53 protein-coding genes (2 of these 53 cut by a window edge) are annotated in these 54,794 nt (G+C 68.7%); 29 read left to right on the top strand and 24 right to left on the bottom strand.

What is annotated here, in order from left to right:
* The 6 genes from DQG15_RS12575 to DQG15_RS12600 form a co-directional block, all read left to right on the top strand.
* Nucleotides 1-523, top strand: the 3' portion of a protein-coding gene (locus DQG15_RS12575) for a transglutaminase family protein (protein ID WP_116085762.1). The gene continues 257 nt to the left of window position 1, outside the view; 523 of the gene's 780 nt are visible here — the last part of the coding sequence; its start codon lies off the left edge, out of view; its stop codon occupies nucleotides 521-523.
* A gap of 65 nt (nucleotides 524-588) precedes the next feature.
* Complete coding sequence (gene mtgA, locus DQG15_RS12580; protein WP_116085763.1) at nucleotides 589-1,359, top strand: monofunctional biosynthetic peptidoglycan transglycosylase; 771 nt, start codon at nucleotides 589-591, stop codon at nucleotides 1,357-1,359.
* 123 nt (nucleotides 1,360-1,482) lie between these two features.
* The gene (locus DQG15_RS12585) at nucleotides 1,483-2,148 is read left to right on the top strand and encodes a glutathione S-transferase family protein (protein WP_116085765.1); all 666 of its coding nucleotides are present in this window, start codon (nucleotides 1,483-1,485) and stop codon (nucleotides 2,146-2,148) included.
* 110 nt (nucleotides 2,149-2,258) lie between these two features.
* Nucleotides 2,259-3,773: a 2,3-bisphosphoglycerate-independent phosphoglycerate mutase gene (gene gpmI / locus DQG15_RS12590; protein WP_116085766.1), complete on the top strand. Its 1,515-nt coding sequence runs from the start codon at nucleotides 2,259-2,261 to the stop codon at nucleotides 3,771-3,773.
* Between the two features lie 41 nt (nucleotides 3,774-3,814).
* Entirely contained in the window at nucleotides 3,815-4,903 is a 1,089-nt protein-coding gene (locus DQG15_RS12595) for a murein hydrolase activator EnvC (protein WP_116086320.1), read from the top strand.
* An 8-nt stretch (nucleotides 4,904-4,911) separates the two neighbouring features.
* On the top strand, nucleotides 4,912-6,336 hold the full coding sequence (locus DQG15_RS12600; RefSeq protein ID WP_116085768.1) for a S41 family peptidase: 1,425 nt from the start codon (nucleotides 4,912-4,914) through the stop codon (nucleotides 6,334-6,336).
* Between the two features lie 102 nt (nucleotides 6,337-6,438).
* On the opposite strand, the gene DQG15_RS12605 is transcribed toward DQG15_RS12600, so the two are convergent.
* The gene (locus tag DQG15_RS12605; protein WP_116085770.1) at nucleotides 6,439-6,903 is read right to left on the bottom strand and encodes a globin domain-containing protein; all 465 of its coding nucleotides are present in this window, start codon (nucleotides 6,901-6,903) and stop codon (nucleotides 6,439-6,441) included.
* 278 nt (nucleotides 6,904-7,181) lie between these two features.
* On the opposite strand from DQG15_RS12605, the gene DQG15_RS12610 reads away from it, so the two are divergent.
* The 8 genes from DQG15_RS12610 to dxs all read left to right on the top strand — a co-directional run bounded on the left by DQG15_RS12610 (nucleotide 7,182) and on the right by dxs (nucleotide 16,675).
* On the top strand, nucleotides 7,182-7,658 hold the full coding sequence (locus tag DQG15_RS12610; protein ID WP_116086322.1) for an RNA pyrophosphohydrolase: 477 nt from the start codon (nucleotides 7,182-7,184) through the stop codon (nucleotides 7,656-7,658).
* Nucleotides 7,658-8,149, top strand: a complete 492-nt coding sequence (locus DQG15_RS12615; RefSeq protein ID WP_116085772.1) for a hypothetical protein — start codon at nucleotides 7,658-7,660, stop codon at nucleotides 8,147-8,149. Before DQG15_RS12610 ends, DQG15_RS12615 begins: the two co-directional genes overlap by 1 nt.
* A gap of 229 nt (nucleotides 8,150-8,378) precedes the next feature.
* A complete protein-coding gene (locus DQG15_RS12620) occupies nucleotides 8,379-11,972 on the top strand; it encodes an error-prone DNA polymerase (RefSeq protein ID WP_116085773.1) in 3,594 nt (1,197 codons plus the stop codon).
* 419 nt (nucleotides 11,973-12,391) lie between these two features.
* Nucleotides 12,392-12,541: a hypothetical protein gene (locus DQG15_RS18200; RefSeq protein WP_157968986.1), complete on the top strand. Its 150-nt coding sequence runs from the start codon at nucleotides 12,392-12,394 to the stop codon at nucleotides 12,539-12,541.
* 148 nt (nucleotides 12,542-12,689) lie between these two features.
* Nucleotides 12,690-13,628, top strand: coding sequence for a histone deacetylase family protein (locus tag DQG15_RS12630; protein WP_116085776.1), 939 nt, complete (start codon nucleotides 12,690-12,692; stop codon nucleotides 13,626-13,628).
* Nucleotides 13,625-13,867 (top strand): exodeoxyribonuclease VII small subunit, encoded by a 243-nt coding sequence (locus DQG15_RS12635; RefSeq protein WP_116085778.1) that lies wholly within the window; start codon nucleotides 13,625-13,627, stop codon nucleotides 13,865-13,867. Before DQG15_RS12630 ends, DQG15_RS12635 begins: the two co-directional genes overlap by 4 nt.
* Nucleotides 13,864-14,736: a polyprenyl synthetase family protein gene (locus tag DQG15_RS12640; RefSeq protein WP_116085780.1), complete on the top strand. Its 873-nt coding sequence runs from the start codon at nucleotides 13,864-13,866 to the stop codon at nucleotides 14,734-14,736. The genes DQG15_RS12635 and DQG15_RS12640 overlap by 4 nt, the downstream gene beginning before the upstream one ends.
* A 13-nt stretch (nucleotides 14,737-14,749) precedes the next feature.
* Nucleotides 14,750-16,675: a 1-deoxy-D-xylulose-5-phosphate synthase gene (gene dxs / locus DQG15_RS12645; RefSeq protein ID WP_116085781.1), complete on the top strand. Its 1,926-nt coding sequence runs from the start codon at nucleotides 14,750-14,752 to the stop codon at nucleotides 16,673-16,675.
* 73 nt (nucleotides 16,676-16,748) lie between these two features.
* Here dxs and DQG15_RS12650 read toward each other — a convergent pair whose 3' ends face one another.
* Together DQG15_RS12650 and mutY are read right to left on the bottom strand one after the other, a co-directional pair.
* Complete coding sequence (locus DQG15_RS12650) at nucleotides 16,749-17,894, bottom strand: alkane 1-monooxygenase (RefSeq protein ID WP_116085783.1); 1,146 nt, start codon at nucleotides 17,892-17,894, stop codon at nucleotides 16,749-16,751.
* Between the two features lie 50 nt (nucleotides 17,895-17,944).
* Nucleotides 17,945-19,009, bottom strand: a complete 1,065-nt coding sequence (mutY, locus tag DQG15_RS12655) for an A/G-specific adenine glycosylase (protein ID WP_232830837.1) — start codon at nucleotides 19,007-19,009, stop codon at nucleotides 17,945-17,947.
* A gap of 108 nt (nucleotides 19,010-19,117) precedes the next feature.
* Here mutY and DQG15_RS12660 point away from each other — a divergent pair, with 108 nt between their 5' ends.
* Both DQG15_RS12660 and DQG15_RS12665 read left to right on the top strand, forming a co-directional pair.
* Nucleotides 19,118-19,657 carry a DUF721 domain-containing protein gene (locus DQG15_RS12660; RefSeq protein ID WP_232830838.1) on the top strand — a complete coding sequence of 180 codons (540 nt, stop codon included), beginning with the start codon at nucleotides 19,118-19,120 and terminating at the stop codon, nucleotides 19,655-19,657.
* Nucleotides 19,654-20,295 (top strand): DsbA family protein, encoded by a 642-nt coding sequence (locus DQG15_RS12665; protein ID WP_116085784.1) that lies wholly within the window; start codon nucleotides 19,654-19,656, stop codon nucleotides 20,293-20,295. Before DQG15_RS12660 ends, DQG15_RS12665 begins: the two co-directional genes overlap by 4 nt.
* Nucleotides 20,296-20,299: 4 nt before the next feature.
* On the opposite strand, the gene lpxK is transcribed toward DQG15_RS12665, so the two are convergent.
* The 3 genes from lpxK to DQG15_RS12680 are packed head-to-tail and all read right to left on the bottom strand — an operon-like array spanning nucleotide 20,300 to nucleotide 22,714.
* On the bottom strand, nucleotides 20,300-21,289 hold the full coding sequence (gene lpxK / locus DQG15_RS12670) for a tetraacyldisaccharide 4'-kinase (protein WP_116085786.1): 990 nt from the start codon (nucleotides 21,287-21,289) through the stop codon (nucleotides 20,300-20,302).
* Complete coding sequence (locus tag DQG15_RS12675; RefSeq protein ID WP_116085787.1) at nucleotides 21,289-22,458, bottom strand: glycosyltransferase N-terminal domain-containing protein; 1,170 nt, start codon at nucleotides 22,456-22,458, stop codon at nucleotides 21,289-21,291. Before DQG15_RS12675 ends, lpxK begins: the two co-directional genes overlap by 1 nt.
* A gap of 1 nt (nucleotide 22,459) precedes the next feature.
* Entirely contained in the window at nucleotides 22,460-22,714 is a 255-nt protein-coding gene (locus DQG15_RS12680; protein WP_116085789.1) for a DUF4170 domain-containing protein, read from the bottom strand.
* Nucleotides 22,715-22,912: 198 nt separating this feature from the next.
* Here DQG15_RS12680 and leuS point away from each other — a divergent pair, with 198 nt between their 5' ends.
* The 3 genes from leuS to holA are packed head-to-tail and all read left to right on the top strand — an operon-like array spanning nucleotide 22,913 to nucleotide 27,052.
* Entirely contained in the window at nucleotides 22,913-25,552 is a 2,640-nt protein-coding gene (gene leuS / locus DQG15_RS12685; protein WP_116085790.1) for a leucine--tRNA ligase, read from the top strand.
* Complete coding sequence (gene lptE, locus DQG15_RS12690) at nucleotides 25,539-26,024, top strand: LPS assembly lipoprotein LptE (RefSeq protein ID WP_116085792.1); 486 nt, start codon at nucleotides 25,539-25,541, stop codon at nucleotides 26,022-26,024. Before leuS ends, lptE begins: the two co-directional genes overlap by 14 nt.
* Nucleotides 26,021-27,052, top strand: a complete 1,032-nt coding sequence (gene holA / locus DQG15_RS12695; RefSeq protein ID WP_232830839.1) for a DNA polymerase III subunit delta — start codon at nucleotides 26,021-26,023, stop codon at nucleotides 27,050-27,052. Before lptE ends, holA begins: the two co-directional genes overlap by 4 nt.
* Here the strand turns inward: holA and DQG15_RS12700 are convergent.
* Complete coding sequence (locus tag DQG15_RS12700) at nucleotides 27,018-28,217, bottom strand: TIGR03862 family flavoprotein (protein ID WP_116085793.1); 1,200 nt, start codon at nucleotides 28,215-28,217, stop codon at nucleotides 27,018-27,020. The two genes, holA and DQG15_RS12700, sit on opposite strands and share 35 nt — an antisense overlap.
* A 47-nt stretch (nucleotides 28,218-28,264) precedes the next feature.
* Between DQG15_RS12700 and DQG15_RS12705 the strand changes: the two genes are divergently transcribed.
* The gene (locus DQG15_RS12705; RefSeq protein WP_116085795.1) at nucleotides 28,265-28,573 is read left to right on the top strand and encodes an HNH endonuclease; all 309 of its coding nucleotides are present in this window, start codon (nucleotides 28,265-28,267) and stop codon (nucleotides 28,571-28,573) included.
* A gap of 5 nt (nucleotides 28,574-28,578) precedes the next feature.
* Here DQG15_RS12705 and DQG15_RS12710 read toward each other — a convergent pair whose 3' ends face one another.
* The 6 genes from DQG15_RS12710 to DQG15_RS12735 all read right to left on the bottom strand — a co-directional run bounded on the left by DQG15_RS12710 (nucleotide 28,579) and on the right by DQG15_RS12735 (nucleotide 36,844).
* Nucleotides 28,579-29,244: an enoyl-CoA hydratase/isomerase family protein gene (locus DQG15_RS12710; RefSeq protein WP_116085796.1), complete on the bottom strand. Its 666-nt coding sequence runs from the start codon at nucleotides 29,242-29,244 to the stop codon at nucleotides 28,579-28,581.
* Nucleotides 29,244-29,999, bottom strand: a complete 756-nt coding sequence (locus DQG15_RS12715; RefSeq protein WP_116085798.1) for an SDR family oxidoreductase — start codon at nucleotides 29,997-29,999, stop codon at nucleotides 29,244-29,246. Before DQG15_RS12715 ends, DQG15_RS12710 begins: the two co-directional genes overlap by 1 nt.
* A gap of 85 nt (nucleotides 30,000-30,084) precedes the next feature.
* Nucleotides 30,085-32,184 carry a hypothetical protein gene (locus tag DQG15_RS12720; RefSeq protein ID WP_116085799.1) on the bottom strand — a complete coding sequence of 700 codons (2,100 nt, stop codon included), beginning with the start codon at nucleotides 32,182-32,184 and terminating at the stop codon, nucleotides 30,085-30,087.
* A complete protein-coding gene (locus tag DQG15_RS12725) occupies nucleotides 32,181-34,937 on the bottom strand; it encodes a DUF4159 domain-containing protein (protein WP_116085800.1) in 2,757 nt (918 codons plus the stop codon). Before DQG15_RS12725 ends, DQG15_RS12720 begins: the two co-directional genes overlap by 4 nt.
* A 3-nt stretch (nucleotides 34,938-34,940) precedes the next feature.
* Nucleotides 34,941-35,840, bottom strand: coding sequence for a DUF58 domain-containing protein (locus tag DQG15_RS12730; RefSeq protein WP_232830840.1), 900 nt, complete (start codon nucleotides 35,838-35,840; stop codon nucleotides 34,941-34,943).
* Nucleotides 35,837-36,844 carry a MoxR family ATPase gene (locus tag DQG15_RS12735; protein ID WP_116085802.1) on the bottom strand — a complete coding sequence of 336 codons (1,008 nt, stop codon included), beginning with the start codon at nucleotides 36,842-36,844 and terminating at the stop codon, nucleotides 35,837-35,839. The genes DQG15_RS12730 and DQG15_RS12735 overlap by 4 nt, the downstream gene beginning before the upstream one ends.
* Before the next feature lie 64 nt (nucleotides 36,845-36,908).
* Here DQG15_RS12735 and DQG15_RS12740 point away from each other — a divergent pair, with 64 nt between their 5' ends.
* Nucleotides 36,909-37,532, top strand: a complete 624-nt coding sequence (locus tag DQG15_RS12740) for a DUF1285 domain-containing protein (RefSeq protein ID WP_116085803.1) — start codon at nucleotides 36,909-36,911, stop codon at nucleotides 37,530-37,532.
* Nucleotides 37,533-37,580: 48 nt separating this feature from the next.
* Here the strand turns inward: DQG15_RS12740 and polA are convergent, their stop codons facing one another.
* The 3 genes from polA to DQG15_RS12755 form a co-directional block, all read right to left on the bottom strand.
* Nucleotides 37,581-40,373: a DNA polymerase I gene (gene polA, locus DQG15_RS12745; protein ID WP_116085805.1), complete on the bottom strand. Its 2,793-nt coding sequence runs from the start codon at nucleotides 40,371-40,373 to the stop codon at nucleotides 37,581-37,583.
* A gap of 88 nt (nucleotides 40,374-40,461) precedes the next feature.
* Entirely contained in the window at nucleotides 40,462-41,496 is a 1,035-nt protein-coding gene (locus DQG15_RS12750; protein WP_116085807.1) for a hypothetical protein, read from the bottom strand.
* The gene (locus DQG15_RS12755) at nucleotides 41,497-42,471 is read right to left on the bottom strand and encodes an ABC transporter ATP-binding protein (RefSeq protein WP_116085808.1); all 975 of its coding nucleotides are present in this window, start codon (nucleotides 42,469-42,471) and stop codon (nucleotides 41,497-41,499) included.
* A gap of 88 nt (nucleotides 42,472-42,559) precedes the next feature.
* Here DQG15_RS12755 and DQG15_RS12760 point away from each other — a divergent pair, with 88 nt between their 5' ends.
* From DQG15_RS12760 to DQG15_RS12775, 4 genes are all read left to right on the top strand, one after another.
* The gene (locus tag DQG15_RS12760; protein ID WP_116085810.1) at nucleotides 42,560-42,757 is read left to right on the top strand and encodes a zinc-finger domain-containing protein; all 198 of its coding nucleotides are present in this window, start codon (nucleotides 42,560-42,562) and stop codon (nucleotides 42,755-42,757) included.
* 63 nt (nucleotides 42,758-42,820) lie between these two features.
* Nucleotides 42,821-43,246: a globin domain-containing protein gene (locus DQG15_RS12765; RefSeq protein ID WP_116085812.1), complete on the top strand. Its 426-nt coding sequence runs from the start codon at nucleotides 42,821-42,823 to the stop codon at nucleotides 43,244-43,246.
* A 139-nt stretch (nucleotides 43,247-43,385) separates the two neighbouring features.
* On the top strand, nucleotides 43,386-44,030 hold the full coding sequence (nth, locus tag DQG15_RS12770; protein ID WP_116085813.1) for an endonuclease III: 645 nt from the start codon (nucleotides 43,386-43,388) through the stop codon (nucleotides 44,028-44,030).
* Nucleotides 44,027-45,013, top strand: coding sequence for an adenosine kinase (locus DQG15_RS12775; protein WP_116085815.1), 987 nt, complete (start codon nucleotides 44,027-44,029; stop codon nucleotides 45,011-45,013). Before nth ends, DQG15_RS12775 begins: the two co-directional genes overlap by 4 nt.
* Before the next feature lie 22 nt (nucleotides 45,014-45,035).
* On the opposite strand, the gene DQG15_RS12780 is transcribed toward DQG15_RS12775, so the two are convergent.
* From DQG15_RS12780 to DQG15_RS12795, 4 genes are all read right to left on the bottom strand, one after another.
* Nucleotides 45,036-45,812 carry a phosphatase PAP2 family protein gene (locus DQG15_RS12780; protein WP_232830841.1) on the bottom strand — a complete coding sequence of 259 codons (777 nt, stop codon included), beginning with the start codon at nucleotides 45,810-45,812 and terminating at the stop codon, nucleotides 45,036-45,038.
* Between the two features lie 30 nt (nucleotides 45,813-45,842).
* Complete coding sequence (locus tag DQG15_RS12785) at nucleotides 45,843-46,790, bottom strand: nitronate monooxygenase family protein (RefSeq protein ID WP_116085817.1); 948 nt, start codon at nucleotides 46,788-46,790, stop codon at nucleotides 45,843-45,845.
* Between the two features lie 86 nt (nucleotides 46,791-46,876).
* On the bottom strand, nucleotides 46,877-47,950 hold the full coding sequence (locus tag DQG15_RS12790) for an enoyl-CoA hydratase/isomerase family protein (protein ID WP_116085819.1): 1,074 nt from the start codon (nucleotides 47,948-47,950) through the stop codon (nucleotides 46,877-46,879).
* 109 nt (nucleotides 47,951-48,059) lie between these two features.
* Nucleotides 48,060-48,878: a sulfotransferase family protein gene (locus DQG15_RS12795; protein ID WP_116085821.1), complete on the bottom strand. Its 819-nt coding sequence runs from the start codon at nucleotides 48,876-48,878 to the stop codon at nucleotides 48,060-48,062.
* A gap of 142 nt (nucleotides 48,879-49,020) precedes the next feature.
* Between DQG15_RS12795 and DQG15_RS12800 the strand changes: the two genes are divergently transcribed.
* The 4 genes from DQG15_RS12800 (at nucleotide 49,021) to DQG15_RS12815 (ending at nucleotide 52,723) form a co-directional block, all read left to right on the top strand.
* On the top strand, nucleotides 49,021-50,595 hold the full coding sequence (locus DQG15_RS12800; RefSeq protein WP_116085822.1) for a DUF5928 domain-containing protein: 1,575 nt from the start codon (nucleotides 49,021-49,023) through the stop codon (nucleotides 50,593-50,595).
* Nucleotides 50,596-50,638: 43 nt separating this feature from the next.
* Complete coding sequence (locus DQG15_RS12805; protein ID WP_116085824.1) at nucleotides 50,639-51,004, top strand: HIT domain-containing protein; 366 nt, start codon at nucleotides 50,639-50,641, stop codon at nucleotides 51,002-51,004.
* A 74-nt stretch (nucleotides 51,005-51,078) separates the two neighbouring features.
* The gene (locus tag DQG15_RS12810) at nucleotides 51,079-51,924 is read left to right on the top strand and encodes a bifunctional helix-turn-helix domain-containing protein/methylated-DNA--[protein]-cysteine S-methyltransferase (protein ID WP_116085825.1); all 846 of its coding nucleotides are present in this window, start codon (nucleotides 51,079-51,081) and stop codon (nucleotides 51,922-51,924) included.
* 136 nt (nucleotides 51,925-52,060) lie between these two features.
* Nucleotides 52,061-52,723 (top strand): OmpA family protein, encoded by a 663-nt coding sequence (locus DQG15_RS12815; protein ID WP_116085827.1) that lies wholly within the window; start codon nucleotides 52,061-52,063, stop codon nucleotides 52,721-52,723.
* 162 nt (nucleotides 52,724-52,885) lie between these two features.
* On the opposite strand, the gene DQG15_RS12820 is transcribed toward DQG15_RS12815, so the two are convergent.
* From DQG15_RS12820 to DQG15_RS12835, 4 genes are all read right to left on the bottom strand, one after another.
* The gene (locus tag DQG15_RS12820) at nucleotides 52,886-53,449 is read right to left on the bottom strand and encodes a F0F1 ATP synthase subunit B (protein WP_116085828.1); all 564 of its coding nucleotides are present in this window, start codon (nucleotides 53,447-53,449) and stop codon (nucleotides 52,886-52,888) included.
* The gene (locus DQG15_RS12825; RefSeq protein ID WP_255415136.1) at nucleotides 53,446-54,078 is read right to left on the bottom strand and encodes a F0F1 ATP synthase subunit B'; all 633 of its coding nucleotides are present in this window, start codon (nucleotides 54,076-54,078) and stop codon (nucleotides 53,446-53,448) included. The genes DQG15_RS12820 and DQG15_RS12825 overlap by 4 nt, the downstream gene beginning before the upstream one ends.
* Before the next feature lie 98 nt (nucleotides 54,079-54,176).
* On the bottom strand, nucleotides 54,177-54,413 hold the full coding sequence (locus DQG15_RS12830; RefSeq protein ID WP_116085830.1) for a F0F1 ATP synthase subunit C: 237 nt from the start codon (nucleotides 54,411-54,413) through the stop codon (nucleotides 54,177-54,179).
* Nucleotides 54,414-54,471: 58 nt separating this feature from the next.
* Nucleotides 54,472-54,794 carry the end of a F0F1 ATP synthase subunit A gene (locus tag DQG15_RS12835; RefSeq protein ID WP_255415137.1) on the bottom strand. 451 nt of this gene lie beyond the right edge of the window, so 323 of the gene's 774 nt are visible here — the last part of the coding sequence; its start codon lies beyond the right edge, outside the window; its stop codon occupies nucleotides 54,472-54,474.

The following is a 54,794-nucleotide window of genomic DNA, read 5'->3' on the forward strand; positions in this document are numbered from 1 at the left end:
CGGCCTTGCCGAGACGCCGCTCCATGCGCTCCCCGGCGAGGCGGTCCCCTATCTGCTGCCCTCCCGTTTCTGCCCGTCCGCACGGTTCGAGGCCCTCGTCGAGGATCGCTTCGGCGCACTTTCGGGCGGCGCGAAGATCGCCGCGATGCGCGACTGGGTCGAAGCGTCTTTCTCCTACGTTCCGGGCGCGAGCAATGCCGATACAGACGCGGTGGACACCTTCCTCTCCCGCCGCGGGATCTGCCGCGACTACGCGCATGTCCTCGTGTCGCTGGCGCGGGCGGCGACGATCCCGGCGCGGATGGTTGCCGTTTATTCCGCAGCGGTGACACCGCCTGACTTCCACGCCGTAGCCGAGGTCTACCTGGGCGGCGCATGGCGCATGGTGGACCCGACGGGCATGTCCGATCCCGCGGAGCTGGCCGTCATCGGCGTCGGTCGGGACGCGACGGATATCGCCTTCCTGACGTCCTTCGCGCCCATCTCGCTGAAATACCAGTCAGTGTCCGTTTCCCGCGGGTGACACTCCCGCGCCCTCTCCGCGCGATCCGGCTTCCCGCACCGCTGCGCCCGCGATAGTCAGGCCGTATGGCACGTTCAACACGATCAGGTGGTGCGGGGCGAAAGTCGTCGCCGCGCAGCGGAAGCGGTCGCGGCAAGGGCAGGCCGGCGACCCCGCCGGGCAAGCGCGCGCGCCGCTGGGCGATCCGGCAGGCGCTCCGGCTTTTCGGCGCCTTCGTGATCCTCCTTTTCCTCGCAATTCTCGTCTTCCGCTTCGTCGCCCCGCCGACGACATGGACGATGGTGTCAGAAGGCCGCAGACTCGACGGGATCACGCGCGAATGGGTGCCGGTGGACGAGATCGCACCGGTGATGCTGCGCTCCGCCGTCGCGGCGGAGGATGCCAACTTCTGTCTCCACTGGGGCTTCGACATGAGCGCGATTCGTCGCGCGCTGAACGAGGGCGCGGTCCGCGGCGCCTCCACGCTGTCCCAGCAGACGGTGAAGAACGTCTTCCTCTGGCAGCACCGCTCCTGGGCGCGCAAGGCGCTCGAAGCGGGGATCACGCCGGTCGCGGAGATCGTCTGGCCCAAGCGCCGGATCCTGGAGCTCTATCTCAACGTGGCCGAGTTCGGCGAAGGCATATTCGGCATCGAGGCGGCGGCGAACTTCTATTTCGGCACGACGGCGGCGAAGCTCACCGCCCGGCAAGCGGGGCTTCTCGCCGCGGCCCTGCCGGCGCCCAAGGCGCGCAACCCCTCCGCGCCGCCGGACTGGATGCGCCGAAGGGGAGCTGCGATCGAGGACGGCGCGGCCACCATCGCGCGCGACGGCCGTGCGGCCTGCTTCGAGCGCTGAGCCGGCGGCGGGGCGAACGAAAACGAAGACCCCGGCCCCCGCGACTGTTGACGCGTCTCGGGATTGCACTCTGTCGCCTCAGACGGCATCACCATTGAACCGCACTCGTTTCAGGTCCGCTCCATGAACCGTCTTTACCACGTCCCCCTCTCTCCCTTCTGCCGCAAGGTCCGCCTGGTCCTTGCCGAGAAGCGGATCGAGGTCGAACTGGTGGAGGAGCGCTACTGGGAGCAGGACCCCGATTTCCTGCGCCGCAACCCGGCCGCCAAGGTACCGATCCTGCGGATTGGCGGGCGCTTCATGCCCGAGAGCCAGGCGATCTGCGAATATCTCGAAGAGATCGAGCCGACGCCGGTCCTGATGCCCCGCACGCCCGAGGACCGCTACGAGGTCCGCCGCCTCTGCGCGTGGTTCGACGACAAGTTCCACAACGAGGTCACGGCGAACCTCGTCTACGAACGGGTGAACAAGAAGATCACCGGGCAGGGCTATCCTGACAGCTCCCGGATCAAGGCCGGCTCGAAGGCGATCAAGTACCACCTCGACTACATGCACTGGCTTCTCGACCAGCGCCGCTGGCTCGGCGGGGACCAGATGTCGCTGGCGGACTTCACCGCGGCCGCGCACTTCTCCTCGCTCGACTACATCTCGGACGTGGACTGGAACCGCTCGGAGAACGTCAAGGACTGGTACGCGAAGATCAAGTCGCGCCCCGCGTTCCGCGGCATCCTTGCCGATCAGGTCTCGTCCTTCCGCCCGCCCCCGCATTACGCCGACCTCGATTTCTAAGAGGCGCCGCGCTCCGCCCCGAGCGGGAGCATGGACGTCGGCTTTTCTCTCGGGCGCGCGGGGCCTAGAACAGAGGCACCGGCAGACCAGCGCGCGAAAGGGCCGAACCCATGAGCCATCCCAAACCCGTCGTCCTGTGCATTCTCGACGGCTGGGGCATCGGCGGCCGACGTGAAGGCAACGCCCCCGCCCTCGCCGAGACACCCAATTTCGACCGGCTGATGGCGACCTGCCCCAATGCCACCCTGACGACCTACGGCCCCGATGTGGGTCTTCCGACCGGACAGATGGGCAATTCGGAAGTCGGCCACACCAATATCGGTGCAGGCCGCGTCGTCGCCATGGATCTCGGACAGATCGATCTTGCCATCGAGGACGGCAGCTTCTTCGAGAATGACGCGCTTCTGGGCTTCATCGACACGCTGAAGGACACGGGCGGCACCGCGCACCTGATGGGCGTCGCCTCTGACGGCGGCGTTCACGGTCATATCGACCACATGGTCGCGGCCGCGCGGACGATCGCGGAGGCCGGCGTGCCGGTCGCGGTCCATGCGATCACGGACGGGCGGGACGTGGCGCCCAAATCCGCTGACGGCTTCATCGCCGAGCTCGAGAACCGCCTGCCGGAGCGTGCGTACATCGCAACGGTGACGGGCCGGTACTATGCGATGGACCGGGATACCCGCTGGGATCGCGTACAGAAGGCCTATGACGCCATCGTCTCGGCGGACGGCGTCGGCGCGCCGACGGCCGAGGCCGCGGTGCAGGCGTCCTGGGAGGCGGGCAAGACGGACGAGTTCATCCTGCCCGTGGTCATCGGGGACTATGCCGGCGCGGCGGACGGGGACGGCATCTTCTGCCTCAACTTCAGAGCCGACCGGGCGCGGGAGATCCTCGCGGCAATCGGCGATCCGGACTTCGCCGAGTTCAGCGTGGAGGGCCGTCCGGACTTCGCCGCCCTGCTCGGCATGGTCGAGTATTCGGACCGGCACATGGCATGGTTCGAGACCGTCTTTCCAAAGCGGAAGATCGTGAACACCCTCGGCGCATGGGTCGCCGCAAAGGGGCTTCGCCAGTTCCGACTCGCCGAAACGGAAAAGTATCCTCACGTCACCTTCTTCCTCAATGGCGGCAAGGAGGAGCCGGAGACGGGCGAGGACCGCTACATGCCGAAGTCGCCGGACGTCGCGACGTATGACCTGCAGCCGGAGATGTCCGCCCCCGAAGTTACTGCGAAGCTCGTCGAGGCGATTGGATCGGGCTACGACCTGATCGTTGTGAACTACGCCAACCCCGACATGGTGGGTCATACCGGCGATATCGACGCCGCGATCGTCGCCTGCCAGGAGGTGGACCGGGGTCTCAGCCTCGCTCTCGAGGCGCTGGACAAGGCCGGCGGCGCGATGATCGTCACCGCCGACCATGGCAATTGCGATACGATGCTGGCCGAGGATGGCAGCCCCCATACCGCCCACACGCTGAACCCCGTTCCGGTCATCGTCGTGGGCGCGCCGGAGGGGGCCGATCTTAAGAGCGGGCGTCTCGCCGATCTCGCCCCGACACTGCTGGAGCTGATGGGCGTCGAGACCCCGCCGGAGATGACCGGCGTCTCCCTCCTCTCCTGACCTCCTTGCGCGGCCTCGCCCATATCGCCCTCGCCCTCCTCATGGCCGTCCCCGCCACGGCACAGGAGGGGCCTGCCGCCGCTGCGCGTGCGGCCTCCGCCCTTCTCGAGGAGGCTTCGGCTGGGCTGGAAGCGGCCACCGGGCGGCGGGAGAGGGTGGCTGCCCTTACCGGCACCGTGCGCGCCTACGAGGAAGGTCTCGCCGCGCTTCGCGACGGGATCCGGGATGCGGCGGCGCGGGAGCGCGTCATCGAGGCAAATCTTGCTGGCCGCGAGGAAGAGCTGTCCCGTCTGCTCGGCGCGCTGTCCTCCATCGGCAACTCTCCCCCACCCGTCCTGATGATGCACCCGGACGGCCCCCTGGGCGCGGCGCGCTCGGGCATGATGCTCGCCGATGTCGCCCCCGGCCTCCGCGCGCAGGCTGATGCACTGAGGGCGGACCTCGCCGAGCTGAGGCTGCTGCGCGCCCTGCAGGACGGCGCCACCGAAGACCTGGCCCGCGGCATGTCCGAAGCGCAGGCCGCGCGGCTCGCCCTGTCCCAGGCCGTGGCCGAGCGCACGGACCTTCCGCTGCGCACCGCAAGCAATGCCGACCAGATGGCGCGCCTCGCCGCCGATGCCGGCTCACTGGCCGAGTTCGCCGCCCTGATCGAACCCCTGCCGGACCTGCCCGAGGGCGAGACCGGCCCGCGGCCCGGCGCCCTGCCCCTCCCCGTCAACGGACAGATCATCCGCCGCTACGACGAGATCGGAGCGGACGGCATCGCGCGGCCCGGATGGTCCATCGCCACGCGCCCCGCGGCCCTTGTGACGACGCCCCTCGGCGCGACGGTGCGCTATGCCGGGCCTCTTGCCGGGTACGGGAATGTGATTGTCCTTGAGCCTGCGCGCGAAAATCTGATGGTGCTCGCCGGGCTGGACGTGGTCTATGGTGCGCCGGGCCAGGTCCTGCCCGCCGGAGCGCCAGTCGGCGTGATGGGTGGGGGCAGCGGCCCGGACGACGAGGCGATCCTGACCGGCCCCGGCACAAGCGCTGGTGCGACGCGCAGCGAAACGCTTTACTTGGAAGTCAGAGAGGGCGACGCCCCGGCGGATCCCGCCACCTGGTTCGCCGCCACCGAAAAAGGATGAGGAACAGGATGAGGAAATTCGCGATGGCCGCCGTGGGCGGCACCCTTGCGGGCGCGCTCCTTACCACGCAGGTGGCCGGGCCACTCCTGGCACAGGAAGCCGAACGGAACGTCAATATCTACGAGCAGCTCGACCTGTTCGGCGACATCTTCGAACGGATCCGCGCGCAATACGTGGAAGAGGTCGATGAGGAGGAGCTGATCGAGGCGGCCATCAACGGCATGCTGACCTCGCTCGACCCCCATTCCAGCTACCTCTCCCCCGAGGATGCGCAGGACATGAGGGTGCAGACCCGCGGCGAATTCGGCGGCCTCGGCATCGAGGTGACGCAGGAGGACGGCTTCGTGAAGGTCGTCTCCCCGATCGACGACACCCCGGCCGATGAAGCGGGCATCGAGGCGGGCGACTTCATCACCCACGTCGATGGTGAGAGCGTTCTCGGCCTCACCCTGGACGAGGCCGTGGACCTGATGCGCGGGCCTGTCGGCTCCGAGATCGTCATCACAGTGGTGCGCGAGGGCCGCGACGAGCCGTTCGACGTGACCATCGTGCGCGACACGATCACGCTGACGGCCGTGCGCACCCGCGTCGAGGGCGATACTGTCGTGCTGCGCGTGACGACCTTCAACGATCAGACCTATCCCAACCTCGAGAGCACGCTGGCCGAAGCGATCGAGACGCATGGCGGGCCGGATTCCGTCAACGGCATCGTGCTTGACCTGCGGAACAACCCCGGTGGCCTCCTGACGCAGGCGATCGCCGTGTCGGACGCCTTCCTCGACAAGGGCGAGATCGTCTCGACGCGCGGACGCATGGCAAGCGAAGGCGATCGCTACAATGCCGAGCCGGGCGATCTTGCGAACGGCAAGCCTATCGTCGTGCTGATCAACGGCGGCTCGGCCTCCGCCTCCGAGATCGTCGCAGGCGCGCTCCAGGATCATCGCAGGGCCATCGTCGTGGGGACCAAGAGCTTCGGCAAGGGCTCCGTGCAAACCGTGATGCCGCTGTCGCAGGACGGTGCGATGCGACTGACCACCGCGCGGTACTACACGCCGTCGGGCCGCTCCATTCAGGCGCTGGGGATTTCCCCGGACATCGTCGTGCAGCAGCCGGCCGCAGTCCCTGCCGATGAGGACGAGGCCGACGAGGGCGCAAGCGCCGTCATCAACAACCGGTCCGAAAGCTCCCTCCGTGGCGCGCTCGACAACGACAGCCTGACCGAGGACGAGATCCGCCAGATCGAGGAAGATCAGGCCGCCGCCGAGAAATCCGCGGAACTTCGGGAAGAGGACTATCAGCTCGCCTACGCGATCGACATCCTCAAGGGCCTCTCCGCCCTCGGTCCCGAGGCGCGCCGCGTTGCCGCCGAGGAGCTGGCCGGCGACGATGAGTCAGCCGAGAGCGACGAGGACGCCGGCGCAGAGGCGCAGTAAAGCCTCCCGCCCAAAAAGAATGGAGGACCGGTCCGAAATGGGCCGGTCCTTTTTTTCATCTGAAGATGACAAAGGGAGGGGACGGGCGGCGGAGCACCTTCGTCACTCGGGCTGCTCGTTCTCCCGGACCGGCTCGGCCTCGCTGGGGACACCGTCGTCGATCATCAGGAGCGCCACATCATCGTAGAGATGAACCCAGGCGACCCGTTCGCGCTTTGTCAGGGGCGGGACGAGATGCTTGTCGAAGGTGCGCATCAGGGCAAGGCCCCCGGAGGCGTAGTCGATGGGAACGACCCCATAATCCTTGTGACGGTTGCCGAGTGCGCGCGCCTCGATCTCGAACAGAGCCGGGTCGTGAAGATGGTCGACCAGGAAGCCCATGGTGGACATGAACTTGACGTATTGCCCCTCCATGTCCTCTTCGAACAATTGCCGGTACTGCGGGCGCAGATCGAAGAGGGTTCGGTAGAAGGTCCTGGCGGCAACCGGTCCCAGCGCTGCCATGCGGCGCCACGTTCGCGTCACTCGATCGACATCGGAGGGCGTGAGGTGAGGGTGCTGTCCCATGGATGCAGCGTTTCATGGTAGCGCTCGCGGGCGCCACTTCTAGGCGAATTCCACGACCGCCCCTACAATCTTGCAGGCAAGTGGCGATTAATGAGGAAATGAGCGATCGGCGTCTCGAAACCGCGCAGACCGAGCGCGACGTCCGATCGGCTTCTCTTTCCACGCCGGACCGTTCGCTGCCCGGCACGTCGAGCGGAAGCACGCCTTGGCACGTGTTCCGGCGATAGCGATGGCCCGCTATTGAATAGCGATCCCGCGACTAGTCTAACGGTTCCATGATGACACTTTCCTCGACCGACCTGCCGTACCGGCCTTGCGCCGGCATCCTGCTTTTGAACGCAAAGGGGCTCGCCTTCGCCGGGGAGCGGATCGACACGCCCGGCGCCTGGCAGATGCCGCAGGGCGGGATAGATCCGGGAGAAACCCCGCGCGACGCCGCCTTGCGGGAGCTGGAAGAGGAGGCCGGCGTAAAGCCCCACCTCGCCGACGTGGTCGCCGAGACGCCGGACTGGCTACGCTACGACCTGCCCGACATTCTCGTGGGAAAGGTCTGGGGCGGGCGCTGGCGCGGGCAGGAACAGAAATGGATCCTCGCGCGGTTCCTCGGCTCGGATGCCGATATCCGCATCGATACCGATCACCCGGAATTCTCCCGGTGGGACTGGATCCCGCCCTCCGAGCTTCCGGACCGGATCGTCCCCTTCAAACGCGCTGTCTATCGCCAAGTGATCGACAGCTTTTCGGAGTACCTCTGATGCGCCCCATCGCCGCCCTCCTCGTCGCCGCTGCGACCCTCTCCGCCGGTCAGGCGGCTGCCCTGTCCTGCCTGCGCCCCGATCCGGTCCGGATCTACACCCAGGCGCGGGACGCCGAGGAGGCCTTCCGCATCGCCTATGGGCAGCTGGACCTCTCCGCCGTGAGCTTTCCGCAGATGGAAAGTTACGACGTGGGCGCCCCCGAAACCCGGGATTTTTCCGGCATCCCCTTCGAGGGGCATGCGATCACGAAGGACGGCTTCACCGTTCCCGTGAGCACGCCCGTCACCGTCCGCCTTACCTGCCTCGGCCCCTGGTGCCCCACCGCGCCCGGCCCCGAGCCCATGATGATGGCGCTGGAGCAGATCGGCGACGGCTGGCGTGTCGACATCAATGCCTGCGGTGGAGACGCCTACGGCCAGCCGAGCAAGGAGCAGCTGGAGCGGGTGGTGGCCTGCCACCGCGACGAGGGCGACTGCGCTACGGAATAGAGAAGGCCCACCGCACGCCGGCGAGCGGCGCTCGGGGAAGGACGGTGCCGGCGCCCCGGATCGCCCCCCTTCGCCGGCCCCCGCCGTCTCCGGGCGGGCGCATCGTTCTTTCCTTCACGATCAAGCCATTGCGTCTCCTCACTCAAGGACACCCCATTCGCGGACTCCCAAAAAGAACAAATCGTGAATATCCTGACGATCCGACTCGCCCTCAGCCTTCGAGATTGCCATGCCGGACCGTCAGATCATCCACCCGGGCAGCGCCCCGTTCGCCGAGCTTTCGGCGCTGTCGAACTTCACCTTCCTGACCGGCGCCTCCCACCCGGAGGAGATGGTGGACCGCGCCGCGATGAAAGGCCTGCCGGCCATTGCCGTCGCGGACATCAACTCCGTCTCCGGGGTCGTCCGCGCCTATGCCGCCGCGAGGGAGATCCGCCGTCTCGTGCAGGAGCGGGAGGAGATGGAGGCACGGGACGGACCGATCGGCCCCCCTGCACCGCCGGGCGCCCACCGCGCGCCCTCGCTGGCGATCCGTAATGTCCCGCGTCTCATCCCCGCCGCCCGGCTCGTTTTCGAGGATGGCTTCAGCGTCACCGCGCTGCCGCGGGACCGTCCGGCCTGGGCGCGCCTCTCCCGCCTGATCTCCCTCGGCCGCCGCCGCGCCACCAAGGGCGACTGCCTGCTGAGCCTCGACGATCTGCTCGAATGGGGGGAGGGGATGGAGCTTTTGATCTTCGCCGAGTTCTCCCCTCCGGGCGGCCTGCCCCGCAGCGCGCAGAACCCGGCCAGCCCCACCCGTGCGCTCTGGGACAGCCATGCCGGCCGCCTCGTCGCCCGCTTCGGCACCGCCTGTCACATCGTTCTTGCGCCACGCTATGACGGGCAGGACCGCGACCGCTTCGACACCCTCGCCGGGCGTGCCGCCGCCCTCGGGATCGACACCGTCGCCTCCGCCGAACCTCTCATGCATCACGGCCGCCGAAGGCCTCTGGCGGACATCCTCTGTGCCATCCGCCTCGGCCGCGTCATCGACCGGCTCGGCCGCGCCGGCCTGCCCAATGCAGAGCGCCGGGTGCGCTCCGAGGCGGAGATGCGGCGCCTCTTCGACGGCCCCCATGCCGCCGCCCTCGCCAATGCCGGCGAGGTTGCCCGGCGCTGCACCTTCTGCCTCTCCGAACTGAGCTATCAGTACCCGACCGAGATCGCGGACGGCGAAAGCGCCAGGGACCGCCTCGCCCGCCTCGCCCATGAGGGCCTGGCCTGGCGGTATCCGGAGGGCGCGCCGGAGCGCGTGCTCCGCCTGATGACGCACGAGCTGACCCTGATCGCCAGGCTCGGCTACGAGCCCTATTTTCTCACCGTTGCCGACATCGTCACCTTCGCGCGCTCCCGCGGCATCCTGTGTCAGGGCCGCGGCTCGGCGGCGAACTCGGTGGTCTGCTATTGCCTCGGCGTCACGTCCGTCTCCCCCGAGGTCGGCACCATGGTGTTCGAACGGTTCGTTTCGGAGGCGCGGGACGAGCCGCCCGATATCGACGTCGACTTCGAACACGACCGCCGCGAGGAGGTCATCCAGTACATCTACCGCCGGTACGGACGGGAACGCGCCGGCCTCTGCGCCACGGTGATCCATTACCGCGGCAAGCGGGCGGTGCGGGAGGTCGGCCGCGCCATGGGTCTGTCGCAGGACATGGTGGCGGCCCTGTCCAGCCAGATCTGGGGGTTCGGTTCGGGCGCCGGGATGGAAGAGGCGCGCCTGCGCGAGCTCGGGCTCGACCCCAGGGAGCGGCGCCTCGCCCAGACCATGGCGCTTGTCCGCGAAATCCAGGGGTTCCCGCGCCACCTGTCCCAGCATGTGGGCGGCTTCGTCATCACGGAGGGGCGGCTGGACGAACTCTGCCCGGTGGAGAACGCCTCGATGGAGGACCGCACGATCATCCCCTGGGACAAGGACGATATCGACACGCTCGGCATCCTCAAGGTGGACGTCCTCGCCCTCGGCATGCTCAGCGTGATCCGTCGCGCCTTCGATCTGCTGCGCCAGCACAAGGGGATCGACCATAGCCTGGCCACCATGCCGAAGGAGGATCCGGCGACCTACGAGATGCTCTGCCGGGCCGATTCCCTCGGCGTCTTCCAAGTGGAAAGCCGCGCGCAGATGAACTTCCTGCCACGGATGCGCCCTCGCTGTTTCTACGACCTTGTGATCGAGGTCGCGATCATCCGCCCGGGGCCGATCCAGGGCGACATGGTCCACCCCTACCTGCGCCGCCGCAACAAGGAGGAGGAGGTGACCTTCCCTTCGGACGAGCTGGGCAAGGTGCTGGGCAAGACGCTCGGCGTACCGCTCTTCCAGGAGCAGGCGATGCAGATCGCGATCATCGGCGCGGGCTTCACTCCCGACGAGGCCGACCGGCTGCGCCGCGCCCTCGCCACCTTCAAGAAGCTCGGCAATATCAGCGAGTTCCGCGGTCGTTTCCTGCGGGGGATGCGGGCCAACGGGTATGATCCGGACTTTGCCGAGCGCTGTTTCTCCCAGATCGAGGGCTTCGGCTCCTACGGCTTCCCCGAAAGTCACGCCGCGTCCTTCGCATTGCTCGTCTACGCCTCCGCCTGGCTCAAGAAGCACCATCCGGGGATGTTCGCCTGCGCGCTGCTGAACTCCCAGCCAATGGGGTTCTACGCGCCCGCGCAGATTGTCAGGGACGCGCGGGAGCATGGCGTCACCATCCTGCCCGTCTGCATCAACGCCTCCTACTGGGACAGCGTGATGGAGCGCGATGCCCGCGGCGATCTCTCCCTCAGGCTCGGCTTCCGCCAGATCCGCGGCCTGAAGGAAGAAGAGGCCAAGTGGATTTCCGCCGCGCGGGGCAACGGGTATCTCGGCGTCGAGGAGGTCTGGCGTCGTGCCGGCATTGCCCCCGCGATGCTCGAGAAGCTGGCCGAGGCGGACGCGTTCGCCGCAGTCGGCCTGTCCCGCCGGGAGGCCCTCTGGGCCGCGAAGGCCCTGGCCGGCCCATCCCCCCTGCCGCTCTTCGCCGGCGACATGGACGGCGAGAACATCCTGGAGGACGCGCCCCGCCTGCCCCGCATGACCCCGGGCGAGGAGGTGGTCGAGGATTATGTCTCCCTTCGCCTCAGCCTCCGCACCCATCCTCTCGCCATGCTCCGCAGGATTCTAACACCCGAGCACTCGTCGAAGGAGGCTCTGATCCCGGCCTCCGGTCCGTCGGAAGACATCGGCCTCGGCGACCATCGCGTAGCCCTGACCGCCCCCGTAGAGCGAGCAAAGACCAAGGCCGCATCGACGTCCGCAACCATGCCGGCCGGCACCGCGCCGGATCGCATCGGCGCGGCGGGAGACGCCGCAGGGACAGCAGGCGCAGCTCCGACCCCGCCCGCCTCATCGCTTCCGAAACATCAGGCCCAGGGTGCCCGCGAAACATCTGCGTCGCAGGCGCCATCGATGGGAAACGTCACGACGGAGACGGCCCGGAAAGACACGCACACGAGAGAGGGAGGACATGCGCTGCCCGCAGCATTCCAGACACCCACCACGACGCCACACCCACATCTGCCCCGGAGCGTTTCGCCGCCCTGCAGTTCGCGCCCCCATCCCCATGCCTTGCAAGGAGCGCAAACCGACGCTCAGCCAACCATCGCATCTTGCATCCGACCCGGGCTCATCAGCCAACTGCGCCCGGGAACGTCTGCATTCGTCTCGCCGGATGCGCGCGCCCGAAGCAGTTTCCGGGTGCGAAGCGACGAATGGGCCGCCGATCCCGCCACCGGCGGCCTTCAATGCAACTCGACCCGCGCCTGAACCTACCGCATCTGCACAACAAGGCCCTCCAGATCTCTTTCGCTGCGAAGCCGCGCATCCTGCCGACACTCGGACATTGAGTCCTGAACCCGATCAGGCCGGGAACGTTCGGGCAGGATGCCGCGCCTTTGGCGGCGGAGCGCATGTCCATCCGCCCCCTGCTTCTGCGCGATTCGGATTAAGATCTGGTTGGCGGCCACCGCGATCTGCCCCCGCCCGGAAAAATCACGGAAAGCCGAAACCCTTTGGCAGGATTTTCGCAGTACGAAGGGCGAGCGGCAGCCGAAGATCCGCGGTAGACTGAAGGATAAACGCATACGGAACGACAATGCCCCATCCCGGCTGAGGCGCCACAGCGTCTTTCCGCCGCCACCGGCGCGGGCAGCGGAACACCTTCGAGGGTACGGCATTCACAGATCATGACAGACAAAAAATCCCCCAAGAACCTCGACCGCCCCCAGACGCCCGAGGAGAACACCGCCACCGACGAGCGCGGCGACAAGCCCATTCGCGGCCCCGAAGACATCGAGAACAAGGACAAGCACCCCGGGCATATCAACAAGCAATAGCCGTCGGCTGACTTGGGTTTGCCCAATCGCGCGACACAAGATCTCCGTGGCGGCCGCTCTGGACGCCTCCGTGCCGTTCCGGGCGCTGGACCGGAGATGACGCGGTCAGGGGGTGGCGCAAGTCGCAAGTGCGGGTAGGGTCGGCACCATGACGACGCTTCTGTACACGCACCCCGCCTCGCAATCCCACGTCACCCCGGATGGCCATCCCGAGCAGGTCGCCCGTATCGATGCCGTAGTGGCGGCACTGGCGCATCCGTCGTTTGCGGAGCTCGACCGCAGGGAGGCGCCGGAGGCGCGCCGCGACGATTTGCTTCGCGTCCACCCCGAGGCGCATATCGCCTTCGTCGAGGCCTCCGCGCCGCAGGACGGGTTCGTCTCACTCGACGCGGATACCTGGATGTCTCCCGGATCGCTTCAGGCAGCCTTGCGCGCGGCCGGAGCGGCATGCGCCGCCGTCGATGCGGTTCTGGCGGGCGAGGCCCGGACCGCCTTCTGCGCCACGCGCCCTCCCGGTCACCACGCCGAGCGGGAAAAACCCATGGGGTTCTGTCTCTTCGGCTCGGTCGCGGCGGCGGCAAAACGGGCGCTCGACGTTCACGGCCTTTCCCGCGTCGCCATCGTCGATTTCGACGTTCACCATGGAAATGGAACGCAGGACCTCATGTGGGACGAAGAGCGCTGCCTCTTCGTGTCGACCCACCAGATGCCGCTCTATCCCGGCACCGGCGCGCCGGACGAGACGGGCGCGCACGGGCAGATCCTCAACCTTCCGCTCCCCTCCGGCGCTGATGGAGCCTTGTTTCGCAAGGTGATGGAAGAGCGTGCGCTGCCGGCCCTCCGAGCGTTCGCCCCGGAGCTGATCCTGATCTCGGCGGGCTTCGATGCCCATCGCAGCGACCCCCTCGCGGGCCTCGATTTCACGGAGGAGGATTTCGCCTGGGTCACGGGGGCTCTGTGCGACCTTGCAGACGAGACGGCCGGGGGGCGCGTTGTGTCGAGCCTCGAGGGCGGCTATGACCTCGAGGCGCTGGCGGCGAGCGTCGCTGCGCATGTGACCGTCCTGATGGAGCGAGGCGCCCGATGACCGAAACGCCCGTATCGGAAATGAGCTTCGAGGCCGCTATGCGCGAGTTGGAGCAAGTGGTTTCCCGTCTCGAAACCGGCAATGTCCCGCTCGAGGAAAGCATCGCGCTCTACGAGCGCGGCGCATCGCTGAAGAAACGCTGCGAGCAGCAGCTCAAGGCCGCCGAGGAAAAGGTTGCCGCGATCACTCAGGATGCCGGTGGCAACGCCGTCGGAACGGCTCCGTTCGAGACCGAATGAGCGCGACGGACCTACTCAGCCGCGCCGCCGCATCGGTCGCGCTCCATATCGACGGGCACCTGTCGGATTGGCCGGATGCACCCGTGACCCACGCGATGCGCCACGCGCTCGGCGGGGGCAAGGCATTGCGGGGAGCGCTGGTCCTCGAAGGGGGACGGCTGCACGGAATGCCCGAGCCGCAGGCGATCTGGCCGGCGGCCGGGATCGAGGCGCTTCACGCCTATTCCCTCGTCCACGACGATCTTCCGGCAATGGACGATGACGACCTCCGGCGTGGCCAACCGACGGTTCATGTCGCATGGGACGAGGCGACGGCAATCCTGGCGGGGGACGCGCTCCAATCGCTGGCCTTCGAGCTCGTCTGCGATCCGCGCGGAGCGCCCACAGGCGAGGCGCGCAGCGACCTGGCGCTGTCCCTCGCACGGGCCTCTGGCGGGCGGGGCATGGTCCTCGGGCAGGCTCTCGACATCGCGGCCGAGACCGCGGACGCGCCGCTCGGCCTGCGCCAAGTGGAAGAGCTGCAATCGGCCAAGACCGGCGCGCTCATCGTCTGGGCGGCGGAGGCCGGCGCGCGGATGGCGGGAGCGGACCCAGCGCCCCTCAGCGCCTACGGCACCGCGCTGGGACGCGCGTTCCAGATCGCGGACGACCTGCTCGATGCCACCGGGGACGCGCAGGCGGCCGGCAAGCGACTGCGCAAGGATGCCGAAGCGGGCAAGGCGACCTTCGTCGAACTTCTCGGCATCGAGGGAGCGAAGGCACGGGCGAACGCGTTGGTGTCGGACGCGCAGGATGCGCTGGCGCCATACGGTCCGGATGCGGACCCGTTGCGCGCCCTTGCCCGCTTCGTTATCGCGCGGAACCGATAGGAGGAGAGGCGACATGGCCGATCGACCCAGCACGCCCCATCTCGACCGCCTGCGCGGGCCGGCGGACCTGCGCCGCCTGTCCGACGGGGAGCTGTCCCTCATCGCGGACGAGCTGCGGGCCGAGACGATCAGCGCGGTGAGCGAGACGGGCGGCCACCTGGGCGCCGGCCTCGGCGTGGTGGAGATGACGGTCGCGCTTCACGCGGTGTTCGATACGCCGCGGGATCGCCTCGTCTGGGATGTCAGCCACCAGACCTATCCGCACAAGATCCTGACGGGCCGCCGCGACCGGATCCGCACGCTTCGGCAGAAGGACGGCCTCTCGGGCTTCACGAAACGCAGCGAGAGCGTGTTCGACCCGTTCGGCGCTGCGCATTCCTCCACCTCCATCAGCGCGGCGCTCGGCTATGCGGTCGCGCGGGACCTCGGCGGCACGGCGGAGCCCGAAATCGGCGACTGCATCGCGGTGATCGGGGACGGCGCGATGAGCGCCGGCATGGCGTTCGAGGCGTTGAACAACGCCGGCCATCTCGGCAAGCGCCTGATCGTGATCCTGAACGACAACGAGATGAGCATCGCACCGCCCGTGGGCGCGATGTCGTCCTACCTCTCCCGTCTCTATGCCGGTGCGCCCTTCCAGGAGCTCAAGGCGGCGGCGAAGGGGGCGGTCTCGATGCTGCCGCCGCCGTTCCGCGAGGGGGCCAAGCGGGCCAAGGGGCTGCTGAAGCACATGGCCGTCGGCGGGACGCTCTTCGAAGAGCTCGGCTTTTCCTATCTCGGGCCCATCGACGGGCACGACATGGACCAGCTTCTCTCCGTCTTCCGGACCGTCAAGGCCCGGGCCGACGGACCGATCCTGATCCACGCCATCACCCGCAAGGGCAAGGGCTACGCCCCGTCCGAAGCGGCAGCGGATCGCGGGCACGGCGTGTCGAAATTCGATGTCGTCACCGGCGAGCAGGCCAAGGCGAAGAGCAACGCGCCGTCCTATACCAGCGTCTTCGCCAAGTCGCTGGTGCAGGAGGCGGAGCAGGACCGGACGATCACGGCCGTCACCGCCGCGATGCCGGACGGGACGGGGCTGAACCTCTTCGCGGAGCGGTTTCCGGGGCGGTGCTTCGATGTCGGCATTGCCGAGCAGCACGCTGTGACGTTCGCTGCCGGTCAGGCGGCGGGCGGGCTCAGGCCGTTCTGCGCGATCTATTCGACCTTCCTGCAACGTGGCTACGACCAGGTGGTGCACGACGTCGCCATCCAGCGCCTGCCCGTGCGCTTCGCCATCGACCGGGCGGGGCTCGTGGGCGCGGACGGACCGACCCATGCCGGCGCCTTCGACATCGCATTCCTGGCCAATCTGCCCGGCTTCACCGTCATGGCCGCGGCCGACGAGGCGGACCTTCGGCACATGGTCGCGACCGCAGCCGCGCATGACGAGGGTCCCATCGCGTTCCGCTTTCCGCGGGGCGAGGGCACCGGCGTCGAGATGCCCGAGCGTGGCGTGCCGCTCGAGATCGGCAAGGGGCGCATCGTTCAGGAGGGCAGCCGCGTCGCGATCCTGTCCTTCGGTGCGCGGCTTTCGGAAGCCAAGAAGGCGGCCGAGGCGCTCTCGGCCCGAGGCATCGACCCCACGATCGCCGACGCGCGCTTCGCCAAGCCGCTCGACCGGGAGCTGATCCTGTCCCTCGCGGCAGAGCACGAGGCCCTCATCACCCTCGAAGAGGGCGCGATCGGCGGCTTCGGCAGCCACGTGGCGCAGCTTCTGGCCGATGAGGGCGTGTTCGACACCGGGCTGAAGTTCCGCTCGATGGTGCTGCCCGACACGTTCATCGATCAGGCGAGCCCGGCGGACATGTATGCCGAGGCGGCGATGCAGGCATCCGACATCGAGCGCAAGGTCCTGACCACGCTCGGCGTCGACATGCTGTCCAAGCGGGCCTGAAGGCGGCGCCCGCCGTCGATGCCCGCCGGCCTCTGGCCGGGGGGATTTACCGCATGAATGAAGGAAGACGCGCCTAGCGCGGCATCGGGTTGGTGCCGTGCTTGTAGGGCGTCCAGTCCTCGATCTCGGGATAGTATTTCCGGCGCCATTCCCGAACCTTCGGGTTCATGCGCCGGCGCCAGAGATGCGGGAACATCGCGATTGCCGCCATGACGGGATAGCCGTGGGGAAGCTGCGGCGCCTCGTCCTCCGAATAGGTCTGCAGGAGCGGGAAGCGGCGATCCGGCCTGAAGTGATGATCCGAATGGCGCTGCAGGTTGATGAGGAGCCAGTTGGACGCCTTGTGCGCCGCGTTCCACGAGTGCCGCGGCTTGACGTGCTCGTACTTGCCGCCTCCGAGGTGCTTCCGGGTCAGGCCGTAATGCTCGACGTAATTGACCACCTCCAGCTGCCAGATGGCGACGAACGCCTGGTAGAGAAACAGGGCAAGGCCGCCCCAGCCGCCGATGATCAGGGCGAGCGCGAGATAGGCGAGCTGGATCGCGCCGTAGCGCCAGAACGGATTTCGGCGGTGCCACCAGGGCAGGTCCCGGCGGGCGAGGAGCGCGGCTTCGGCCTTGAAGGAGGACACGATGCTCTGGCGGAGGACACGGGGAAAGAACTGGTGAAAGCCCTCGTTGTACCGCGCCGTCACGGGATCGCGGGGGGTGCCGACATACCGGTGGTGGACGAGAAGGTGCTCCGATCGGAAATGGCCGTAGAGGGCGAGGCCCATCAGCAGATCGCCCAACCAGCGCTCGAGCCGGTTGGTCTGATGCATCAGCTCGTGAGCATAGACGATGCCGATGGTCCCCGAGATCACGCCGAGCCCGAAGAAGATGACGATCTCCTCCAGCACGTTCAGGTGCGGGGCACGGGTGGCGTACCAGACGGAGCCGAAGACGAGGGCGAACTGCACCGGGAACCAGACGAGCGTGACGAGGCGATACCATTTGAGGTCCGCATCCGGCGTCTCGGTATCGGCATTCTCCTCGTAGAGGCCGGTCAACACGTCCAGCACGCCGAACATGCCCCAGGCGAATAGCGGCAGGGTGAGCACGAAGAGGCCGCCCTGGGTCAGCGACAGGATCGCGAGCGGCACGGCGATCATCGACAGCCAGAACGGCGCCGCATTTCGAAGACTGGCAAGTTCGCTGGCGGAGACGGAATTGTCGGACATGGACGACTTCCTCCTGACCCGGTCCGTTCTAGCGCGGGACCGGGGCGATTTCAAAGCTCCGCGATGGCGGGCGCGGCCCTGTCCCAGACCTTTCGCATGAGCGTGGGAAGGGAGGCCGGGCGGAACTCGGCCTCCGGGATGAAGTGCCCGCGGTCCGGCGCGGCATCCTGCGGCAGCCTCGCGATGCGAACGTCGAGGCGCAGGTGGAAATGGGTGAAGGTGTGACGCACCTCTCCAGCCGCCTGCCAGTTGGACGTCGCCGGGGGCGCCTCCTGGGGGAGTTCCTCGGACCAGTCCGTGCAGGGCCATCCCAGCATACCGCCGAGGAGCGACCGGGGCGGACGGGTTTCCAGCAGCAGCGCTCCGTCCGTGCGCCGGGCGACATAGGCAGTGCCGATGCGGACGGGCTTGGCTTTCTTCGGAGTCTTGCGCGGGAGGGTGGCGGCGATGCCCGCGGCGCGCCCGCGACACGGCTCCGCCACCGGGCACACCATGCAGGCAGGGCTCTTTGGCGTGCAGATCGTGGCGCCGAGATCCATCATCGCCTGTGCGTGACAGCCGGGGCGACGGTCCGGGGTCAGCTGTCCGGCCATCTCCGTCAGCTCGGGCTTGGCCGCCGGCAGGGGCGTCTCCACGGCGAAGAGGCGGGAGACGACGCGTTCCACGTTGCCGTCCACCACCACGGCTGGCCGGTCGAACGCGATCGAGGCGATGGCCGCAGCGGTATAGGGTCCGATTCCGGGAAGCCGGCGCAGGCCCTCCTCGGTCTCCGGGAAGGCGCCGCCCAGATCGCGGGCCACGATGCGGGCGCAGGCGAGCAGGTTCCGGGCGCGGGCGTAGTAGCCGAGGCCCGCCCATTCGCCCATCACCTCCGCATCATCCGCCGCGGCGAGGGCGGTGACATCCGGCCAGAGCGTCGTGAAGCGCGCGAAATAGCTTTTGACCGCCGCCACCGTGGTCTGCTGGAGCATGATCTCCGACAACCAGACGCGGTAGGGATCGGGCAGCTCGCCGGCGATCCGACGGGCCGGCCCGATGCGCCAGGGCAGCTCACGCGCATGGCCGTCGTACCAACCGAGGAGGCGCCCCGGTACCGTTTCCATCCCGGCCTTCATGTCAGCCCCGTCACGCAAGATTTATGGCCTTTCCGGCTTCCGCTCTGGCAGCCGCTCCTAAGCGGGGTAAGATGGAGCGGAAGGCAGGACAAGGGAGGGTTGCCGCTCGTGGCCCCCAAGGATCCCAAGACGAAGCAACCCCGCCGCAGGGGCAAGTTCCGGCAGGCGTCCTCGCTTGTCGCCGCGGATGTGAGGCGGGCCGGCGAGAGCCGGGGCTTCGCCAATACGCGGCTCCTCACTCACTGGCCGGAGATCGCGGGAGCGGAGATCGCCGCCATCGCGCGCCCGGTCTCGGTGGATTACTGCCGCGGTCAGCTCGGCGCGACGCTGACCCTCCTGACCACCGGCGCGCAGGCGCCGCTTCTGCAGATGCAGGAGCCCCGGCTTCGCGAGAAGATCAATGCCTGCTACGGATATGCCGCGATCAAGCGCATCCGCATCACCCAGACCGCGCCGACCGGCTTCGCGGAGGGACGGCCCGATTTCGCGCCGCAGGGGCCGAAACAGGCTCCCCGCCCCGATCCGGCGACGCTGCAAGCGGCCGAAGCGGCCGCGTCGGGCACGAAGGACGAGGGCCTGAAGGCCGCTCTCGCCATGCTCGGCGCCAATGTTCTCGGACGGACGAAACACCAACGGAGATCCCAATGACCAAGACAACCCGCCGCGCCCTTCTCGGCGCGCCCTTCGCCGCCGCTGCCTTCGCCGCCCTGCCCGCCTGGGCCCAGGACGCGGAGACGGAGGACGGCACCGCAAGCGCGGCTCCCGAGATCGCCGAGATGGCGATGGGCGATGCCGATGCGCCGGTCACGATCTACGAATTCGCCTCCTTCACCTGCCCCCACTGCGCCAGCTTCCACCTCGGGCCTCTCAAGCAGATCAAGGAAAACTACATCGACACGGGCAAGGTGCGCCTCGTCTACCGGGACGTCTACTTCGATCGTCCGGGCCTCTGGGCCGCGATGATCGCGCGCTGCGGCGGCCAGATGCGCTTCTTCGGCATCGCCGATGTGCTGTACCAGAACCAGCGGGAGTGGCTGCAGGGCGAGCCGACCCAGATCGTCGAGAACCTCAAGGCCATCGGGCGCGAAGCCGGCATCGGCAACGACAAGCTCGATGCCTGCCTGCAGGATGGCGAGAAGGCCGAAGCGCTCTTCGCCTGGTACGAGGAAGGGGCGACGGAGAACAACATTCAGGGCACGCCGTCCTTCGTGATCGACGGCGAGACCTATTCCAACATGTCCTATGACGACTTCGCCGAGCTTCTGGACGAGAAGCTCGAGAGCTGAGGCGTCAGCCCAGACCGATACGGGACAGCGCGGGCCCCAGCGCCGCGCTGTCCTCCCATTCGAGACGCACCGGCAGCGGCATGACCTTGCCCCGCCATGAGAGCGGCAGTCGGACCATATCCTTCTCCGTCGTGACGAGCTGGGCGTTCTCCGCCAGCGCCTCCCGCTCCAGCCGGGCGAGGAGGGCCTCCCCGAGGGGCTGGTGGTCGTCGAGCTGTACGGCGCCTCTGAGGGTGGCCCCGAGCCCCCGCAACGTGTCGAAGAACTTTGCCGGCCGACCGATCCCGGCGAAAGCATAGACCCTCAGCCCCTGCCACGGCATCCCGGTCCGCAGCGGCACGATCCGGCCCGTGATCCGGGGCGGCAGGTGCTCTTCCAACAGTGTCCCCCATCCCTCGCCGAACGTGGCCTGCGCCGCGGGTGCGCCTATGGTCAGCAGAAGATCGGCGCGGGCGAGCCCCGCCTCCACGGGTTCGCGGAGCGGCCCGGCGGGGATGCAGCGCCCGTTTCCGAAGGCGCGGGCAGCCTCCGTCACGACGATGGACAGATCCTTGCGCACGTTTGGATTCTGGTGCGCGTCATCGAGGATGACGGCTGTCGCGCCCGCCGCCTCGGCCGCACGGACGCCGGCAGCGCGGTCGCGGGAGACCCAGACCGGCGCGAAGGCGGAGAGAAGCAGAGGCTCATCCCCGGTCTCCTCCGCGCGGTGCCTCGTCCCGTCCACACGCACCGGCCCTTCGAGAGAACCGCCGTAGCCGCGGGTGACGACATGGGCGCCGGCGATACGCTGGAGCAGCGCGATGACGGTCGGAGTCTTGCCGGTGCCGCCCGCTTCGAGATTGCCGACCGATACGATCGGAATGCCGGCGCGGTGACCCGGCCTTCGCACGCGGCGCGCCGTGGCGGAGGCGTAGAGCGCGCCGAGCGGGGAGAGTGCGCGGGCCTGCCAGCCCGGAGCGTCGGGCGGGGCGTCCCAGAAGCCGGGGGGGCGCATCAGCCCCGCCTCTTGCGCAAGGCGGCGTCAGCAAGGGCGGCGAGCCGGTCGATCACCTCCGCCCCGTCCGTTGCGATAGCCCAGGCGTTGTGCGCCAAAACGGCAGACCGCTCGGGCGAGAGAAGATCGTCCACCGCGAGGCCGAGGTCGGCGGGCCCGGAGATCCGGTGGAGCGCTCCACCTTCGGTGAGGCGGCGCAGGACGGGATCGTCCCCCCGACCCTCCTGCCCGGCGATCAGGGCGGAGCCGAGGGAGGCGGCGGCGAGAGCCGGGGCGCGCGGCCCGCCCGCCAGGGTTCCTCCAAGAAACGTGACCGGCGCGATCCGGACCCAGAGGCCGATCTCGCCAGGCGTGTCGATGAGGTAGACCTCCGTGCGCTCCCCCGGCTCCTCCTCCAAAGACCGGCGGGCATGGCTCCAGCCTTCGGACGCGATCAGCTCCGCCGCGGCATCGGCATCCGCTTCCTCGGGCAGGAGGACGATCAGAAGGAGCCGGTGCGCATGTGTCAGGACGAAGCGGTGGGCTGCGAGGATGTCGCCAAGCTCGGACGCGGCGGGCTCGAGGGCAAGCCACACGGGCCGTGTGGCGAGGAGCGCCGCGAAGTCCGCCCGCTCGCCTTCGGAGCAGGGCGGCGGATCGGGAAGCCGGATGAGCGGCCCGGTGACCTCTACCCGCGGGCGGACCGGCGCAAGGCCGAGGATCGCGTCGGCGGCGGCAGGGCTCGAGGCGAGAATATGCCCGAACCGGTCGAACGTCGCCCGCTGGACCCGGCGCGCGCGGCCCGTCGTGGGCGGCGGCACGGCGGCCCCGACGAGGACCAGCGGCACAGCGGCGCGGGCGGCGGCGGCAAGAAGCGCGGGATCGTCCGGCGTCTCCATCCAGAGCGCCATGTCGGGCGACCAGTGCGCGATGAACTCGTCCTCCCGCCCCTCCTGCGGAACCGGGCGAACCAGTCCTTCGAGGGGCACCGGGCCGGTGCGGGCCTCGGTCGAGGTGATAAGCATGGTGCAGCCGTCGAACACCTCGTCGAGCCTCTCCGCGAGCGGGGCGAGCGCATCGAAATCCAGCGCGCCGGGCGCGTGGACCCACACGATCACGCCCCGCGGGCGGGACGGCTCGGTCTCGGCGAATTCAGGCGTTCGGCCTCGCCCGAAGAAGAACCCGGCCATCTCAGGCCTTGGTTTCCTCCGTCGCCGAATCTTCCGCGTTCTCGTCGAGAAGGCGGTGGATATGGGCAATGAAGTAGCGGGTATGCGCGTCGTCCACGGTGCGCTGCGCTTCGGCGCGCCAGGCGTCCCTGGCCTCTGCGAAGTTCGGGAAGAGGCCGACGATGTGGATGTCGTCCACGTTCTCGAAATGGGTGGTGGACGGATCGGTCAGAGCGCCGCCGAACACGAGATGAAGAAGCTGCTTGTCCTCGGCCATGGGGGCCTCCGGCTTGGATTGCGAAAAAGGGACGGACCGGCGAGGACCATCGCGCGGGGGAGGGCCGGGGTCAAGCTGGCGGGCAAGGGGCTGCCCGGCATCTGCCAAGGCTCCGGAGGCAGGCTGGACCCGGCTCGCCCCGATGCGTATCAACGCGGGCGAGCCACACCCCCACGACGCCTTCCCGAAAGAGCCACCATGTCCCGCCTGACCCCGTCCGAGATCGAACCGAAATGGCAGCAGGCCTGGGACGAGGCAGGGCTGTTCCGCGCCCGCCGCGATCCGGCGCGTCCGAAATACTACGTCCTCGAGATGTTCCCCTACCCGTCGGGCCGCATCCACATGGGGCACGTGCGCAACTACACGATGGGGGACGTGATCGCGCGCTACAAGGCGGCGCGTGGCTTCTCGGTTCTGCATCCAATGGGCTGGGACGCCTTCGGGATGCCGGCGGAGAACGCCGCGATGCAGTCGAACGGTCACCCCAAGGACTGGACCTACGGCAACATCGACACGATGCGCGCCCAGATGAAGCCGCTTGGCCTGTCGATCGACTGGGAGCGGGAATTCGCGACCTGCGATCCTGAATATTACGGCCAGCAGCAGGCCATGTTCCTCGATTTCCTCGAGGCCGGCCTCGTGTATCGCAAGGCCGCGACGGTCAACTGGGACCCGGTGGACATGACCGTCCTCGCCAACGAGCAGGTGATCGACGGCAAGGGCTGGCGGTCCGGTGCCGATGTCGAGCGGCGGGAACTGACGCAGTGGTTCTTCCGCATCTCGGACTATTCGGAGGAGCTCCTGAGCGCCCTCGACGGGCTGAAGGACTGGCCCGAGAAGGTCCGCACCATGCAGGCCAACTGGATCGGCAAGAGCCGCGGCCTGCAGATGACGTTCGACCTCGAGGAGGGCGCCGGCGGCCACGAGGGCGTCGAGATCTACACCACCCGGCCGGACACGCTGATGGGGGCCTCCTTCGTCGGCATCTCGCCGGAGCATCCCCTGGCGAAGGCGCTGTGCGATGCCGACCCCGAGATCGCCGCGTTCTGCACCGAGATCCGCAAGGGCGGCACCACGGAGGAGGCCCTCGAAACGGCGGAGAAGCGCGGCCTCGACACCGGCCTCCGCGCCCGCCATCCGCTGAAGGAAGGGCAGACGCTCCCGGTCTGGATCGCCAATTTCATCCTGATGGACTACGGCACCGGCGCCATCTTCGGCTGTCCGGCGCATGACCAGCGCGATTTCGAGTTCGCCCGGAAGTACGACCTGCCGATCCCGCCTGTCTTCGTTCCCGAGGGCGCGCAGGCAGAGGCGGCGCTGACCGAAGCGTTCGTCCCTCTCAAGAGCGAACTCGTTCGCTACATCCGCGGCTTCGCCGGCGGCGAGGTGCAGACCGGCGAGGCGGCCGTCGATGCCGCGATCGCCGAGGCGGAAGCCAAAGGTTGGGGCGAGGGCGTCACCAAGTTCCGCCTCAGGGACTGGGGCCTGTCGCGGCAGCGCTACTGGGGCTGCCCGATCCCGGTCGTGCACTGCGACGCGTGCGGCACGGTGCCGGAGAAGAAGGAAAACCTGCCGATCGAGCTGCCCTACGACGAGGGCGGCCAACCGATCGACTTCTCGATCCCCGGCAATCCGCTCGACCGTCACCCGACATGGCGGAACACCCCCTGCCCCGCCTGCGGCAAGCCCGCGCGGCGCGAGACGGACACGATGGACACCTTCGTCGACAGCTCCTGGTACTACGCCCGCTTCACCGCCCCGCGCGCCGAGACGCCGACCGTGGCGGAAGACGCCGAGTACTGGATGAACGTCGATCAGTATATCGGCGGTATCGAGCACGCGATCCTGCACCTGCTCTATTCCCGCTTCTTCGCCCGCGGCATGCACAAGACCGGGCATCTGCCCGCCAAGGCACAGGAGCCGTTCGACGCGCTCTTCACCCAAGGGATGGTGACCCACGAGATCTACCTCACGAAGGATGCGAAGGGCCGCCCGGTCTATCACCTCCCCGAAGAGGTGAGCGAAGGCACGCTGGCGGACGGGACGCCGGTCGAGATCCTGCCTTCGGCGAAGATGTCCAAGTCGAAGAAGAACGTCGTCGACCCGGTGAACATCGTCTCCGCCTTCGGGGCCGACACCGCGCGCTGGTTCGTCCTGTCGGACAGCCCGCCCGAACGCGATGTCGAATGGACCGCCTCCGGCGCCGAAGCCGCCTACAAGCACCTGTCGCGTCTCCACCGCATGGCCTCCTCCATCGCCGAGGAAGGGCAGGCGATGTCCCGGACCATGGCCGAGACCTTCTCCAGCCCGGGCGCGGATGCCGCCGACGCGGCGGGTGCGGGTGCGGGCACCGATCCGGTCGCCGACGTTGCCCTCCTTCGGGAGATGAACCGCGCGATCCGCGACGTGACCGAGGGGATCGAGGGCTTCGCCTTCAACACCGCCATCGCCCGGCTCTACGGCTTCGCCAACGCGCTGTCGAAATCGGACGCCTCGGTGCAGGTCCGGCGGACGGCGATGCAGGTCATGGCGCAGCTCGCCTCCCCCTTCGTGCCCCACCTGGCCGAAGAGCTCTGGAGCGTACTCGGCGGCGAGGGCCTCCTGACCGGCGCGCCCTGGCCCGAGGCCGACCCGGCCCTCCTGACCGAGGACACGGTGACGCTGCCGATCCAGATCAACGGCAAGAAGCGCGGCGAGATGGAGGTCGCGAAGGATGCGGCCAAGGACGCCATCGAGGCGCAGGCGCTGGCCCACGAGGCCGTCGTGCGCGCTCTGGATGGCGGGCAGCCGAAGAAGCTCATCGTGGTGCCCGGGCGGATCGTCAATGTCGTGGTCTAGGCGCGGCACGCTTCTCACGCTCGGCGCGCTCGGCGCCTGCGGCTTCCGCCCGGCCTACGCGCCAGGCGGCGGCGGGGAGGCGCTGCGGGGCCGGATCGCGGTCGCGTCGCCCGAAACGCCCACGGAGTTCTTCTTCGTCGGCCGGCTCGAGGAGCGGCTCGGCCGGGCGGATGCGGCCGCCTACCGGCTCGCCTACGATCTGAAGCTCGAAACCCAGGGCTTCGCGATCACCCCCGACAACGACACGCAGCGGTACCAGATTGTCGGGCGGCTCGATTACCGTCTTCTGGACGGCGCCACCGCTGCAGTTCTGGACAGCGGGCGGGTGGAGAACTTCACCGCCTACTCCGCCATCGGCACGACCGTCGCCACGCGCGCCTCGGAACGGGACGCCTACGAGCGGCTGGCGGTGATCCTTGCGGACGATCTCGTCACCCGCCTTCTGGCGACGTCCGGCGGCTGGCTGACGTGAAGACCGGGCGCGGTCTCTCCCTCGCCTCACTCATCGCCAAACCCGATCCGGGGCGGCCGGGGGTGCTGCTCTTCGGGCCGGACGCGATGCGCGTTTCCCTCAAGCGGCAGGACCTCGTCGCCGCGATCGTCGGTCCCAAGGGGGAGGAGGAGATGCGCCTCACCCGGATGTCGGGGGACGAGGTCCGGCGCGATCCGGCGCAGCTTGTCGACGCCCTGAAGGCCGCGAGCTTCTTCCCGGGCCCCCGCGCCGTCCTCGTGGATGCCGCGGGCGACGGCGCGGCCCCTGCCGTCACAGCGGCGCTCGAGGAGTGGCGGGACGGCGACGCGTCCCTCGTCGTCACCGCCGGGGCCCTGAAGCCCACGAGCAAGCTGCGCAAGCTCTTCGAGGGGCATCGCGCGGCGGTCGCCGCCGGCATCTACGACGCGCCGATGAACCGGGAGGAGATCGACGCGGAACTCACCCGTGCCGGCATCTCGAACATCTCCCCCGAGGCGATGGCGGATCTCGAAGCCCTCGGCGGCGCCCTCGATCCCGGCGATTTCCGCCAGACGCTGGAGCGCCTCGGTCTCTACAAGCTGGGAGATGCCACGCCGCTCTCGTCCGATGACATCGCCGCCATCGCTCCGGCGACGGTGGAGGCCGGGGTGGACGAGCTGATCGGCTGCACCTTCGACGGCGCGGTGGACCGGATCGGCCCCCTCGTCGCGCGTCTCTCGGGGCAGGGCCAGAACGCGACTTCCCTCGTCATCGCCGGGCTCCGCCATGCCCGCGCGCTCCTCGCGGCGAAGGCTGACCACCAGGGGCCGGCCAGCGCCCTCGCCCGCGCCCGCCCACCGGTGTTCGGGCCACGTCGGGACAGGATGATCCGGCAGGCCACGGACTGGCGGCTGGTGCGGCTCGAAACGGCGGTGCGGCTGCTGGTCGATACCGATCTGGCCCTGCGCTCCGCCGGTCAGACCGCGCCGCAGATGGCGCAGGCCGAGCGCGTCTTCATCCGTCTCGCGATGCTGCGCCGCGCGCGCTGAGCCAGGCGGCGGCGCCCTGCCCGGCCCGGCGTCCGGTGGCGAGGCAGGCGGTGATCAGGTAGCCGCCCGTCGGCGCTTCCCAATCCAGCATCTCCCCGGCGGCGAAGGTGCCGGGACGCGCCTCGATCATCAGCTCCGGTGTCAGGGCCTCCCAGGACAGGCCCCCTGCCGTCGAGATTGCCTCGTCCATCGGGCGGGGGCCGGCATGGCGAACGGGAAGGGCCTTGGCGAGCCCTGCCAGCGCATCCGGCGCTTTCGGCAGCGGACGGCCGAACTCCTGCAAGAGCGCCGCCTGCGGCGGCGAGAGGCGGAGCGCCTTTCGCAGGACATTGGCGACGCTGGTCCCCGTCTTCATCCGCCGGATGGCAGCGGCGGCTTCCTCGGCGCTGCGGTCGGGCATCAGGTCGAGCCGGAGGATAGCGCCGTCCCGCACCGCCGCCGACACCTCGTAGACGCCGCCGCCTTCGAGCCCCTTTTCGGAGATCACGCATTCGCCGCGGCTCACCAGATCTCCGGCGGACAGGGCGACCCCTTTCAGCGGCGCTCCGAAATGCGGCGCCATGTGGGGGGACCAGTCGACATAAAGCGCCACGTTGGCAGGCCGGAACGGAGCCAGCGGCAGCCCCGCGCTCCCCGCGAGGCTCGTCCAGGCGCCATCCGATCCGAGCCGCCGCCAGCTCGCCCCGCCACAGGCGAGGATCGCCGCCTCGGGCGTCAGGTGCTCAGGCCCGTCCGGCGTGTCGAACAGGAACGCCCCGTCCTCCCAGCCGGTCCAGCGCCAGCGGGTCCGGATCTCGGCGCCCCGCTCCCGCAGACGCCCAAGCCAGGCGCGCAGGAGCGGCGAGGCCTTCATCGCCTCGGGAAAGACGCGGCCGGTCGATCCGGTGAAGAGCGGCTGTCCGAGTCCGTCCGCCCATGCCGTGACGTCCGCCGGCCCGAACGCGTCCAGTAGCGGCGCGAGGCGGGGCGCGGCAGAGCCGTAGGCGGCGCGAAAGGCGCTCTCCCCCTCGATCTTCGTCAGGTTGAGGCCGGAGCGGCCGGCCATGAGGAACTTGCGGGCGGGCGACGGCATCCGGTCGACGACGAGCGGCGCATGGCCCGCCTCCGTCAGGGCTTCGGCCGCCATGAGACCCGCCGGCCCCGCTCCGATCACGAGAACGCTCATCCGCGCCCCCTTGCCGAACCGCCGGTGGCGGCCGATCTCTTCCGGGCATGAGCGATGCTAGCGATCCGATCTGCCCTCTCTGCCTGCGCCCGATCCCGCCCGGTGTGCGCCAGAGCCGGCATCACCTTGTCCCCCGCCTCAGGGGCGGCAAGGGCGGCGAAACCGTCCTTCTGCATCAGATCTGCCATTCGACGATCCACGCTCACCTTTCCGAAACGGACCTCGCGCGGAGCTATGCCACGCCCGAGGCCCTGCGCGCGCATCCCGAGATCGGGCGCTTCGCGGCCTGGGTCGCCCGCCGCCCGCCTGACTTCTACGCACCGCAAGAGACGAAGCGGCGCGCCCGCCGCCGCTGAAGGGCTCAGCGCCGGTCGGCGGGCTTGCCCGCCAGAAGCCGCTTGATCCCGCCGACGAGACCCTGCGGCGCGGCCAATGCGGGCGCGGCCATGTCGAGGACCGTCCGCTCCAGATCTTCCCGCGCCACGACGCGGTCGCACAGACCCCAGCCGAGCGCCTCCTCGGCGCCGATCCTGTCCGCCCCGAGCAGCATCCGCCTCGCGCGGCCCTGCCCGACGATCGCGGCGAGGCGCAGCGGGTCAGAGGGCTGCGGCAGGACGCCCATCCTGAGGACCGGGTAGAAGAACTCCGCCCCCTCGGCCGCGATACGCAGATCGCAGGCGAGCACCATCCCCAGCGAGCCGCCGGCAGCGGTTCCGTTCAGCGCCGCGATGGTGAGGCAGGGCAACCCGGCGATGCGTGAGGACACGCGCTCCCAGACGTCCGAGAGGCCGAGGCCGTCCTTCATCTCCTGAAGATCCGCGCCGGCCGAGAAGACCGGCCCCTCCCCGGTCAGGATCACGACCCTCGCCCCAGCCCGCTCGGCCTCTGCCGCGGCGGCTTCGACGGCCCGGAGCATATCGCGGGTCAGCGCGTTGCGCTTCTCGGGGCGGGCGAGCGTGATGCGCCAGACGCCGTCCTCGGAGGCCTCTACCTCGACCGGAGCGCCGGCCTCACCGCCCGTCGCCATCAGACGAGCCCGACCTTGCGGCGGATCTCCTCGTCCCGGAGACTGAGTTCCTCCCCGACATGTGCGTCCGCCTCCGGCCCCGCCATCCAGACCAGCGCCCGGGCCACCCATTCAGGCGAGATGTGCTCCGACCAGTCAAGCTGACTGACCCGGTTCACACCGCTGTCCTTGATCTGCTGCTGCATGTCCGTGGCGACCGTTCCCGGAGAAAGACCCATGGCGCGAATGCCGCCCTCGCCGTTCTCGAGGTGAAGGGAGCGGGTCAGCATCGCGGCGCCGGCCTTCGAGGCGCAATAGGCGCTCCAGCCCTCGTTCGGCCCGTGCGCGGCGCCCGAAGAGATGGTGAGGATCGTGCCGCTGCCCTGCGAGAGCATCACCGGCAGCGCGGCGCGCATGCCGTGGAAGACGCCGCGGAGGTTCACGTCGATCGCCTGCCCCCATTCGTCGGGGTCCGCCTCGGACATCTGTGCGATCGGGCCGATGACGCCGGCATTGTTCACCAGCACGTCGAGCCGTCCGAACGTTCCGACGCAGGCATCCACGGCGGCGCGGACCTCCCAGAAGCGGCTGACATCGCAGGGAACCGCAAGCGCCGCGTCGGGCCCCAGTTCCCCGGCGAGGTCGGCAACCGCCTCCCGGTCCCGCGCGAGGAGGGCCACCTTCGCGCCGGCGGCGACGAAGGCGCGGGCGGCCTCGGCGCCGATCCCGCGGCTCGCCCCCGTGATGAGTGCGATCTTGCCGTTCAGATCCGTCATCGGATGTCCCCTCTGAGCCGGTGTCCTGTCATTCGGGATCACGCGTAGCGCATGGCCTCGTCCCCCGCAAAGGCAAAGCCGCGTCTTAGCGCCGGCCCTCGCGGAGCCATGCCCCGAGCAGGAGCAGCCCGGCGAGAAGCAGGTACACCACCGGCCAGCCGAGCGGGGTCACGGTCACGTCGGCGGTGCGGAACGCCTCGCGCGGCGTGATACCGAGCCAGCCGCGGCCCTCCGCCGTGCGGCCCGCGGAGACCTGACGGAGATCGGGAACGCCGTCCGATATCGCGCGGATGCCGCCCTGCGTTCCATCCACCAGGGGAGCGAGCAGATCGCCCGAGGCGATGGTCTCCTCGAATTCACGCGGCGCCGGGGGGCCGAGGGCAACGATGGCCGCCAGTTCCCCGTCATCGAGCCGGTAAAGCCCGTCCTCGTCTCCGGTGAATGTGCCCGAGAAGCGGCCGGGGGCGGTCTCGGCAAGCTCGAGGGTGAAGGTCTCGCCGTCCGGCCCGGTCACGGTGACGCTCTCGGGCGGCTCGCCGAGGCTCCGGCGGGTGACGGTGACCTCGTGACCATCGGCGGTGGCGGTCAGCGCCTCCTCCTCCAGCTCCGGCTCCTTCATCATCCAGTGCGCGAGCCGGCGGAGGAGTTCGAGCTGCGGCCCGCCCCCCTCGTAGCCGCGCGACCAGAGCCAGGCGTGATCCGAGGCGAGGAGCGCGACGCGGCCCTCCCCCACCCGGTCGAGCATCAGAAGCGGGCGCTCCTCGTCGGTCCCGGACAGGACGACCTGCGCGCTTGCTGCCGCGTCGGTCTCGATCAGGCGGAACCAGCTGCCCCAGGGTGGGGCGTCGCCCTCCGTCTCGGTCGCGGCGCGCGGCGTCGGCAGGGCCACGTCGTCCAGCCCCTCGGTGACGGGATGGCGGGCGCCGGTTTCGGTGATCCGTGGCCGGAACCCTTCCTCCACCACGCGCGCGGTCGGCGCGCCGGGCAGGATGTCCCCCAGCGGCGAGCGATAGAGGCTGTCGGCGGACGCATAATCCGGCCCGGCGGCCACCAGCACCGCACCGCCCCGCTCGACGTAGGAGCGCACGTTGTCGAGATAGATTGCCGGCAGGATGCCGCGGCGCTTGTAGCGGTCGAAGATGATCAGGTCGAACTCGTCGATCTTCTCGAGAAACAGCTCCCGCGTCGGGAAGGCGATGAGAGACAGCTCCGTGACCGGCACGCCGTCCTGCTTCTCCGGGGGGCGCAGGATGGTGAAGTGAACGAGGTCCACCGACGAATCCGATTTCAGAAGGTTGCGCCATGTCCTCTCCCCCGGATGCGGCTCGCCGGAGACGAGAAGGACACGGAGCCGGTCGCGCACCCCGTTGATCTGGACGACGGCCGCGTTGTTGCGGTTCGTCAGCTCCGTCTCGTCGCCGGCGACGGAGAACTGGATCACGTTCGTGCCGCCGTGAGGCAGCGTGACCGGCAGCTCCAGCTCCTCCCCCGTGGGCACCTCGAAGGGCACGGGCTCGGAGCCGTCGACGGAAATGGTAAGCTCGGCACGGCCTGCCATCTCCTCGGGGACGGCGCCGCGATCCTCGACACGCAGGGACAGCATGACCTCCTCGCCGAGGATGGCGAAGGCGGGAGCGTTGGTGATCTCGAGGCGGCGGTCCCAGTCGTCCTCCTCTCCGGTCAAGAGCACGTGCAGGGGAGCAGGCAGGTCGGGCGCGGCACCCAGGTCGTGCACCTGGCCGTCGGTGACGAGGATCGCGCCGGCGACGCGTGCGCGCGGCTCCTCCGCCAGAAGCTCCGACAGGGCCGTCATCGCCAGCGTCCCGGCGTCGTCCTCGGCGTCGCGAACCGTCACTTCGCGCAATTCGGTATTCGGCAGCGCCTCCACCTCGGCGCGGATGCGCTCGGCGGCCTCCTCGGTCTGGCCCGGGCGGTCGGAGATCCGCTGGCTCGCGCTCTCGTCCAGCACCATCAGGACAATGTCGCTGAGCGGCGCGCGGTCCTCCGTCTGGAAGGACGGGTTGGCGACGGCGAGGCAGAGAACCGCCCCCGCGAGGCCGCGCAGCCACCAGCCCTTGAGGCCCCTCCAGAGCGCGAGGATCGTGCAGGCGAGCGCCATCCCGGCCGCAGCCCAGAGAGCCCACCACGGCAGGAGCGGATCGAAGAGAATCTGGCCTGCGGTCATTGTCCCAGCCTGTCGAGAAGTGCGGGCACATGGACCTGGTCGGACTTATAGTTGCCCGTCAGCACATGCATGATGAGGTTCACGCCGAAGCGATAGGCGATCTCGCGCTGGCGCTCGCCGGAGTAGCCCCGGCCAACCGGAAAGATCGCGTTGCCCTGCGGATCGGTCGCCCAGGCCGCGGCCCAGTCGTTGCCGCCGATCACGACCGGCGTCACCCCGTCGTTGAGATTGCGGAAGGGCATCCCCTCCACACGCTCGGCATCGGCGGGCGACGCCTCGACCCAGATATCGCGGCCGAGGTGGCGGCCGGGAAAGTCCTGGAGCAGGTAGAACGTCCGGGTGAGGACATGATCCTCCGGAATGGGCTCGATGGGCGGGATGTCCAGCGGCGCGGCGAGTTGCCGGAGCTTGCGACCCTCGGGCGTCTCGCCCGAGCCGAGGTTCGCGTCCCGTGTATCGAAGAGGATCATCCCGCCCGACCGCAGGTAGGTGTTCAGCTTGGCGTAGGCATCGGCGGAGGGCATCTCCTGGGCCGTGCTGACGGGCCAGTAGAGGAACGGGTAGAAGGCGAGCTCGTCTGCCTCGAGGTCCACCGCCTCCGGCGCGGCGGGCTCGATCGAGGTTCGCGCGAAGAGAACGTCCGAAAGGCCCCTCAGCCCCGCCTGCGCCGTGTCGTCCAGCTGGGCGTCCCCGGTGATGACGTGGGCGAGAACGACCTCGGATGTCGGCGTGGGCGCCGGCTCCTGCGCCATCGCCGGGTCCGCGAGGGACGAGGCCAGCAGGAGCCCCGCGACAAGCGCCGCCGCACGCCCGGCCCCGCGGGGACCGAAGCGGCCTGTGAGAAGGAGGGAGGCGACGACGTCGACGGCCAGGAGGAGGAGGGCGAGGATGAGGGCGAGGCCCTTCAGCGGCGTTTCCGCCTCGGTCGCCATGCCTTCGACGGGAATGCGCGGGGGCCAGTCGGTCGCGGCCAGCGTATCCCCTTCGGCCATCACGTTGAGCGCAAGCTGGCGGTCCTCGCCGGCATAGAGGCCCGGCGGTGTGTCCGGCCCCGGCCGGGCGGAGACGAGATCCTCGCCCGCGATGCCCGGCATGGTGCCGGCGTCCTGAAGCGTGCCGAAGGCGTCCAGCACCTCCTCCGGGGTCCAGACCGTGCCCTCCATGTCCTCCGCGTCCGGCACCGAGGGGCGGGTGGAGACGGCGAGACGCTCCAGCATCTGGACGAAGAGCCCGGAGAGCGGAAGCGTGGACCATTCGGCATTGGCCGTGACGTGGAAGAGAACGACCTGCCCGTCGCCCAGGGGCTTGCGGGTCACGAGCGGTGTGCCGTCGTCGAGGGCGGCGATGCTGCGCTCCGGCAGATCGGGGTCCGGCTGCGCCATGACCTGCGCCGAGACGCGGACATCGTCCGGAACGAGCAGACCGGCGAAGGGCGTGCCGTCCGGAAACGGCCTAAGTTTGCGCGGCTCGCCCCAGCTCATCGCGCCGCCGACCGACCGCCCCCCTTGCCGCAGCCGGACCGGAAGGAGCGGATCCTCCTCGTCCCGGCTGACATCGGACGCGGCGAGGCGCGGTCCGGCGAAGCGCACCAGCAACCCGCCGCCCTCGACCCAGCCGGTCAGCGCCTCCCGCTCGGCCGGGGAGAGACGGGCGACATCGGCAAGGACGATCGCGTCCGGATTGGCGGGAATGACGTCCGTCAACTGGCCCTCCAGCAGATCCGCGGTCGGCTCCAGCGCCTGTTGCAGGTAGTGCAGCGGCGAGAGAAGCTCGAGCCCCTCGCGGGCGCCGCTGCCGTCGATCAGGGCCACCTCGCGACGCTCGAGGCTGTCATCGGCGAGCGCGACGGCCCCGGCGGAGCGGGCGCCCTCGATCTCGAACCGGGTGATGCGATTGCGCAGTTCGGCGGGGAGGGAGAGCGCGGCCTCCGTGCGGGTGTCGCCGGGGGCGAAGGTGGCCTCCACCCGTGCCAGGGCCCGCTCCGTCCCGGACGGATCGAGCCCGCGGGCCACGACGGGGACGGTCGCCTCGATGCCGTCCGCCGCACGCAGGACATCCACCTTCACAAGGCCATCCTCGAAACGGGCGGGGGTGAGCGCATGGATGGGGCGCGGGCTTTCGAAGACGGTCACGACGCCTTTCCTCTCCAGTGCCTGAAGCGCGTCCTCACGGCCCTCGCGGGCCAGTCCGTCCGACAGCCAATACGTCTCCCACGCCTCCTCCGACGCCTCCGCCCACTCCGCCAAAGCCTGCGGCTCAGGCGCCCAGGGAGAGGGGGAGAGCCCCGGCAGGCGACTTGCCCAGGCATCCGACGCGAGAAATTCCGGGCCACCCGGCGGCAGATCGGTGGAGAGCGCCACGGCGACGGAGCGCCCCGCCTGTCCGGCTTCCTCCGCGAGCGCCTCCATCCGGTCGAGGCGGCGCGGCCAGTCCCGCGCATCCGCCCACGTCGCATCCGCGAGGATCAGGAGGGGGCCGCTGCCGGGTCGCTCGTCCTGCGGGTTCAGGACCGGGCCGGCGAAGGCGAGGATGATGAGCGCCGCCGCGAGGACGCGGAGCAGCAGAAGCCACCACGGCGTCCGGTCGCTCTGCGTCTCGTCGTCTCCCAAGCCAAGGAGCAGCGCCACGCCCGGAAACCGCTGCCGGATCGGCGCCGGCGGCACGGCGCGCAGGATCAGCCACAGCGCCGGAAGGACCACGAGCGCGGTGAGGATCGCGGGGGCCGCGAAGCCGAGGGGACCGAGCGTGAACATGGATCAGCGGCTCCGGTCGAGGGCGGAATAGAGCCAAAGCAGCGCGGCCTGCGCCGAATCGCCCGTGTGGTGGCAGGTGTAGAGCCAGCCCGAGAGACGGCCGAGCTCGTCGAGCCGCCCCTTCCGCTCGGCGAGCCGGTCCAGATACCGCTCCCTCAGGCCGCCGGCCTTCAGCGTTTCATGCCGGACCCCGCCGCCCATGCTCTCGAAGATCGTGCGGCCGTTGAAGGGGAAGGTCTCTTCCACCGGGTCCAGCACCTGCAGAAGCGCGCCCCGCACCGACCGGTCGGTGGCCTTGCCGAGGCTCTCTTCGACCGCGGCGGGATCGCCGAGGAAATCGCTGATGAAGACGGCGCGGGAATGGGGCGGCAGGCCGGTCGTGTCAGGCACGCCGTACTCGCCGCCATCCAGCGCATCGCCCGTCAGGGCCTCGGCCATCCGGACGAGGGAGAGCCGCCCGGCGCGCGGCGGCTGACCGAGATTGGCAAGACCGACCCGCTCCCCGGCCCGCACGAGAAGGACCGACAGCGCCAGCGCGAGAAGCCGCGCCCTGTCGGATTTCGCGGGCCGCGACGCATCCCCGGTGAAACCCATCGCGCTGGAGGCGTCGACCCAGATCAGGACGCTCTGCGCTCCCTGCCATTCACGCTCGCGGATGTAATGCGTGTCCGACCGGGCGGAGCGTCGCCAGTCAATCATCCGTGCCTCGTCACCGACGCTCAGGGGTCGGTACTGCCAGAACTCATCACCGACGCCGGCCCGGCGGCGCCCGTGGGAGCCGGTTAGGACGGAGTTGGCGAGTTGCTCGGCCTCGGCGAGAAGCGGCGGAAGGCTGGAGGCCAGCCCCTCGGCGCGGGTTCGCAGCTGTGGACCGGCCTGGGAGGTGACGGGTCCATCGCTCACGCGGCGACCTCGCTGCGCGTGTGCTGGTACACGATCTCCCGGATCAGCCCGGCGAGGCTCTCGCCGCGGGCGCGCGCCGCGAAGGTCAGCGCCATGCGGTGGAGGAGGACGGGCTCGGCCATCGCGGCGACATCTTCGGGAGAGGGCGCGAGGCGACCGTCGAGCAGCGCGCGGGCGCGGACCGTCATCATCAGCGCCTGCGCGGCGCGCGGGCCGGGCCCCCAGGCGACATCCCGGTTCACCCGTTCGGGCGCGCCGGGCTCCCCGGGACGGCAGGCGCGGACGAGGTCCAGGATCAGGTCCACGATCTTCTCCCCCACCGGCATGCGGCGGATCGTCGTCTGCGCATTCAGAAGCTCCTGCGCGGTGAACACGGCCTGCGCCTCGGCGTCCTCCGTGCCCGTGGTCGCCATCAGGATCTCCCGCTCGGTGGCGCGGTCCGGATAATCCACGTCGATCTGCACCAGGAAGCGGTCGAGCTGAGCCTCTGGCAGCGGATAGGTGCCCTCCTGCTCGATCGGGTTCTGCGTCGCGAGGACGTGGAAGGGCACGCCGAGGGCGCGATGCGCGCCGGCAATGGTTACCTCGCGCTCCTGCATCGCCTGGAGGAGGGCCGATTGCGTCCGGGGACTGGCGCGGTTGATCTCGTCGGCCATCAGGAGCTGGCAGAAGATCGGCCCCTCCACGAAGCGGAACTCACGCCGCCCGCCCTCGAGCGTGTCGAGAACTTCGGAGCCGAGGATGTCCGCCGGCATCAGGTCCGGCGTGAACTGGATCCTGTTCCCGGACAGCCCCATCACGGTGGAGAGCGCCTCGACGAGGCGCGTCTTGCCGAGCCCCGGAAGGCCGATCAGCAGGCCATGACCGCCGCAGACGAGAGCCGAGAGGACGAGATCCACCACCTTTTCCTGACCGATGAACCGGCGGGTGATGGAGGTCTTCGCCTCGCCAAGCAGGCCGCCCAGCCGCTCGATCTCGGCGACCAGTTCGGTGGGGTCGGACATGACAAACGCTCCTCGTGGATTAGCTTTCGGCACGACGGATCGCACGCATGGGGAGTGTGAGGGAATGCCGAAAGCCAAGTCCAGCCACAGTGATGTGAGAACCGGCAACACCGCGGCCTCCGCCGAAAGTCTCGCCGAGGCCGCGCGCGCTGCCTCCGGATCGGGCAAAGGACCACCTCTCGAGGCCTGGGACCCGCCCTTCTGCGGCGATCTCGACATGGAGATCCGCCGGGACGGGACATGGTTCTACGAAGGCACGCCGATCGGGCGAAAGGCGCTGGTGAAGCTCTTTTCCACGATCCTCTGGCGCGAAGGGGATGCCTACTTCCTCAAGTCTCCGGTCGAGAAGGTCGGCATCCGCGTGGAGGACGCGCCTTTCGTGGCGGAAGACGCGGAGATCGAGGGAGACGGGGCGGAGCAGATGATCCGGTTCACCACTCAGGTCGGCGATGCCGTGACCGCCGGGCCCGATCACCCGATCCGCGTGGAGCGCGACGCGGCGACCGGCGAGCCCTCCCCCTACGTCCTCATCCGACGCAACCTCGAAGCCCTTGTCGACCGCAAGACGTTCTACCGCCTCGTCGACGCCGGCACCCGCGAGGAAGTGGAAGGCACGCTCTGGTTCGGCCTTCGCTCCGGCGGGACCTTCTTCCCCATCATTCTCGCGAGCGAGCTGCCTGACGGCTGAGGGGACGCCGCCCTCTTCGGACGTTAGGGCAAGGGACCGGCTCCCGGCTCAATGTGCCGCGGCCCAGTTCGGCCCCCTGCCAGCCTCCACGACGAGGGGGACGGAAAGCTTCACGGCCGGGTCGGCAGCGCCTTCCATGACCTCGCGCACGCGCTCGGAGACCTCGTCCGCCGCGCTCTCGTCCACCTCGAAGATCAATTCGTCATGCACCTGCAGGAGCATCTTCGCCGGCATCCCCTCGATTGCGGGCTCCATGCGGATCATGGCGCGCCGGATGATATCCGCCGCCGTCCCCTGGATCGGCGCATTGATCGCGGCGCGTTTGGCGAAACCGGCCCCCGGCCCCTTGGCATTGATGTCGGGCGTGTTGATCCGGCGGCCGAAGAGGGTCTCCACGTAGCCGTTGGCCTTCGCGAACTTCGTGGTCGCGTCCATGTAGTCCTTGATGCCGGGGAAGCGTTCGAAATAGCGGTTGATGAAGGCTTGTGCGTCCTCCCGCGGGATCCTCAGGTTGCGCGCCAGACCGAAGCCAGAGATGCCGTAAATCACGCCGAAATTGATCGCCTTGGCCTGTCGCCGGATCATCGGGTCCATCCCTTCGACGGGCGTTCCGAACATCTCGGAAGCGGTCAGCGCGTGGATGTCGACCCCGTCCCGGAACGCCTCGCGCAGCGCGTCGATCCCGGCGATATGGGCGAGTATGCGCAGCTCGATCTGGGAATAGTCGAGCGAGAGCAGGACCTTGCCCTCCTCCGCCACGAAGGCCTCCCGGATGCGGCGGCCCTCCTCGGTGCGGATCGGAATGTTCTGAAGGTTCGGCTCCGTGGAGGCGAGGCGGCCGGTATTGGCGCCTGCGATGGAATAGGAGGTGTGGACGCGGCCCGTCTCGGGATTGATGTGGTCCTGAAGGCTGTCGGTATACGTGGACTTCAGCTTGGAGAGCTGGCGCCAGTCGAGGACGCGGCCGGGCAGATCGTGCACCGTCGCCAGATCCTCCAGCACGTCGGCGGGCGTGGACCAGGCGCCGGTCTTGCCCTTCTTGCCGCCTTCGAGCCCCATCCTGTCGAACAGGATCTCGCCCAGCTGCTTGGGGGAGCCCACGTTGAACGGCTCGCCTGCGAGGGCGTGGATGTCCGCCTCCAACTCGGCCATCTTCTGCGCGAAGGCACCGGACATGCGGGAGAGGACGTTCCGGTCCACCTTGACGCCCTCCAGTTCCATCCGCGCGAGCACCGGGATCAGCGGCCGCTCCAGCGTCTCGTAGACGGTGGTGACCCGTCCGGCATGGAGCTGGGGCTTGAGATGCTGCCAGAGGCGCAGGGTGATGTCCGCATCCTCGGCGGCGTAGCGGACCGCGTCCGGGATCGGGACGCGGTCGAAGGTGATCTGGCTCTTGCCGGAGCCGATGAGCTCCTTGATCGGAATGGGGTTGTGGCCGAGGTACCGCTCGGACAGCGCATCCATTCCGTGGGTGTGAAGGCCGGCATGGAGCGCGTAGGACAGCAGCATCGTATCGTCGAGCGGGGCGACCTCGATGCCGCAGCGGGAGAGGATCTTCGCGTCGTACTTGGCGTTCTGCGCGATCTTCAGGATCGCCGGGTCCTCCAGCATCGGCTTCAGCGCCTCAAGGACGAGATCCTTGCCGATCTGCCCGTCCGACAGCCCTCCGCCGAACATGTCGTCCTCTCCGGAGCGGTGGGCGAGCGGGATGTAGCAGGCGCGGCCGGGCGCGATGGCGAGGGAGATCCCGACGAGCTCGGCCCGCATCTCGGAGAGCGAGGTCGTCTCGGTGTCGAAGGCGACGTAACCCTGCGCCGCGATCCGGTCGAGCCACGCGTCGAGCTGGGTCATGGAGCGGATGCACTCGTAGGCCTCCGGATCGAAGGGCACGGCCTCGGGTACGGGCGGCGCATCGGCCTGGGCCGGAGCCTGATCCTCGATCGCCGGCGCCTCGACGCCCAGCTTCTCCGCGACGCGCTTGGAGATCGTGCGGAACTCCATCCGGCCAAGGAACTCGAGCAGCACGTCCGCGTCCGGCTCCTTCACCTCGAGATCGTCCAGCGTGAAGTCGAGCGGAGTGTCGCAGTCGAGCTGGACGAGGCGCCTCGAGAGACGGATCTGCTCGGCATGATCGATCAGGGTCTGCCGCCGCTTGGGCTGCTTGATTTCGCCCGCGCGCTCCAGAAGCGTCTCGAGGTCGCCGTATTCGTTGATGAGCTGGGCCGCGATCTTGAGCCCGATGCCGGGTGCGCCCGGCACGTTGTCGACCGAGTCGCCCGCGAGCGCCTGCACGTCCACCACGCGATCGGGGCCGACGCCGAATTTCTCCTCCACTTCCTCGACGCCGATGCGCTTGTTCTTCATCGCGTCCAGCATCTCCACCCCGCCGCCGACGAGCTGCATCAGATCCTTGTCGGAGGAGATGATGGTCACGCGGCCGCCCGCCTCGCGGGCCTGGCAGGCAAGGGCGGCGATGATGTCGTCCGCCTCGAAACCGGCCTTCTCCTCGCAGGCGATGTTGAACGCCCGGGTGGCCTCGCGGGTGAGCGGGATCTGCGGGCGCAGGTCCTCCGGCATCTCGTCCCGGTTGGCCTTGTAGAGATCGTAGATCTCGTTGCGGAAGGTGTGCGAGCCCTTGTCGAAGATCACGGCGGCATGGGTCGGCGCATCCGGGCCGGCACTGTCCTCGATGTACCGGAACAACATGTTGCAGAAGCCCGAGACCGCCCCGATCGGCAGGCCGTCCGACTTCCGCGTCAGCGGCGGCAGCGCGTGGTAGGCGCGGAAGATGAACGCCGAGCCGTCGATGAGATGCAGGTGGTGTCCCTTGCCGAATGCCATGGCGCGCCGCTCCTGTCGCATGGTTGGGGTGGCGCGATCTCTAGCCGGGTCGCGCGGCGGAATCCATGGGGCGGGAAGGCGCCTTCGGTCAGAGCCGCGCGAGCATGTCCGCAAGGATGCCGATCGAACGCTCCCGGGCCTCGGCCGACGAGCCCGCGTAATTGTCGAGGCCGGGCGCGGAATTCACCTCGAGGATCGCCGCATCCGCGGCCGTCGCCGCCAGGTCCCCGGCCATCACGTCCACACCCGCCGCGGCGAGCCCCAGCGCATCCGCCGCACGCACCGCGATCTCCTCGGCTCCCGGCGCCAGCCGCCCCGTCAGATCGACGAGGGAGCCGCCGGTGGAGAGGTTCGCCCCGAAGAGGAGCGGCACCCGCCGCCCGTCCTGCACCACGTCGTTTCGGGACATCCCCGCCGCGGCGAGCGAGCGGGCGATGCGTGGATCGGCCTCCGAAAGGACGGCGCCTCGCTTGCCCCTCGCAATTTTCTCCAATGCCTCCGTGACGAGCGCGTCGGCGCTGCGCACCCCGTCCCCCTCGATGAAGGGCGGCGCGCGCCGGTAAGCCGCCCGCACCCGCCCGTCGAGGACGAACAGCCTGTGATCGGTGCCCGGCAGGAGCCGCTCCACCCGCGCCCGATCCTCGCGGGCGAGGAGCGCGCCGAGATCCCGCTCGATCTGGGCCGCGCCCGTTGCGAGCGACACGCCGCGCCCCTCGGAGCCGTTGTTCGGTTTGACCGCGACCGGCGCGCCGGCGGCGAAGGCCACAGCCTCCGGCAAGCCCGGCAGGCCGGCGCCCGCTGCGCCGATCCTGAGCCCGAGCCTGTCCCGGAACGTCTCGGCGAAGACCGTGATCCCCTCGGCGGCCGGCAGCCCGGCGGCCTGCAACACCTCGGCGGTCCAGCCCTTGTCCGCGGCGATCGCCGCCGCCGCGTCGGAGTTCACGCCGAGAGAGGCGCCGAAGATCGGCCGCGCCTGCCCGTCCGCCCGGACGAATCGCGCCAGATGACCGAATGTCCGCTCGATCTCCAGATGCCCGCCGCACCGCGTCGCCGCTTCGCGCAGGAGCGTCACGAGGACGCGAGACCGGGCAAGCCGCTCGGCGTCCGGCACCTCGTAGAGCATTCAGGCGGCGCCGGCCTCGACGGACGTCTCCTCGTCCGCATGCGAGGTCAGGGCGAGGAACGCATCCTCGAGATTCGGCTCCTCGCTGCGCACATCGGCCACGGAAATCCCGGCCGCGCGCACGATGTCGAGAAGCTGCCCCGCCGTCACCTCGCCGCGCCGGTAGGTGAGCGCCACGGCCCCCGCCGGACGGCGCGACATCTCGACGCCCTCCGGCAGGCCCGGAAGCTCCCCGATGGGCGTATCCTCCTGCGGCGTCACCACAAGGGCCTTGGCATCGAGACGGCCCACGAGGTTCTGCGTCGAATCCTGCGCCACGATCCGGCCCCGGTCGACGATGGCGATCTCGTCGCACATCTCCTGCGCTTCCTCGAGGTAATGCGTGGTGAGGATGATCGTCATGCCATCCTCCTCGTTCAGCCGCCGCACGTTCCTCCACAGCATCTTGCGCAGTTCGATATCCACGCCGGCCGTCGGCTCGTCGAGGACGAGAACATGCGGGCGGTGAACCAGCGCCTTGCCCAGAAGCAGCCGCCGCCGCATGCCCCCAGACAGGTTACGCGCATAGGCGGAGGCCTTGTCCGTAAGGCCGATGGTTTCGAGGATCTCGTCCGTCCGCCGCTCCCGCTTCGGCACGCCGTAGAGCCCGGCCTGCACCTCGAGCGATTGGCGCGGCGTGAAGAAGGGATCCATGTTCAGCTCCTGCGGCATCACGCCGATGGACGCGCGCGATTGCCGCGGATTCACATCCTGGTCGAAGCCCCAGATCCGAACCTTCCCCGAGGTCTTCACCACGAGGCCCGCGAGAATGTTGATCAAGGTGGACTTGCCGGCGCCGTTCGGCCCCAGAAGCCCGAAGATCGCGCCCGCGCGCACTGTGAGGTCGACTCCGTCCAGCGCGGTCTTGGGGGGCTCGCCGCCCACCGCCGCGTAAGTCTTCGTCAGCCCGTCGATCTCGATGGCGTTGCCCGTCATGCGCCCTCCGGCCCCTTGCCCGTGCAAGGGCGTTCCTTATGATGCCGCGAACTTAAGGCCCACCGGGCGCCGCGACAAGGAAACCGCAATGACCAAGCCCCCCGGATCCCCCTCCATCGATCCCCCGGAGACCGAGGTCGTGAACAAAATGCGCGTGGTCTGCGACGGCAGCGGCCCGGGCCTCGGGCATCCCCGCGTCTGGCTTTCGGTCAGCCACGAGACGGGTTGGGTCGAATGTCCCTATTGCGACAAGAAGTTCGTGCACGAGGACTGGGCGGAAAGCTGAACCACTTCACCGCGTGTTAATGCGAATCAGGTTTCCTCTGCGGTAGCAGAACCGGAGCCCGAGATGCCGTCCTCGCACCAGATCGTAGCCGTCCGCCGCAGCTTTCTGCTCGCGTCCTCGCGGGACGATGCGCTGGTGGCGAACTTCTACGGGCTGCTCTTCTCGGAAAACCCCGGCCTCCGCGCGATCTTTCCGCAGGACATGCGCGGTCAGCATTCCAAACTGAAGGACATGCTCCAGACGGCGCTGACCTCGCTTCACACGCCCCGTGCCCTCATCGCCCCGCTCAAGGCGCTCGGCGCGCGCCATCAGGGCTACGGCGCGCGGCCGGAGCACTATCCCGTCGTCGCCAGTACCCTGATCGCCACGCTGAGGGAGGCGACTGGCCCCCTCTGGACGGAGGAGACGGAAGACGCCTGGAGCGCTGTCCTCGGCTTCGTCGCCGAACACATGATCGCCGGAGCAAAGGAAGCCGCCGCAGCGGCATGACGTAGCAAGCCGCGCGCCGGCTGGATGTCCCGCCCCCGCCCACCGTCCGCTCCACGTTTCCTGCCGAAGACGGCCCACCCGGCGGCCGGGCGATGCTCCCGCTTGCCGCTCCCGGCGATCCCCGGCATACCCGGAACCGATGAAACCGCAGCTTTCCTATCCGGACCTCGTAAAGGCCTTCACCCGCTTTCGTGACGCGGAGCCGGAGCCGAAGGGGGAGCTCGTGCATGACAGCGCGTTCACCCTTCTCGTCGCCGTCGTTTTGTCCGCGCAGGCAACGGATCGCGGTGTGAACAAGGCCACCGAACCGCTGTTCGCCGCTGCCCGCACACCGGAGGCGATGCTGGCTCTCGGCGAAGAGGGCATCGCGGAGCACATCAAGTCCATCGGTCTCTTCCGGAACAAGGCGAAGAACGTCCTGAAGCTCTCCCGCATCCTCGTGGAGGAATACGGTGGCGAGGTCCCCTCCTCCCGTGCCGCCCTCGTGGCACTGCCGGGGGTCGGGCGGAAGACGGCGAATGTCGTTCTCAATTCGTGGTTCAAGATGCCCGCGCAGGCGGTGGACACGCATATCTTCCGCGTCGGGAACCGCACCGGCATCGCGCCCGGCAAGGACGTCATCGCTGTCGAGCGGGCGATCGAGGACCACGTCCCCGCGGAATTTCAACTTCACGCCCACCACTGGCTGATCCTGCACGGGCGCTACACCTGTACGGCGCGGAACCCCAAATGCGGCGCCTGCGTGCTGGGGGATCTGTGCTGCAACGAAGGAAAGACGGCATGAGCGGCTACAGCGTCATCGGGATGGGGAATGCCATCGTCGACGTCCTCTCCCATTGCGACGACACGTTCCTCGACCACATGGGGATCGAGAAGGGCATCATGCAGCTCGTGGAGCGCGAGCGGGCCGAAACGCTCTACGGAGCGATGGAGGAGCGGCGTCAGGTCGCCGGCGGTTCCGTGGCGAACACGCTCGCAGGCCTCGGCGCGCTCGGCCTCTCCGCCGGTCTCATCGGCAAGGTCCGCGACGACGCGCTCGGCCGGTTCTACGCCTCCGCCATGCCGCCGGGATCGACGTTTTTGAACGCGCCCGTCGCCGGGGCGGATCTTCCATCGAGCCGGTCCATGATCTTCGTCACCCCGGACGGCGAGCGCTCGATGAACACCTATCTCGGCATCTCCGCCGAACTGGGCCCGGAAGACCTGCCGGAGGAGGAGATTCGGGGCGCCGACATCCTGTTCCTCGAGGGCTATCTCTTCGACAAGAGCCCCGGCAAGCAGGCGTTCCTCCGCGCCGCGGATCTCGTCCGATCGGGCGGGGGTCGTGCCGGGATCGCGCTGTCGGATCCGTTCTGCGTGGACCGGCACCGGGAGGATTTCCGCAGTCTCGTCGCCGGCCCGATGGATTTCGTGATCGGCAACCGCGAGGAATGGATGTCCCTCTACCAGACGGACTCGCTCGATGCGGCGATGGAGCTGGCCGTGGCGGATTGCGATCTCGTCGTCTGCACGCGATCTGGCGACTCCGTCCTGCTCTTCCGGGATGGCGAGCGAGCCGAGGCGGAGGTCTCCCGTGTCGTACCGGTGGACGCGACCGGCGCGGGAGACCAGTTCGCGGCGGGTTTCCTCTACGGTCTCGTCACCGGCAAGGACCTCAAGACCTGCGGCCGCATGGGCTGCATCGCCGCGACCGAGGTCATCGGCCATTTCGGCGCCCGCCCCGAGGCCGACATCAAGGCGCTCTTCCGGGATGCCGGGCTGATCTGACCGGCCCAATCCGGCGGGGGGCTCAGGCGTCCCCGCCCTTCGCCTTGAATTCCGGGTGGTTCGGCGAATCCCGGTCCGTCAGCACCATGCTCGGCGGCTCGCCGCGGTCCAGAAGCTCGGTCGCCAGGGCCACCGCCAGCGCCCAGCCGGTCCCAGCGGCCCAGCCGGCCAGCACGTCCGACGGCCAGTGCACACCGAGATAGACCCGGCTTACCCCCACCGCGATCGTGAGGAGCGCCGCCAGGGCGATGACGTAGATCTTGATGGCCCGCCGCTCCTGCACCCGCGCCACCAGTACCGCCAACGTCAGGTACACGATCGCGGACATCATCGAATGGCCGGACGGGAAGGACGCGGTGTGGACGATGGACCCGTGTGGCACGATGTCCGGCCGCGCCCGGTCGAACGCGTTCTTCGCGACCTGCGAGAAGAGGATCCCGGACGAGACCGCGATCAGCAGCACCACCATCGACATGCGGTTGCGCTGAAGCCAGAGCAGTCCGGCGACGGCGATGGTGAGGAGCGTGAGCACACCCACGCCACCGAGTGCGGTGAAATCCCTCATCAGCTCTTCCACGAACGGCGGGCCGATCGGATTCGACGGATCGCCGGGCGTGCGCATCAACAGGATGATCGCCCGTTCGAGCCGGGCCGCGGGACCGTAGGCCACGCTTTCCGCCAGCTCGGCGAACCCCCATGCCACCATCGCAAGAAGTGCGAGCAGCGCCATGGTCGAGAATTCGGGGCGCCCGCGCTGGATCAGCGAGCGAATGAAGGAGAGACGGCGGATCGGTGACATCGGCGCAGAATGGCGGTCAGGCGCGCCGGGTCAAGCCGAAGGCGCCGCGGCAAAGGGATCCATCCCCGCCGAGGCCATGGCGGCGCGGTACTCCTCGAGGAGCCGCGCGCAGAGTTCAGCCGTCGGCAGCACGTCCGTGATCGCCGCGCTCCCCTGCCCGGCAGACCAAACGGTGCTCCAGGCTTTCGCCTCGTGCCCGGCATCCAGCTTGCCGCCGGGGCCGAGATTGTCTGGATCGAGCCCAGCCGCGACGATGGAGGGACGCAGGAAGTTGGCGTTCACGCCGGAGATTGCGGGGGTGTAGACGACGTCCGCGGCGCCGCTGTCCATGATCATGCGCTTGTACGCATCGTCCACCATCGCCTCTTCGGTCGCGATGAAGCGCGTGCCGAGATAGGCGAGGTCCGCCCCCATGACGCGAGCCGCGGCGATGTCCTGTCCGGTGGAGATGGCACCGCCGAGAATGACGGTGCCGTCGAAGACCTGCCGGATCTCGGTCAGGAGCGCGAACGGGCTGGTCGCGCCGGCATGGCCGCCCGCGCCTGCCGCGATCCCGATCACTCCATCCACGCCCGCCTCGGCGGCCTTCTCGGCATGGCGGCGCGTGGTCACGTCGTGGAAGACGAGCCCGCCATAGGAATGGACCGCGTCGACAAGGTCAGAGACCGCGCCGAGAGACGTGATGACCAGCGGAACCTCGTGCTCCACGATCACCTTCAGGTCCGCTTCGACGCGGGGATTGGACCGATGAACGATGAGATTGACGCCGAAGGGGGCATCGCCGTCGCCCAATGCGTCCTCGATCTCGTCCAGCCACTCGGCAAACCCTTCCGTCGTGCGCTGGTTGAGGGCGGGGAAGGTCCCGAGAACGCCGGCGCGGCAGGTCTCGATGACGAGCTCGGGGCCCGAGGTCAGGAACATCGGCGCAGCGATGGCGGGGAGGGACAGGCGCCCCTCCAGCGTCTTGGGCAATGTCATGCGGTCGGCCTCCCGGGGTCTCTCTCCTGACCATGACGATAGGCGACGCCGGCATAGGAGCAACCGCGACGCTCCGTCAGGACGTGTCAGCCGCCAACCACCATCTCATCCCATTCCGGAAGCATGAGCGCATCGCGCCCAAGGGGAGCGCGCATCTTCGCCAGAGCCTCGTCCGGAACGGCGCCGAGCGTGTGGGGCCAGGCGGGCTGGTCGCCACCGGAATGGACGGTTTGCAGCGCGTCCAGCCGGGCCTGATCTTCGGCTGCGCGCCGCATGAACCGGAATTCCAGATCGAGGGCGTCGCGGACACTGCCGCCGGAGCTACGCAGATCCCGGACCGTGGCGAGCGTCCAGTCCATGGACAGGGGCGCGGCGCAGCGGATGGACGCGGCGGCTTCGGCGGCGAGGGCGGCCTCCGAATCGTCCTCCGTCGCCTCCGCTTCAAGCGCGGCGAGCATCTCCGGCACGGTACCGAGCGCGAAGACCTCGTCGAGAGCCTGGCACGCATAGAGGAGCGGCGCATCCGGCGCGGGATAGGCGGCCTCGTCCACCGTGCGGAGACGGCCGGTCCGGCAGAGCTCGTCGATGAGATCCGGCCAGTCCTTCTCCGGCACGAAGGCGTCGGCGAGACGGCCGCAGACAGCGTCTCCCGGCCCCGCGGACACGCCGGCGAGCCCGAAATACTCGCCGAGCCGTGCGGGAGCCCGCGCCAGAAGGTAGGTCCCGCCGGTATCCGGGATGAGGCCGGTTGCGCAGCCGTCGAACACGATGCGGCTGCCATTCCCCACCACGCGGCGCTGCGCGAAACAGCCCAAGGCGACGCCGGTCCCGGCCACACGGCCGGAGAGGAAGGAGACGATCGGCTTGCTCGGCTGGGCGATCCGGTCCGCAAGGCGGTACTCGCAGCGCAGCACCTCTGCGGCGGTCTCTGCTCCCCCCTCCCGCGCATGGCGCAGGAACTCGCCCAGATCGCGGCCGGCGCAGAAATCTCCCTCGGCGTCGATCACGATGAGGGAGACGGCGTCGTCCCCCTGCCACCTCTCGAGCGCCTCCCGGATCTCGCGGCAGCAGCCTGCCGTCAGCCGGTTGCGTTCATCGGGACGCGTCAGGGTGATGCGCCCTGCCCGGCCGTCCCGTCTGATATGCAGTTCGTCGCTCATGCCAAGTCGCAGGTCCCCGCCCTCCTCGGCGGGGTCCCCGCAATCCTCCCGATTGTCCGGTTTCTCCAGTGATCATCTTTGCCGAAATCGGCCGAGGTCAACCGCAGGATCAGTTGCCGAGCTTGGCGTGAACCTCGTCCAGATCGACCTCGCCTACCGGCATCTTGTTGGCAGGGTTCTCGAAATCGTACCGGAAGAGCTGGAAATCCTTCTTGTACATTTCGAAGACGAGATGCATCGAAAGGTCGTCGAAGTAGTCCTCGACCGGGTGCGCTCGTTTCGGGCCATGCCCCTCGCTCTCATTGAAGCGCGGGATCGTCGCCAGGTCGACGGAATGGGGCGTGTCGCAGGCGCTCAGAACCTGCTGCATTCCCTCGTTGAACTTCTCGGTCCAGAAGATCCTGTCGTAGCGCCCGCCGTTCACGATGAACGTGGAGATATGTGAGGACATGGCCGACCAGTGGATGTCCGGCTCCATCGGGCGGCGGAAGCGGATCGTGTCCCGCGCAAAGAGCAGGAAGCGCCGGAAGGAGCGGATCTGATCGAACTCGAAGCCCGTCTCGGGGTCCCCCACCTCGATCCCGTAGCGCTGGACGAGCTGGGGCACGAGGTTGCCGCGATACCGGTTGCCGTTGCGCTGGATGCCGCAGATCTTGTCGAAGAAGGAGGACAGGATGCGCGCGTAGGGGTTGCGCACGCAGGTGAAGGTCGGGCTTCGATGGCCCTTCACGTTCGCCTCGATGAGCGGCTTGCTGTTCTCGAAGCCCCATTTGTGCAGCCCCGCCTCGGCATCGTGCACGTCACCGTCGAAGAACGCACCATGGTCGGAGTAGTACATGATCTGACCGATGGTGGAGCAGGCGCATTTCGGCACCACGCGATACACCATGCTTTCGCTCTCGGTCATCCACGTTCCGGGAAATCCCATTCAGGCCTCTCTTCATGACGACAGGGTCCGCCGCCAGCCATGGCCGCTTCCTGCGGCAAGAGAGCAAACAACCCCTGTCATTTCAACGGCTCTTCACGATAATCAGTCTGCAATCAATGAATTGCTTCCGCGAAAGGACCGGATGGCCCGGATCGCCTACATCCTGCTGTGTCACAAGGACCCCGACGCGGTGATCGCCCAGGCCGAGCGACTGACCGCGGCCGGCGACTGCATGGCGATCCATTTCGACGGTCGCGCGCCGAAAGACGCGTTCCAGAAGATCGAGACCGCCCTTGCGGGCAATCCGAACGTGACCTTTGCCCGGCGGCGGGTGAAGTGCGGATGGGGCGAGTGGAGTCTCGTCGAGGCGACCCTCGAGGCCACACGCGCCGCGGTGGCGGCCTTTCGGCGGGCGACGCACTTCTACCTGCTCTCCGGCGATTGCATGTCGATCAAATCGGCCGAGTACGCCCATCATTTCCTCGACTCGAAGGATGTCGACTACATCGAGAGCTTCGACTTCTTCGAGAGCGACTGGATCAAGACGGGGATCAAGGGCGAGCGGCTCACTCACCGGCACTTCTTCAACGAACGCAAGCACAAGAGCCTGTTCTACGCCAGCCTGGCGCTGCAATCGCGGCTTGGCCTGACGCGGCAGATCCCCTCGGATCTGCAGATCATGATCGGTAGCCAGTGGTGGTGTCTTCGGCGCCGCACCGTCGAGGCGGTCCTGTCCTTCTGCGAGGAGCGGCCGGACGCGATGCGCTTCTTCCGGCGGACCTGGATCCCGGACGAGACCTTCTTCCAGACCGTCGTGCGCCACGTGGTGCCGGGCGTGGAGATCGAGACCCGGACGCTGACGCTGCTCATGTTCACCGATTACGGGATGCCGGTGACGTTCTACAACGACCACTTCGACCTCCTGCTCACCCAGGATTCCCTTTTCGCCCGCAAGATCAGCCCGGAGGCGACGGATCTGAAGGCCCGGCTCGGTCGGATCTATGCCGAGACAGGCGTGCATTTCCCGATCTCGGGCGAGGCGGAGAGCCTCTATCGCTTCCTGGCCGGACGCGGCCGGATCGGGCGCCGCTACGCCGCCCGGTTCTGGGAGGAGGCGGGCCACGAACAGCCGCGGGAGCTGCTGATCGTGGTGTGCAAGAAGTGGCACGTGGCTAAGCGGCTGATGGCGCGGATCAAGCAGGTCACGGCGGTGCCGGGCATCGACTACCTCTTCAACGAGGAAGACAGCGACCTGCCCGATCTCGGCGGCATCCAGTCCACCCTTGAGAAACGGACACGGCACCGGCGCGCCCTCATCCGGATGCTGTTCGACTACCACGGCAAGGAGCGGCTCGCGATCTGCCTCGACCCGTCGATGATCGACCTCATGCAGGATTTGCAGTCTGACCGCTCGACCATGCGGATGCTTGAGATCGAATGCGACATGACGGACGATTACCTCGCCGGCCACGCCATGCGCGTCGGCCTTGCCGGATCGTCCACGCCGAAGGACGTGATAGGTCGGCTGATCCCCACGATCCGCTATGATATCCTCCATGAAAGCGGTCGGCTGCGGCAGGCCGGTTTCCCGCATCTGGAGCGCATCCGGCAATCTGCGGATCCGGAGGAGAACGCCGGCCCCCTCGCCCGCTTCCTCTCGATCTCCCATGAGGAGGCGAGGGAGATCACCTCGATGCCCCACCTCTTCACCGAATGACCGCAGCCCTTCCCGAACGCTCCCTCTACGAAAAGGACCCGGCATGACCCACGCCTATGACGACACCAACATCTTCGCGAAGATCCTGCGCGGGGAGATCCCGAACGACACCGTTCTGGACACCGAGCACTCCCTCGCCTTCCGGGACATCACGCCCAAGGCGGCGGTCCATGTTCTCGTGATCCCGAAGGGCGCCTACGTGACCTACGATCACTTCGCGCGCGAGGCATCAGACGCGCAGATCGCCGATTTTACGCGCGCGATCGCCGAGGTTTGCCGCCGCGAGGGGCTGGAGGAGGGAGGCTACCGTCTCATCTCCAATGTCGGCGAGGCAGGCCTTCAGGAGGTGCCGCACATGCACGTGCACATCCTCGGCGGCCAGTCCCTCGGTCCGCTCCTCGCTGAATAAGGCGCAGGTTCCGGGTCGCCGGGCGCGTCCCCCGTGCGTCAGTGTCGGGGCCTGGATGGACGGAGACGACAGCGATGCGGGACGAGCAGGATTTGAGCGGCGCCTATCACTACGGCGTCATGCGCAGGGCGCTGGAGGAGATCGACGCGGCCGGCGGCAACCTGCCGCTCGACGACCTGGCCGCCCGCCTGGGCATGAGTTCGTCGCACTTCCAGCGCCTGTTTTCGGCCTGGGTTGGCGTCTCGCCCAAGCGCTACCAGCAGTATCTCGCGCTCGGCCATGCCAAGGCGCTCCTGCGCGACCGGCATACCGTCCTTGAGGCCGCGGACGGGGCCGGCCTGTCGGGCGGGGGCCGTCTGCACGATCTCTTCCTTCGCTGGGAAGCGATGAGCCCCGGCGCCTGGGCCGCGAAGGGAGAGGGCCAGCGCATCGCATGGGGCACATTCGACAGCCCTTTCGGCGAGGTCATCGCGATGGCGACGCAGCGTGGCCTCTGCGGGCTCGGCTTCACCGCCGAGACCGGGCGGGAGGCCGTGATGGCGGACCTCGCCGGTCGCTGGCCGAAGGCAGAGCTGCGGGAAGACCCCGCCGCGCTCGCCCCCTGGATCACCGCCGCGTTCGAGGGCCGGGGCGAGGCCCGTTTGGACCCACCGGGCGGGCCGTTCCAGATCAAGGTGTGGGAGGCGTTGATGGCTATTCCGACCGCCCATGTCGCGACCTACTCGGACATCGCGGCCGCCATCGGCCATCCGGGCGCGGTGCGGGCCGTCGGAACCGCGGTCGGGCGCAACCCGGTCGGCTTCCTCATTCCCTGCCACAGGGCGATCCGCGCCTCGGGCGGGCTTGGGGGCTACCATTGGGGGCTGCCGGTCAAGCGCGCCATCCTCGCCTGGGAATCGGCGCGCGCCGACGCGGTCTGAAACCCGCCCTGCTCCTGGAGTCACGACGACGTGCGCGATTCTTCGCTAACGTGCGTTGTCACTTGCTGTAAAGGGCGACAAGTTGCCCTAAAAATAAGGGCAGACATTCCACACCAACACTTGAGGCAAGATTCGAATGAGCATCTCCTTCAAATTCGCGGCGGCCGCGCTGACCGGCACGATCGCGCTTTCCGCCTGTACCGACCCGCGCCTTCTGAACGACGGCTCCGACCCCAACCGCACTCGTGACGGCGCCATCGTCGGCGGTCTCGTCGGTGCGGCCACCGGCGCGCTGACTGGTGAGGACGCCGAGGATCGCCGCCGCCGCGCCGTCGGCGGTGCTGTGATCGGTGCCGCGGCCGGCGGCGTCATCGGCAACCAGCTCGACAAGCAGGAAGCCGAACTGCGCCAGCAGATGGGCAACAACGTCGGTATCCAGAATACCGGCAACGAGCTGATCCTGACCCTTCCGCAGGACATCCTCTTCGCCACCGACAGCGCCTCCCTGCGTCCGGACCTGCAATCCGACCTGCGCTCGCTCGCGGCGAACCTGCAGCGTTACCCCAACACCACGGTGGACGTGATCGGCCATACCGACAACACGGGTGCTGCCTCCTACAACCAGCAGCTTTCCCAGCGCCGGGCACAATCCGTCGCGGGCGTGCTGATCAACTCCGGTGTGAACCCGGCCCGCGTCCGGTCCATCGGCCGGGGCGAGGATCAGCCCATCGCGTCCAACCTCGACGCCGCCGGCCGTCAGCAGAACCGCCGCGTCGAAGTCATCATCCGCCCGAACTGATCGGCCGGACAGACGTCGCAGGAAGGGCGGGATCTTCGGATCCCGCCCTTTTTCGTTGCCCGTTCCCCCGCGGCGGAGTTGCAGGCCGGCAAACGAAAACCGCCCCGGCCGATCAGGCGCGGAGCGGTCTTTGTATCATCCGCAGATGAGCGCAGGTCGGGTTCAGTGAAGCTTGGCTTCGACCGTCCCGATACTCTCGTCGATCAGACGGTTCTGACGCTCGCCTGTCATGCGCTCCTTGAGAACGCGCGCGGCGGCCGCCGTCGCCACCTCGATGGCGCGGTTGCGAACTTCGCGAACCGCGGACGCCTCGGCGGACGCGATCTGCTCCTCCGCGGTCGCCATGCGGCGCGTGATGGACGCCTCAAGGTCCGCCTTTGCCTGCCGGGCAGCCTCCTCGGCATCGGACCTAGCCTGCGCGACGATGCGCTGAGCCTGATCCTGCACGTCCTTCTGCTTGCGCTCGAACTCGGCGAGGACGGTCTGGGCCTCCTCGCGGAGGGCGCGCGCCTCGTCCAGTTCGGACCGGATCGTGGTGGCCCGCTTGTCGAGCATCTTCATCAGAAGACCCGGCACCTTGAAGTAGACAAGGATCGCCAGGAACAGGATGAAGGCGAGGAGCACCACGAAGTTGGTGTTCCCCAGCGAGAAGAACGGCCCGGTTGCGGCCTGCGCCGGAAGAGCCGCGAGCGCGGCCGCCGATGCGGCGAGTGCGATACGGATCATGCGGTACGGCTCCCCATCTCGGCGTCGACGGCGCCATTCACAGCGGCATCGTCCGCGTCCTGGCCGAACGCTTCGACGATGGCTTGCGCGACATCCTTGGCCACGACCTCGACATCCGCCGCGGCCTGATCGCGGATCTCGCCGATCCGTCGCTGACTCTCGGCCGTCTTCTCGGCGATGTCGGCATCGGCGGCTGCGATGGCCTCGTCGAGGTCCGCCTGGATTTCGGCGCGGGTATCGGCGGAGATCTTCTGCGCCTCGCTCCGGGCATCGGCGAGCGCCTGCTTGTAGGCCTCTTCCGCCTCGGACGCGCGGAGCTTCAGCTCCTCGGCCGCCGCGATATCGTTGGTGATCGTGCCGTTCCGCTCCGCCAGAACGGCGGCGATGCGCGGCAGCGCGATGCGGGACAGGATGAGGTAAATCGCCACGAGCGCGATCACCAGCCAGAAGATCTGGTTGGGGAACGTCTCGAGGTTCAGCTGCGGCATGCCCGCGGCCTCTTCCTCATGCGCGAGGGTCTCGGTGTGTACATCCACATCCGACGGCAATGCGCCGACGTCGTGGTTTTCCACTACTCCGGTCCGCCCCGCGGTGTCCGCCGGGGACATTTCCGCGTCGGTCTCTTCCATCGGCGTCTCCTTGGGTCAGACCCGGGGCGGGATGCCCCGGCGGCGGAAGACGATCAGGTCGCCCTCCGCCGGCATATCGCCAGTTGCAGTCCGTCCGATCAGACGGCGAACATCAGCAGCAGGGCGACGAGGAACGAGAAGATGCCGAGCGCTTCGGCGAACGCGATGCCGATGAAGAGCGTGGCGGTCTGGCCGGCGGCGGCAGACGGGTTGCGCAGGGCGCCGGAGAGGAAGTTACCGGCGACGTTGCCGATCCCGAGAGCGGACACGCCGCAGCCGAGACCTGCAAGGCCTGCACCGATGAACTGGCCCATGTTTGCGATTTCGCCTTCCATGATCTTTCTCCTTGGGACTGGAATTGGCAGATAGGGGTTCGGTCGATCCGGCCCGCCCTTAGTGGTGCGGGTGAAGCGCGTCCTTGAGATAGACGCAGGTCAGGATCGTGAAGATGTATGCCTGGATGAACGCGACCAGCAGCTCGAGCCCGTAGATCGCGGTGATCGCGAGGATCGAGAAGGGCGCGATGGCGGCTGCCGCTGCGAAGCCCGCGAAGACCTTCATCACCGCGTGTCCGGCCATCAGGTTACCGGCAAGACGGATGGAGTGGCTGACCGGGCGGATGAAGTATGAAATCAGCTCGATGATCGCCAGAACCGGGCGCAGCGCGAGCGGCGCCGAGGCGACCCAGAAGAGCGACAGGAAGCCCGTGCCGTTCT

This window comes from Tropicimonas sp. IMCC34011 (genome assembly GCF_003390865.1).
GTDB lineage: Bacteria > Pseudomonadota > Alphaproteobacteria > Rhodobacterales > Rhodobacteraceae > Tropicimonas_B.

What these genes read in the sequence shown, in the direction of transcription:
- DQG15_RS12785 (WP_116085817.1), bottom strand. Translation starts at nt 46,790, where the DNA reads ATGACATTGCCCAAGACGCTGGAGGGGCGCCTGTCCCTCCCCGCCATC.
- DQG15_RS12740 (WP_116085803.1), top strand. Translation starts at nt 36,909, where the DNA reads ATGCCGAAAGCCAAGTCCAGCCACAGTGATGTGAGAACCGGCAACACC.
- leuS (WP_116085790.1), top strand. Translation starts at nt 22,913, where the DNA reads ATGTCCCGCCTGACCCCGTCCGAGATCGAACCGAAATGGCAGCAGGCC.
- DQG15_RS12705 (WP_116085795.1), top strand. Translation starts at nt 28,265, where the DNA reads ATGAGCGATGCTAGCGATCCGATCTGCCCTCTCTGCCTGCGCCCGATC.
- DQG15_RS12830 (WP_116085830.1), bottom strand. Translation starts at nt 54,413, where the DNA reads ATGGAAGGCGAAATCGCAAACATGGGCCAGTTCATCGGTGCAGGCCTT.
- DQG15_RS12605 (WP_116085770.1), bottom strand. Translation starts at nt 6,903, where the DNA reads ATGGGACAGCACCCTCACCTCACGCCCTCCGATGTCGATCGAGTGACG.
- DQG15_RS12680 (WP_116085789.1), bottom strand. Translation starts at nt 22,714, where the DNA reads ATGGCCGAGGACAAGCAGCTTCTTCATCTCGTGTTCGGCGGCGCTCTG.
- DQG15_RS12760 (WP_116085810.1), top strand. Translation starts at nt 42,560, where the DNA reads ATGACCAAGCCCCCCGGATCCCCCTCCATCGATCCCCCGGAGACCGAG.
- DQG15_RS12600 (WP_116085768.1), top strand. Translation starts at nt 4,912, where the DNA reads ATGAGGAAATTCGCGATGGCCGCCGTGGGCGGCACCCTTGCGGGCGCG.
- DQG15_RS12595 (WP_116086320.1), top strand. Translation starts at nt 3,815, where the DNA reads ATGGCCGTCCCCGCCACGGCACAGGAGGGGCCTGCCGCCGCTGCGCGT.
- DQG15_RS12630 (WP_116085776.1), top strand. Translation starts at nt 12,690, where the DNA reads ATGACGACGCTTCTGTACACGCACCCCGCCTCGCAATCCCACGTCACC.
- DQG15_RS12585 (WP_116085765.1), top strand. Translation starts at nt 1,483, where the DNA reads ATGAACCGTCTTTACCACGTCCCCCTCTCTCCCTTCTGCCGCAAGGTC.
- DQG15_RS12810 (WP_116085825.1), top strand. Translation starts at nt 51,079, where the DNA reads ATGCGGGACGAGCAGGATTTGAGCGGCGCCTATCACTACGGCGTCATG.
- DQG15_RS12800 (WP_116085822.1), top strand. Translation starts at nt 49,021, where the DNA reads ATGGCCCGGATCGCCTACATCCTGCTGTGTCACAAGGACCCCGACGCG.
- lpxK (WP_116085786.1), bottom strand. Translation starts at nt 21,289, where the DNA reads ATGCGCCCCCCCGGCTTCTGGGACGCCCCGCCCGACGCTCCGGGCTGG.
- DQG15_RS12700 (WP_116085793.1), bottom strand. Translation starts at nt 28,217, where the DNA reads ATGAGCGTTCTCGTGATCGGAGCGGGGCCGGCGGGTCTCATGGCGGCC.
- DQG15_RS12780 (WP_232830841.1), bottom strand. Translation starts at nt 45,812, where the DNA reads ATGTCACCGATCCGCCGTCTCTCCTTCATTCGCTCGCTGATCCAGCGC.
- DQG15_RS12610 (WP_116086322.1), top strand. Translation starts at nt 7,182, where the DNA reads ATGACACTTTCCTCGACCGACCTGCCGTACCGGCCTTGCGCCGGCATC.
- mutY (WP_232830837.1), bottom strand. Translation starts at nt 19,009, where the DNA reads ATGAAGGCCGGGATGGAAACGGTACCGGGGCGCCTCCTCGGTTGGTAC.
- DQG15_RS12750 (WP_116085807.1), bottom strand. Translation starts at nt 41,496, where the DNA reads ATGCTCTACGAGGTGCCGGACGCCGAGCGGCTTGCCCGGTCTCGCGTC.
- DQG15_RS12805 (WP_116085824.1), top strand. Translation starts at nt 50,639, where the DNA reads ATGACCCACGCCTATGACGACACCAACATCTTCGCGAAGATCCTGCGC.
- gpmI (WP_116085766.1), top strand. Translation starts at nt 2,259, where the DNA reads ATGAGCCATCCCAAACCCGTCGTCCTGTGCATTCTCGACGGCTGGGGC.
- DQG15_RS12735 (WP_116085802.1), bottom strand. Translation starts at nt 36,844, where the DNA reads ATGTCCGACCCCACCGAACTGGTCGCCGAGATCGAGCGGCTGGGCGGC.
- DQG15_RS12635 (WP_116085778.1), top strand. Translation starts at nt 13,625, where the DNA reads ATGACCGAAACGCCCGTATCGGAAATGAGCTTCGAGGCCGCTATGCGC.
- DQG15_RS12825 (WP_255415136.1), bottom strand. Translation starts at nt 54,078, where the DNA reads ATGGAAGAGACCGACGCGGAAATGTCCCCGGCGGACACCGCGGGGCGG.
- polA (WP_116085805.1), bottom strand. Translation starts at nt 40,373, where the DNA reads ATGGCATTCGGCAAGGGACACCACCTGCATCTCATCGACGGCTCGGCG.
- dxs (WP_116085781.1), top strand. Translation starts at nt 14,750, where the DNA reads ATGGCCGATCGACCCAGCACGCCCCATCTCGACCGCCTGCGCGGGCCG.
- DQG15_RS12765 (WP_116085812.1), top strand. Translation starts at nt 42,821, where the DNA reads ATGCCGTCCTCGCACCAGATCGTAGCCGTCCGCCGCAGCTTTCTGCTC.
- mtgA (WP_116085763.1), top strand. Translation starts at nt 589, where the DNA reads ATGGCACGTTCAACACGATCAGGTGGTGCGGGGCGAAAGTCGTCGCCG.
- DQG15_RS12815 (WP_116085827.1), top strand. Translation starts at nt 52,061, where the DNA reads ATGAGCATCTCCTTCAAATTCGCGGCGGCCGCGCTGACCGGCACGATC.
- DQG15_RS18200 (WP_157968986.1), top strand. Translation starts at nt 12,392, where the DNA reads ATGACAGACAAAAAATCCCCCAAGAACCTCGACCGCCCCCAGACGCCC.
- DQG15_RS12615 (WP_116085772.1), top strand. Translation starts at nt 7,658, where the DNA reads ATGCGCCCCATCGCCGCCCTCCTCGTCGCCGCTGCGACCCTCTCCGCC.
- DQG15_RS12720 (WP_116085799.1), bottom strand. Translation starts at nt 32,184, where the DNA reads ATGACCGCAGGCCAGATTCTCTTCGATCCGCTCCTGCCGTGGTGGGCT.
- DQG15_RS12820 (WP_116085828.1), bottom strand. Translation starts at nt 53,449, where the DNA reads ATGATCCGTATCGCACTCGCCGCATCGGCGGCCGCGCTCGCGGCTCTT.
- DQG15_RS12755 (WP_116085808.1), bottom strand. Translation starts at nt 42,471, where the DNA reads ATGACGGGCAACGCCATCGAGATCGACGGGCTGACGAAGACTTACGCG.
- DQG15_RS12640 (WP_116085780.1), top strand. Translation starts at nt 13,864, where the DNA reads ATGAGCGCGACGGACCTACTCAGCCGCGCCGCCGCATCGGTCGCGCTC.
- DQG15_RS12675 (WP_116085787.1), bottom strand. Translation starts at nt 22,458, where the DNA reads ATGGCCGGGTTCTTCTTCGGGCGAGGCCGAACGCCTGAATTCGCCGAG.
- DQG15_RS12710 (WP_116085796.1), bottom strand. Translation starts at nt 29,244, where the DNA reads ATGGCGACGGGCGGTGAGGCCGGCGCTCCGGTCGAGGTAGAGGCCTCC.
- DQG15_RS12795 (WP_116085821.1), bottom strand. Translation starts at nt 48,878, where the DNA reads ATGGGATTTCCCGGAACGTGGATGACCGAGAGCGAAAGCATGGTGTAT.
- DQG15_RS12650 (WP_116085783.1), bottom strand. Translation starts at nt 17,894, where the DNA reads ATGTCCGACAATTCCGTCTCCGCCAGCGAACTTGCCAGTCTTCGAAAT.
- nth (WP_116085813.1), top strand. Translation starts at nt 43,386, where the DNA reads ATGAAACCGCAGCTTTCCTATCCGGACCTCGTAAAGGCCTTCACCCGC.
- DQG15_RS12725 (WP_116085800.1), bottom strand. Translation starts at nt 34,937, where the DNA reads ATGTTCACGCTCGGTCCCCTCGGCTTCGCGGCCCCCGCGATCCTCACC.
- lptE (WP_116085792.1), top strand. Translation starts at nt 25,539, where the DNA reads ATGTCGTGGTCTAGGCGCGGCACGCTTCTCACGCTCGGCGCGCTCGGC.
- DQG15_RS12665 (WP_116085784.1), top strand. Translation starts at nt 19,654, where the DNA reads ATGACCAAGACAACCCGCCGCGCCCTTCTCGGCGCGCCCTTCGCCGCC.
- DQG15_RS12715 (WP_116085798.1), bottom strand. Translation starts at nt 29,999, where the DNA reads ATGACGGATCTGAACGGCAAGATCGCACTCATCACGGGGGCGAGCCGC.
- DQG15_RS12620 (WP_116085773.1), top strand. Translation starts at nt 8,379, where the DNA reads ATGCCGGACCGTCAGATCATCCACCCGGGCAGCGCCCCGTTCGCCGAG.
- DQG15_RS12790 (WP_116085819.1), bottom strand. Translation starts at nt 47,950, where the DNA reads ATGAGCGACGAACTGCATATCAGACGGGACGGCCGGGCAGGGCGCATC.
- DQG15_RS12775 (WP_116085815.1), top strand. Translation starts at nt 44,027, where the DNA reads ATGAGCGGCTACAGCGTCATCGGGATGGGGAATGCCATCGTCGACGTC.